The following is a 57,671-nucleotide window of genomic DNA, read 5'->3' as shown; positions in this document are numbered from 1 at the left end:
ACGCTTTCATGGGGCGCATTGGGAAGGCGCAGCAGCAACTCTTCCCGGTGCTTCTCGATGTCGGCGACTTGCTTGTCCAAAGCGGTGATTTCGTCACCGATCCGCCGTGTTTCAGCCTTCATGTTCCCGGCTTCTTCCACCCGTTTCTGGCTCATGAGGGCGCCGATTTCCTTCGAAACGCGATTGCGCTGAGACTTGAGGGATTCGACGGAAACAAGCGCCTTGCGCCTCTGCTCGTCGAGGTCGAGCAAGGTTGGGATGTGGCGTTCGTCTCCGGCGCCGCGGCTGGCCAGCCTTTCCTGGATCTGGCCGGTCTGTTCGCGAACTCGTTTGATATCGAGCATGGAGAACGAGTCTAGGTAAGCGCCGAACGGAAGGGCAAGCAGCTTCCCAGGAGGCACGCCTTGCGCGGTGCATCTAAAGGTTGGCGGTGACCGGGTTGTCGTGGTAACGCAGACAGCCCTGTCGGCTGTATCGCAGGCTGCCCAGCCTGCGGGGCGACGAAGGAAACCAAGCGCGTGGAGAACATGGAAGGGCCTCGTTCTTCACCCGCCGGGCCGTGGGGCCGTCGGCGATACGGCAGGCTGGGCAGCCTGCGCCACATGGCAGACAACTGAGACGGTTTCCAAAGTCATTCATCCGCGGGCGAGGAGAGCCAAGAACAGCTTCGGGAGGCACGGAACTCTGCCCGGTGCACCCGCAAGTTGTCGGGGCGCGCCGTTCACGGCGCCTCCGCTCGCGCCCATCGGCCGCGGCGATCTCCTCCCGTTCCATGGCCCGCCCCGGGTGGATGCCTTCGCTCTGGCACCAGCCTCGGCCGTTGAACCTGCCCTGCCCATGTGAAGACACGCCCTGAAGCAACGTGAACGCCGCGCCCCGGCGCGGCCGTGCGCATCACCGACCACCTGTGGATGCAAGGGACCCTGCGGGCCACGAACGGGTCCGGGCGCGAAACGTCGTCCCCGCCATCGACAAAACCCCGCGGCGGTTGTTACAAGGAGTCCGTGCGCGCCGATGGATCCCAATTGTGGCGGTCACTGCGAAAGGAAGGACGTCTCTTTCTCATCGCGGGCCCCTGCGTGATCGAGAACGAAGCGCTTTGTCTGCGCGTCGCCGAACGTTTGCGCGACCTCTGCGAGCGCCTCGGCGTCGTCTTCGTGTTCAAGGCGAGCTACGACAAGGCCAACCGATCCTCCTCGAAATCCTACCGTGGTCCAGGGCTCGAGCGAGGTTTGGAGATCTTGGACCGTGTCCGATCCATCCTCGGAGTGCCGCTGCTCACCGATGTCCACGACGAAACGCAAGCCGCTCTGGCCGGGGAAGTCGTGGATGTTTTGCAAGTGCCCGCCTTTCTTTGCCGCCAGACCGACCTTTTGCTGGCCTGCGCCGCCACCGGGAGGGTGGTCAATGTGAAAAAGGGCCAATTCATGGCTCCGCGGGAGATGCGAGGAGTTGTGGACAAATTGAAGCAGGCGGGAGCCGGGGCCTTGTTGCTGACCGAAAGGGGCACCACGTTCGGCTATCACAACCTCGTCGTGGATCTTCGTTCCATCCCGCAACTGAAAGCTTTGGGTTATCCAGTTGTGTTCGACGCCACACATTCTGTGCAGTTGCCGGGGGCCGGTGACGGTTGCTCGGGAGGCCAGCGGGAGTTTGTGCCGACCCTGGCGGCCGGCGCGGTGGCGGCCGGCGCAAACGGAGTGTTCCTCGAGACGCATCCGAATCCCGATCGGGCTCCCAGCGATGGCGCCAACATGATTTCCCTGCGCGAGGTTCCCAAGCTGCTGGAACGATGGCTGAGAATTCAGGAGGCGGCTCGATGAAATGGACCATGACCATGGTGCTTGCCTTGGCTGGCATCGGACTCCAGGCGGCCAGTCCCGCTCCGGCTGGCTCCGGCAGGGTCAGTGGAGGCTTCAAGGCGCCTGTTTTTGACGAGAAGGGGGAACTCCGCACCCAGTTCGAAGGGGAAGGGTTTCGACCGCTCAAAGACGGAAGATTCCTCATCACGAAGTTTCAGTTGAAAACCTTTCGCGCCCAGCGCCAACCCGAAATGACCGCCGTAGCCGAGGAATGCTTCTTCCGGCAGGCCGACCATTCCGCTTCCTCGCCGGGCCATTTGAAGGTCACCCAGGCGGACGGCAAACTGGAGCTGGAAGGAGTGGGATTCGAATGGCGGCAGAAGTCCGGTCAGTTGGTGCTTTCGAATCGGGTTGAGGCGGTTTTGCGCCCTCCGGCGGGGCGGGACGATGCGGAGATGCCCATCAAGGTTCAAGCCGACCGGCTCGAATACGATTCCCGTCTCAGCATCGCCATCTTTATGGGCAGCGTGAATGCGGAGCAATCGGGGAGAATACGTCTTTCCTGCGAACGCCTCACGGCGACGCTGGGCGTTGAAGGTGGCGGTTTCGAGCGCATCGAGGCTGAAGACGATGTTCGGCTCGCGCTGACCGAAGGCGCGGAACATTACGAGGCTTCCGGCCGCCAGGCTTTGTTTATCGCGGACAAGTCCAGCGAAGGGAACGACCGCCTGGATCTTCGCGGCGGAGCCCAATTCAAGGCGCGAGGGTTGGAAGGCGGGGCCGATCAACTGCTGATCACCTCGTCTCGGAAAAGACAGGCTCCCACCGCGGCCGCCACCCCGATCATTTTTGAAGCCCAGGGCCAGGCCCGATTGCGCATGCCGCTTCCCGTGGGATCAAACCCCGGGAAAACCAACTGGGTGGAGATCGATTCTGAGCGTTACACGTTTCGCGATGCTCGCGCCGATTTCCAAGGGCGCGTCAATGCCCGCAGCGAGAATCAATGGACGTTGCGCGCGGGGCGTCTGCAAGTGTTTCAAGGAACCGGGACGAACCGGCTGGAGCGCATCGTGGCCGAAGACTCCGTTGAAATCGATTTGATCGATCTCCAATCCCGAGGTCAATTGCGAGGCGCCAAGGCGGAGTTCGAGGAATCCGGCGGCTGGCTCACGCTCGCCGGTGGCGCCGAATGGCAAATGCGCGAGTACCGCGGCAAGGGCGGGCAGGTGCGCCTCAAGGTCACATCCCCTTCTCCGGACGTCGTGGTGGCAGGAGGTTCGACCCTCGTTCTGCCCGGGCAGATGGTCTTGGCCAGCGGACTCATTCCGGACTTGTCAGGGTTCCAAGCCAAGCCTGTTCCTCCCTCCATTCCCCTCGAGGCCGCCGAGGCCGAGATTCAGTCCAGCGGCATGATGATGCGGGAAGGCCGCGTCACCTTCTCCGGCCCCGTCAAGGTGAAGACTCCGGCCGGCACTCTCGACGCCCAGAATCTGAATGTCGTGCTCGACGAGGAAGGCAAGAGAGCCCGTCGGATTGCGGCCGATGGAAATGTGGTGATTCGCCAGAATCAAGATCGCATGGAAGCTCTGAGTGTGGTGGCGGAAATGTCCGCGGTGACGAATCGACTGGACCGGCTTGTGGCGGAGGGCGGGGTGAAGTTCTTATCGTCGCGCAGCCAGCGGTTCCTGCGTGGAGAAGGGGAACGCCTGACACTGACTCCGACGAATCAACTGGCCTTGCTTGAAGGCAATCCGCGTTTCACCACCGAATCCGGCTTGTGGGTCGAAAGCGGTGAGCCGGTGCACTGGAACATGGATACTCGCAAGTTCCGGCTGAAGGACTATGTGGTTTCCGGCCGTGGCGATTCATTGAAGAAAACCAGGGGCGCACCCTCTCCTTGATTGGACATCGCCATGCCTCTTCTCAGCACCGAACAGCTCGTCAAATCGTACAAAGGCCGCCGTGTGGTGGATGGGGTTTCCATCCAGGTGGCTGCGGGCGAGATCGTGGGGCTGCTTGGCCCCAACGGCGCCGGCAAGACCACCACCTTCAACATCGTGGTGGGATTGGTCCGTCCAGAGGAAGGCAAGGTTTGTTTCGAGGAGAAACCCATTACCGGATTACCGATGCATCGGCGGGCGCGCCTGGGCATCGGTTATCTCACTCAAGAACCTTCCGTGTTTCGCAAGCTGACGGTGGAGGAGAATCTGCTGGCGATCCTGGAGACGTGCGCGATCGACGGACGCGAGCGCCGGGTGCGGTTGAAGCATCTCCTGGACGAACTCGACCTCACGCGTGTGGCCCGCAGCAAAGCTTACATGCTCAGCGGTGGTGAAAAGCGGCGTCTCGAAATCACTCGCGCCCTGGTGACCAGTCCGAAGCTGCTGCTCTTGGACGAACCTTTCAGCGGCATCGATCCGATCGCGGTCTTCGAGGTTCAAAAGATCCTGCGCCGTTTGAAGGAACGCGGGCTGGGCATTCTGATCACCGACCACAACGTGCGGGAAACCCTCAAGCTGGTGGACCGGGCCTACGTCATCCATCGCGGGCAAGTATTGTGCGAGGGAACCGCGGATTTCCTGGTGAACGATGCGAGAGCTCGGGAGATCTATCTCGGTCCGGAGTTCAGCATGTAAGGTTCAAGCCGCCGCGCCCACGGGACGCGGTGCTGGCTCAGCCCCGCCCGGGTTCGAACCCGGGGGCACGCGGTCCTGGAAGCTCATCCAGTGCCTCATGGGAATCAGCCCGAATCCGATGATCACGAGCTGGCTGGCGATGAAAACGGAGAGCCACTTGAAGGCGGCGTCCATGAAACCGTAGGAATGCAGCCCGACGCCCAGCATGTTGACTCCGAACCAGGAGAAGCTGGTGACGATGTTGCCGAACACGGCGAGATTCATGATGCCGCGATCGCGCACCAAGCCTCCCCATCGGGCATGGAGGATGATGGCGCACCACAACACAATCATCAGGGCTCCGTTCTCCTTGGGGTCCCAGCCCCAAAAACGCCCCCAGGATTGATCCGCCCAAATGCCGCCCAGCACCGTTCCGGTGAAACTGAAGAGGGTGGCAAAACACGTGATGCCATAAACCATGCGGCTCAAGGCCTTGCCGGTTTCTCCGGTCAACCCCCGGGTAAACACCCCGCGCAGGATGTAAATCATCGCCAGAAATCCGGCGACGAACGTGGCGGAATACCCCAGCGTGATAATCACCACGTGCGTCGCGAGCCAGAAATTGGTGTCGAGAACCGCTTCCAACATCACCATGGTGTCGCCCCCCAACGCGAGATTGTGCGCAATAATTTGGGTCACAAACCCCGTAATGGCCGCCACCACGGCGCCGATCCCGCCAAGATAGATTCGTTCCAGCAGCAAACCCAGAATCACCGTGCCCCAGCCGATGAAAATGGCTGAAGAATACAGGTTCGTCACCGGGGGACGCCCCTCCAGCACCATGCGGAAAATCAATCCGACGGTATGGATGATCCACGCAAACCCGATCAAATACACCGCCGACTTGCGCAGCCATTCGGACAGATTAAACCAATGCGCGCACCCGAGCAGGAATGCCGTCAGGTAAATCAGCATCGCCCGGTAAAAGGGCTGCAGCGTGTTGAAGAAATATTCCTTGGACGCCTTGTCCACTTCCATCCCCAGGCGCGACCCCAACCAAAGGCGGTAGTCAGCCACCGCTTTGTTGAAGTCTTCCGCCTTCCCCTGGCGGTAACCATCCGCCATGGCGGCAAAATACGGGACGGCGGGATGGAGTTCTCCTGCACGGATGGAATCGAGCAAGGAAGCGCCCAGATTCACCCAGCCTTTGCGGTCCGTTTCAGGCTTCGCCGGGGGAATCACCAAGGCATACGATAAATTCGCCATTTCGTCGATCGGTTCGAGGGCCCGCGTAAAGTCCTCGAACACGTTGGTCTCGTAGGCCCGGCCGGCTTCGCGGGCTCTCCAGGCCGCAAGCCCGGGGGCGATCTTCTTCTGGAATTCGGCGATTTCAGCGCTCCAGTTCGAGGAGGTGTCGGGCCGGATGTTACGGCGCAGGCGTTGATAAATCGTGACCGCGTTGAAGAGCTTGAGGACCTGCCTTTCAAGCGGCGTCTGCAAGGAGGCGTTTTTTCCGGACTCATGCAGTTGCTTGGCATGGCCTCCGATGGTGGGCAGCACAGGGCGAATCTCGCTAAAGGTGAAGTAGCGCAGGCCGCTGTGCTCAACCCCTTTGCCGTCCAGCTTCAATTCCCCCAGCAATTCCGGGTGATGAATCAGGAAGACGTAGCGTTCATCCGCCTGCTCCGGCTTGAACATCAATTCCGCAATCCAATCCGAGGGCTTGAGCTTCTTGGGATGCTTGTGGAACTGCCACCACTTGCGCTCTTCCAGGGGCCGTTGATCTTTGATCGCGCTCCATTCCCCCCAAACCTTGCCTCCGCCTCCGTTGCCCTCGAGGGGCACAGCCTGATTGCCGCGGATTTGCAGCAACGCGTTCCGCGCCACCGAGTCCAACGGCTGAATGCGCCCATCCAGCAGCACGGGCAGGCGTCCAAAAGCGATGGTGTGATATTCCCTTTCCTTCCGGGGACGGAGGGCGAGGGCCGCCTCCAGGACGAAGAGGAAAAGCAGAATCCAAGGCAGTTTCTTTTTCATGCGGCTTCCTTCCGGCGCGTGGCGAATCCGACAAGATGAATCATGAATTGCAGCGTCAATCCCGCGGCGACGATGACACATCCCAAATAAGGCGTGAGCCAACTCGGGTTGCGGACGACTTGCAGCGTCGAACTCTGCCCCAGGCCTCCCTCGCCCGTTCCCATCTGAAATTGGTAATAGGTCAATCCTTGATAGCGCAGGGGATTGTTCATGTAGATCAAGGACTCGCGATTCTCCTTCGATTCGGTGTGTTCGATCCGGACCCGGCTGGAGAAATGCTTCGGCTTCTTGGTGCCAACGTAATACTCGTTGTCCGCGTCCAGGAGGGTCATCGAATAAGGCGTGTAATGGCGCTTGAAGCGCAGAGCCAGCGAGTAGGTCTTGCTCCCGTGCGTCAGGACTTGCTTTCTGCTCAGCATGCTCGAAACCAGCCACGTCCCAAGATCCTGTCCCCCGGCGGTGATCCTCACGAGCGCACTCGGCAAGTTGCGCTCATCCATCTTGGTGGTGATGGGCCGGGGGAGCAGGTGCAATCCCACTCCCACACCCTGGGAAGCCCGAACCTCCAACGTGCCGTTCGTGCTCTGTGAAAAGAGGTCGGAGTTCGGCCAGAATTCCAGCACCTGAAGGGTGAAGGGCAACCGTTCGTGGCGAATCTCGGCGCCGGGTCGGAGACGTCCATCCGGGATGGACATCACGTGGTCCTTGTCCGCATCCGAAGTGTCGATGATCACCAGTTCATTGGCGTGGAAATCCTCGGAATAATTCTTGGTTTCGCCCTCGTTGAATCGGAGCGCGCTTTCCGTGGAGAGCATGTCCGTGGCGAGCTGCCCAACCAGCAGGAGCACGATGCCGATGTGCGTGAGAAAAATGCCGGCCTTCTTGCGTGTGAACTCGAATCGCTTCACATGGGCCGCCACCAGGTTGATGAGGAGCAACGTTCCCACCGTGTAACCGCCCGGAAGGATGGGAATCTGGATCGAGCTGTTTCCCGGTGTCCAAAAGATGAGGAAACTTTTGAAGTAACGGTTCTGAGCGAGGTAGAGTCCTTCTTCGACCTGGGCCAGGGTTCCGACAAAGACCAGCACCGTGGCGATCGCCAGCAACACCACGGTCAATCGAAGCGAGGAAAAAAACTGGAAGGGACGTTCAAGCATCGGGAAAACGCAGGGATTGAATGAATTTGAAAAACTCGGGTTTTTGTTCCTCGGAAGCTTGAACATCCCCCATCATCTTGAAAAACCAGGTCCGGCCGCCTTGAGGAATCACGGCTCCGATGACACGCGCCGGTTTTTGAGACTTGGAATCGGTGCCAGACATATCCACCACCGTCGCCACAAGGCCCGACAATTCCAGGGTTTGGGCGAGCTTGGCCAGCTCCTCGTTGGACAAAGGGTTCAGGGAGATCTGGCCGCGCCACCGGTTCACATTCATCAGGAGCCCCCCCGCGGCACCCGGGAAAGCGCTGACGGTGATCTCGGTCGAGGCGGCGTTCGCTCCGGTGGCGGTAAATTTGGCCAGGAGCATGTTCGGCGGCGCCTGCGGCTGCCAGGAGGCCGGAAGTTTCCAATCAGGCAATTTGAGAGGCTCATCCTGCGCCGTCGTTCGGGAGCTGGACCCCGGATCGGCGGGTTTGAATTCGATGCCTGAAAGAAAGGTTTGGAACGTGCCAAGCTCGGATCCCACGACGGCGGGCGAGCCTTGGAGCTTGATCAACCAGAGCGTTCTCCGGCGCGCTTGCACCGCGACAAAGACACGCTCGGCAGGTTCCGCGTCCGTCTCCGCCAATCGAGCGGTGACATCGTAAATCTGAGCGGGCTCTCCGGCCATCCTCGCGCCTTGGGCAATCCCAGTGACCGAGGAAGCATCCAGCAGCTTCAATCCCAGCTGGCTGCGCCAAATGTTGAGAAAATCGAGCTCCGAGGCGTTGCCATGTGGAAATGGCATGATCGCCACTTCAGCCCCACCGCCCGACGCCGCGAGAATATTGAAGGAAGCCAAGCTCATGCGCATGGGGCCGCGTTCCTCCCAATGGGCCGGTTTCTTCCACGATGGAATTTCGGCCGGACCCGTCGATTCCCGGGAGGCGGACCGTCGCTCCGGCTCTTTTTCCTTGGGGATGGAATAGACCTGAATGTCGTTGCGGCCGCAGCCCGAGGCCGCCGCGGCCAGACATGCCGCAAGAAACCCCGGCACGACGGTGCGTCGATGAGGTGTCCTGCCGCCAGGCTTCAAAATTTCAATCATTCTCAATCGGAATTCAATGGATCTCGAGTTCGGCCCAAGCCGCTCAGAATGAACGATGCACAGCGCGCTCAATCCGCAGCCCGGTTCGCAGTTAGAAGTCTAATGCCAGTTGGACATTTCAACAAGAGTCAGTTTTCACTTCCGTCCACGAGAAAAGTCGTGATTGAAGTGAGGGACGGGCCATAGAGTGAACGTGTTCACCGGCGGCCTCTCAGGCGCCTCTCCTGCCTTTGCGGCGTGAAGTTCGGCGCTCGCAGGTGGGGAACGTCCGACGAAGCCGGGCCGGTGGTTGAACTCAAACAGCATGGCTTAACATCGATTCGATCGGAGGAACTTCTATGTCAGAACGCATTGGATTTGTCGGGGTGGGCCGCATGGGCGCCAACATGGCGCGGCGCCTGAAGGATTGCGGATACGCGGTCACCGCGGTCTTTGATGTCCGGAAACAAGCGGCGGAGGATTTGGGGAAAGAGATCGGGGCGGAGGCTTGCGCGACACTCGCCCGGATCACGGAACTCTCGGACGTCATTATCACCGTGGTGACGGATGACAAGGCCATGTTGGGCATTTTCTCCGGCAAGAAGGACCATCTGCTCAAAGGTGCCCGAGGCCGGGTTTTCATCAATTGCGCGACCATCAGCCCCAAGGTGCATCTTCAAGTCGAGAAACTGGCCGCCAAGGCGGGCGCCGCTTCCCTGGAAGGGTGCATGGCCTCCAGCATCACCCAAGCACGTGAGGGAACCCTCTATCTGATGTGCGGCGGCAAGGAAGCCACGTTTTCGCGGGTGAAGCCGATTCTGGAGAAACTGAGCAAATCGATGAGGTATGTCGGCGCGACCGGCAAGGCTGCCGAGGTGAAAGCCTTGGTCAACATGGTGATGAACATCAACACCGCGGGCCTTGCCGAAGGACTGGGTCTGGGAGCCGCGCTGGGGCTTGACCTGGCTTTGCTGCGTGAAGTCTTCGGGGAAACAGGCGCGAATTCGCGCGTCCTCCAAACCGACGGCGAAGACATGCAGAACCGCGAACATTCCTGCTTCTTTTCGGCAGCCCACGCCGCAAAGGACTCCGGCATCGCCCTGTCCCTGGGCAAGGCCAAGAAACTGGATCTGCCCCTCGCCACAGCCACGTTCAAACAGTTCAGCAAGATGGTCAAGCTGGGCCTGGGAGAACTCGACAAGTCGGGCGTGGCCGAATTGACGTTCAAAGGGCGCGGCCCCAAAAAAGGGCGGAAGTAATCTCGGATCTCTTCCCCATCCGACAGGCGACTCTCCTCCGTGCCGGACGGCGGAGAGTCTGCCTTTTCCACGACGATTGAAAATGAAGTCAGCCCCGCCAGCCGCAGCCCGGCGCTGGGTGGCCTGGAGGGCGTCGAAACGTTCCAAGCGCGGCTGGGCTTCGGAGCTCGCCGTGGAGGAACCGCTCGAGATCCGCATACGAGGCAAAGTTTTCGGGGTCACCATGCGGACCCCGGGGCACGATACCGAACTGGTGGCGGGATTTCTGCTCGCGGAGGGGTTGCTACGCAAACGGAGCGATTGGATTTCGCTCGCCCCCTGCCGCGCCGAGGGGGTGGAAGGCGTGGTCGTGAATGCCTTTCTTTCGGCCAAGGTTCGCCTGGATTGGAAGACCATGGGACGAGGCTTCCTCACGAGCAGCAGCTGCGGGTTTTGCGGGTCGAAAATGATCGAGAATGTGCGCCGGCGCTACGCGGCTTTGGTGGTGGAACGCGGGGTCGATTTGGACTTGCTGGCCGAACTTCCCGGGCGAATGGCGGCGAAGCAAACCCTCTTCAAAAAGACCGGAGGCGTGCATGCCGCCGCGCTGTTCGACCGGCAGGGGCGGTTGCTGGTGGTGAGGGAAGACGTGGGGCGCCACAACGCCGTGGACAAAGTGGTGGGACACGCGTTTTTGGACGGACGCATTCCCTTGACGGACTGCGCCTTGGCGGTCAGCGGAAGGGTCTCTTTCGAAATTGCGCAGAAAGCGCTGGCCGCCGGAATCTCCGCGGTGGTGGCCGTCTCCGCTCCCACCACTCTGGCCGTGAGTCTGGCGCGGGAGGCGGGCTTGATTCTGGCTGGATTTGCCCGCGGGGGCGCCATGACTCTGTATGCGGGCCCGAGGGCAAATGAAAGCGGCGGGGCCGTTGTCAATCCGGCGCCCGCCGCTCGTTAAGATATTCTAAAGTAGCTATTTCCGAGCTCTTAACCTTTCCAGGCGAAGGTGGCTTTGGCTACTTTCTTGATTGATTTGTTTTTCTTCCCGGTCGTTAGGAACCATACTCGCAGATTAGGCACCTTTACGCCCAGCTTGGCAGAGAGTTCCTTGATGTGAACCCCTTTGCCACCGGCTGCTTGCAAAGCGCCGACAATGCCTTCTTGCAAAGCCCCGCGGGGCGCGCCGCCGCGGCGCCGCTTCGGAGCCTTCGCCCCTGCAGCTCGGCGTTTGGCCCGTGCAGGACCTTTCGCTGGCCCGCTCGATGTGCCTTCCCCAAAGGCCACCAATTGGGCGTTGATTTCATTCAGTTTAGCCTGAAATTTCTCCTTTGCTTCAAGCAGTGCCGACAAGCGCCTCAGGTCCTGTGATGTTAGTTGAGTTATATCCATAGCCAGCATGTTTGCATAGAAAAGGTTCTTGTAAAGATCCAAAAAGCACGGGAGTTGCAGCTCGGATTGCGCCCAATGTTTTGTTGCCCGGGAAGGAAGGGGAGAGTCGGAGAAGAATACGATGCACCAGAAGCGACCGCTACCGTGAGTGGACCGGATCAAAGCATGAGCCTGAGGAAACGGAGAGAGGTCTTAACAAAGTTGCGGCGGCGTCACTGCTTCTTGGGTAGTCCATGGAATTGCAAGCAACGGGAAACGTTGGGCTCAACTTCCGGGCTTCATCAATTCGACGTCCAATGTCGCACCCAGCCCGGGTCGTCCGAGCCAGCGTTGGCGCAGATGAGATCGGGAGGACACACCTGATGCGGCTTGGCCGCTCGTCCGGTTTGGATAGGCCGCGACGGTCGCCGTACCCCCCTCTCGAACTTGACGAACGACGCCCCCTCGATTTCCTCCGTTGCCCTGCTCACCTTGTTCCTCCAACCTCATCCGCATCCATCTCACCGTTCCATCTTCAACCCGCCTCGGCTTTCCCGAAACGCCGCGCTCCACGAACCATCCCCCTCGACCCAGAAAAAACTCCCGGCTCCTGGCCGTGTTCCGCTGGATCCGGCTGATCGGAATCACCGCTTTGCTCCTCCTCCCATCTTCCCCCTCACTCCAATCCCAAGGTTCTCCGCCCGCCGAAGCCGCCGCCCGCATGAAAATGGCCGAGGGACTGCAAGTGGAATCGTTCGCGTCGGAACCCATGGTGGTCCAACCGGTCTGCATCGAATTCGACGATCGCGGACGCCTCTGGGTCATCCAATATCTCCAGTATCCCAATCCCGCCGGACTCACCCGAACCCGCGTGGACCGGTGGTCCCGCACCACCTACGATCGTGTGCCGCCACCGCCTCCCAAGGGTCCGCGCGGAGCGGATCGGATCACCATTCTGGAGGATACTGACCACGACGGACGGGCCGACCAAGCGCGGGACTTCGTTTCCGGGTTGAACCTCGCCACGGGGCTCGCCTTCGGACACGGCGGCGTCTTCGTACTCAATGTTCCTTATCTGCTCTTCTATCCCGACCGCGACGGCAATGATGTTCCCGACGGGGATCCCGAAGTGTGCCTGACAGGTTTCGGAATGGAGGACGCCCACTCCGTCGCGAATTCACTCACCTGGGGACCTGATGGATGGCTCTACGGATGCCAGGGCAGCACCGTGACGTCCCGCATCCGCGACATTGAATTCCAGCAAGGCGTGTGGCGCTACCATCCGGGAACCCGGCAATTCGAGCTCTTCTGCGAGGGAGGTGGCAATTCGTGGGGAATCGATTTTGACGATGAGGGTGAATTGATTTACAGCACAAACGTCGGCCCCTACCGCAATCTGCACGGCGTCCAGGGCGGCTACTACTGGAAGAGCGTCGGCAAGCACGGCGCCCTTCACAATCCTTACACCTTCGGTTACTTCGACCACATCCCGCACACGAATTTTACCGGAGGTCACGTCACCGCCGGCGGACTGATCTACAACGGGACCAATCTGCCGCCGCATTTTCATCAAGCTTATCTCAACGCGGATTTGCTCGGGCACGGGATTCAGTGGCATCGAATGTACCCCTGGGGATCCACCTTCACGTCCTCCCATGGCGGCTACCTCCTCGAGTCTCCGGACACCTGGTTCGCTCCCTGCGACCTCGCCCTGGCGCCCGACGGCGCGATCTTTGTCGCGGATTGGCATGACCGGCGCACCGCGCATCCCGACCCGGATGCGGATTGGGACCGAAGCAATGGCCGCATCTACCGGCTCGCGCGGACCACTACCCGATCCGATGCCATCCCCGATTGGCGCCGCCTCAACACCGAACAATTGGCGGGCGCTCTCGAGAACCCCAATCCGTGGTGGCGGCGACGCGCCCTTCGAATCCTGAGCGAACGACGGGATCCCGCTTCTTACTCGAGTCTGCACGCATTATTCTCCTCAACGGTCCATCACCGAACCTCGTTGCTCGCTCTTTGGGCGCTGCACGGCGCCGGAGGCTGGCGTGATGAAGACGCCCGCGCCGCCCTTTCGCATCCGGCTCCGTCGGTGAGGAAATGGGCCATCCGGCTGCTCGGCGATCGAAAATCCGTTTCCCCTTCGCTTGAAGAACGCCTGCTGGAACGGGCACAACACGAACCGTCCGTCCGCGCTCGCGGCCAACTCGCCTCGACGGCCGCGAGGCTTCGTCCTGAAATTGCCCTCCCCATCCTGCACACCCTCATTCAGAGAGACCTGGACGTGCACGACCCCTTCCTGCCGCATCTTCTTTGGTGGGGAGTCGAAAAGCACGCCGTCACATCGGTGAAAGCGGTATCCGAATTGTTTGCCGGGAGACTCTCCAGGCCTTCGCGCCTGGCAAGCGAGTTCATCCTCGAACGTCTGATGCGCCGATGGATGGCGGAAGGCACTCAAGCTTGTCAGGATGGCGCGACACAACTCCTGGAAAACGCGCCTGATCCGGCCACCCACGCGCGACTGCTCGCCGCTCTCGACCAGGGCTTCGACGACCGACCGGCCCAACCACCCGGCTTCGGCACCGGCGGACTTTTCAACTCGGCCGACGAAGTTTCAATCGAGGCCTCCACCGCCCGTGCCCCTTCCCCAATCTCACCCAAACTCGAACGACTGTTGCTCCAACTTTGGCGGGAACAACCCGATCAATCCGTCCGTCTCAAACTCGCCGCCCGCCTTGGCCATCCACCCGCGCTGGAACGTGCACGATCGCTCCTGGCCACGCCAGGACTCGAACCGTCCCGCGCGCTTCAGCTCATTCAACTTCTCGGAAACTTCGGACTCGAGACCGATGCACCTCGCTTGCATCCGTTCCTGTTCCGATCACCCGAAAATGTGGCTCTCGAAACGCTCGACGCTCTCGGACGGATTGCCTCTCCGTCTTTCGTTCCCCAACTCATTCAGGCTTATCCCGAGCTTTCGGCCAGAACGCAAAGCCGCCTGCGCACCTTGCTCCTCAGCCGAAAATCGTGGGTTCCTCAGGCTTTGCTCGCAGTCGAGGAAGGCCGCCTGCCCGCGGCTCATTTCAGTCCTGAATCGCTGCGCGCCACCGCCCTTCATCATGATGAATCACTCGACCGCCGGGTTCGGAAGATCTGGGGCCGTGTCACCCGGGGAACACCCGAGGAAAAGCTGGCGGAAATGCGCCGCCTGAATAATGACTTGAACGCTGGACGCGGCGACCCGGACCGCGGACGACAACACTTCACGACGCGGTGCGCCACTTGTCACACCCTCTTCGCCCAGGGTGGCTCCATTGGCCCCGACCTGACCACAGCCAACCGCCAGGACCGGGTTTTCCTGCTCGCCAGCCTCGTCGACCCCAGCGCCGCCATTCGCAAAGAATACCTGGCGCAGGAGATTCAACTGCGCGGGGGAAGCGCGTACTCCGGGGTCCTCCTGGAACAGGGTGGCATGCAGTGGATCCTTGGCACCGCCACGGGAGAACGAATCGTCTTCCCCGCTTCCGAAGTTCAATCCGTCAAAGAATCCGCGATCTCGATCATGCCTGAAGGAACGTTGTCTGGCCTCACTCCTCAGGACCTGCGGGATTTGTTCGCTTTCCTCCAGAGCCAGCCCCCGGCATTCTCTCCACCATGAATTCCCGCCTGCTCGCCACGGGTCTCTGCCGTGCCTTCCTTCTCGCGCTCGCCGCTTCCGAGCCTGTCCATTACACCAACACCCTGACGCGCCTGTCCCACCCTGCCCCGCTCCTGGCAGATCATCCGGAATGGGTCGAACCCATCCGCGAAACCCATCGCTTCGAGGCGCCCCCGGTCGTCAACGATGCCGGAGCGGACCTGCGGGTTCGTGCCTGGCGCTGGAGCTACAACGCCCGCGGCATTATTGAAATCCCGAACCTCCTGAGAGCCCGCGAAACCGCCGTCATCATGGTCCACCCTTGGGGCATCGACGACGGACAAGGCTGGAACACTCCTGAACCGGCGGGCGTGGCGGACTTCTGCACGCCGGAAAAGAACCACCTCGCGGCCCGCCACACCCGTGAGGTCATCGATCCCTTCTTGAAAACAATGCGAGGGAAGGTGGCCGCCATCCTGCTCAGCCTTCCGGGTTCGCGTGATCCGATCCGTCACAAGCTTTACCGGTCCTTCTCACACACTCCCACCGCCGGGCAACGCCAGCAAGGCCGCGCCGAACTCGACGCCAAGCTTCGGGGATTCCATTATCGAGGTGAAGCCCTGCCCGCCACGTTGAAGCTTTCGACCCAAACGCCGGCGGTCGATTACTTCCGCCAATTTCCCGGACTCGATGCCGGACCCCGCTTCAACAACACCGGTTTTTGGGATCTCCCCATCCCCGTGACCCGCGACATCACTTACTTCCCGGACGACGTGGTCATCTATGATGCCGAAGGTTACGAATCACTGAGAAAGTTCCTCCAGTCTCAAGGCGTGCGCCACGTCCTGCTCACCGGCTACGCCACCGATATGTGCTTCGCGAGGACCTGCGCGGGTTATGAGAATTTATCGAAAGACTTCAACACGTTTCTGGTCGGCGACGCGACCCTGGCCACGTTCCCCGCCCACACCACTCCCAAGTTCGCCACCAGCGCGCACCTCGCCTTCGCCTCGCTGAACCAGTTCATCACTCAAATCTCGTGGATCGAGCTCACACCGGAGAACCAACCTCGGAACCCATGACGATCGACGCGAACAGGACACCCAACCGCCGCCAATTCCTCCGGACCACAGCGGCCGCCGGGCTGGCTGCCGCGACCGCCATCGTTTCCGCGGCCAACCCGCCTGCGCCCGCCAGGCGAAAAGCCCGGGTCGCCATCACCATGGACCTCGAGATGGCCCGCAATTTTCCACGCTGGGAAGACACCCACTGGGACTACACCAAGGGCCATCTCAACGAGGAAACCAAGCGCTACGCCCTGGCCGCCGCGCGGCGGGTCAAGTTCCATGGCGGCGTCATCCATTTCTTTCTCGTTGGACAGGCACTCGAACAGGAGAACGTCGAATGGTTGCAGGAACTTCATCGAGAAGGTCATCCCATCGGCAACCACACCTATGACCACGTCAACGTGCTCGCCCGGCGCCCGGAGGATCTTCAATTCCGTTTCCAACGCGCTCCCTGGCTCCTCCGCACTCAAGATCCCGTCCAGGCCATTCGCGAAAACATCGAGCAATGCAGCCAAGCCATGCGGCACCGGCTCGGATTCGCTCCCGCCGGATTCCGCACTCCCGGCGGATTCGCCGAAGGCCTGCAAGGCCGCCCGGACATCCAACAGTTGCTCCTCGATTGCGGTTTCTCCTGGGTCAGTTGCCGCTACCCCGCCCATCCCTACGGCCAGCCGGGAACCCGCGCCGACCACGAAGTTCTGGCCGGCATCGTCAAGGCCCAATCGAACTCCCAGCCTTTTGTGTATCCGACCGGACTCATCGAAGTTCCCATGAGCCCGATCAGTGACGTCGGGGCCTTTCGCAACTGTCGCTGGCCGCTCGAGGATTTCCTCCGCGCCATCCGTGCGGGCGTGACCTGGGCGATCGAACAGGGAGCCGCCTTCGACCTGCTCACGCACCCGTCCGTTCTCTATCCCAACGATCCCGAATTTCGCACCATCGATCTCGTGTGCGACCTGGTGGGTCAAGCCCGGGACGGCGCCGCGCTGGCGGATTGCTCCACCCTCGCGACGCTCGCCCGGGCTTGATCGCACGAGAACAAACGCTTTTCTAGGGCTGCTTTTCCGCCTTCGCTTTTCGCTTTCGAGGCGCAGGTTCCGAAGCGGCCGGCTTGGGCCCGATTCGCATCGAAACCGCCTCCATTTTTCCGTCCTCCATCCGGCGGTATTGGCCGGCAATGTCCTCGCCGGCTTTGGCCTCCGACAGCGCAATGATTTGTCCGTCCCGATGAATGCGCGTCTGAGGCGAAACCACCAGGACACGCTGGCGCGTCTTGCCCTCCAGGGTCACCGTCTTGGCATCGAGATCGACGGAGGCGATCTTACCCCGGTAGGGGGACGGGCGCCGGGCACTTGATTCCGCTTTTGCTTCCGCAGGCGGTTTGGGCTCGGCGGCCCGGGTGATGATGATGTTGCAGGTGAATAACACTGAGCCGGCGGCAAGCACGGCCAGTCCACGAGAATACCAACTAGGTTTCAAGAATCCTCCTTGTTAAGGGTTCGTCCGTTGCTTAACCCTCCATCCTCCGGAAAATCAATGTTTATTTTCCGCATTTCACGAGGACCGGTGCATCCCGATGTTGCCGGTGATGCAGGTAGGGCGCGTCCGTCCCGGCGCGCCGCCGGAGCATGATGTTTTGCATCCAGTGGGCGGCGGGCTGGGACAGGCCCGCCCTACCAACAACATCGGGATACACGGCACGAGGATGGGAGCATCCGCAGGTTGCCGGACCGCGCCGTTCACGGCGCTTCAGCGTCGCCAAAATCTCGCACGCGCCGAATCCCTCCTGCCGCGCTGCCTGCCAAAGGTGCAATCGTTCACTCTTGCATCAAACCATCCCCTTTGAACACGCCACCCGCTCTCGCACACACACCTTGATGCGGCGTAAACGCCGCGCTCCGCCCCGGACCGCGCCGTTCACGGCGCTTCAAACTTCGGATGTCCGGGAGGCAATCTTATGAAGAGACCGCCGCCCCAAGTTTATTCCCGGCGCGCCGCCATTCTGTCGTCCACTTGGGTTCTCCTTCACGTATGGGAATAATCATCCTCCGAGACACTCACAGTTCCGGTGCGGCGCGTCGTTCAACTCGCGGTCGCTGCGAATCGCAACCATCGCACCATGCCAAATCACATCAAACCTTATTCAATTCATCATCCCATGAAAGTCCTCAGTTCATTCCTTGGCGCGCTCTCCTTGCTCGCCGTCACCACCTCCGTCGCCGGCGAATTTTCCACGCGCGTAATCGCCTCCGGACTCAATCGTCCCACCGGAATCGTGGCCGGCGACGAAGAATTGTACTTCACCGAAGTTCCGAACCCCGCCACGCCCAATGCCGGCAACGGTGTCAAACGCCTCGACCTCGACGATGGAACCGTGACCGTCGTCAACACAGGGGAACCGGAACCGGTCAACCTCGCCATGGACCGGCATGGACAGATCTATTGGACCTGCAAGACGGCCGGCGTAATTTTGGAGCGCAACAAGCACGGTGAGATCGGCGTGCTCCTCGATGGACTGAACCATCCGGTCGGCATTGCGTTGAATCGTCAGGGCGACCGGCTCTACTGGACCGAGGTGCCGACCCCTGGCGTCGGGGGAGCCAGTGGCGGACAGAACAAAGTGTGGGAGCTCAATCTTCGAACCATGAAGAAAACGCTGGTCGATGCCGGCGATCCAGAGCCGACCGATATTGCCGTGGGTCACGACGGCGACATTTACTGGACCTGCACATCGGCAGGCGTGATCGTCGAAGCCAGCCGCGAACGCCGCCGCCACTGATTTTCGATTGCCTGCCTCGCCAGCGCATCCCAGCCCAGCCCGCCGGAGCCTTTCCGGCGGGCTGGGGTCGCACCCACGGCTGCCACTTCAACCGTGGAAATCCGGATCAAAGGTCAGCTCCCTGTGGGCCGGCGGAAGTTCGGCGAGGGTCTTTTGCAGGCATTCAGCCAGAAGACACCGGCCGGGGCCATAGATTCAGACATCCTGACCCCAAGCGGGACGGATGAAGAAGGGATGTGAGACCAGAGTGACGTGAAGCGGCTCAGTCGCAAGCCGGAGGCTTGCCAGCTATTAGCCGGTGGTTGAGAAGCGCAGCGACGATACCACCGAGTCACCCAAGCATGTGCAGCCCGGAGGGATGCCAGCGTCGCAGGTGTCAATACCCGGGGTGTGCGGGTTTCAGGTCTCCAGGGCCGATTCTTCATGGGCAAGGGGCGGACCGCTCATCCCTGAGCTTCAGGCCCCCTGACTTCGAGCAGCGAACATCTGCGGAGACGGGAACATGCTTGAGACCACCGCAGCCGATCCCCCATAGGCAGGCCGTTGATCATTCGGAGCTGATACTCCCGTGGTGGCTCAAGAAACAGCTCGAACGCATTGCCTCTCAGGTCATGAGTGCTGGAGATTGGGCCTGCCAGGCGCACTTAGGAATCGCGCCACAATGAATTCCGATTTTCTCGCGCCGGGATTTTGACCTGGAGCGAGGCGCACTGAGGGAGCATGCCCTGGCCATGGGTCTGTGATCGAAGTGCAACGATGCTCCAGGTCAAAAGAACAAGCGAGAAAACCAGAAGTAGATGTTGCACGGTTCCTTACCCCCGCTGCGACCCCTGCCGGGGTCGACGACGCTATCGTGCCCAGGATCCGGGGGTGGCGCTCGTACCTCACGCCACCCCCGGCTAATGGCTCGCGTCCCTCCGGGATGACCCGTGGTCGAGCAGGCTTGTGTTTCGCGACCGATGGGTTGTTTTTTCTCGCCGCCTCAGACCGTCGGATACTGAGACCGCCAACCTCTGCATCATCAATCGCCAACTGGGCTCATCCTGATTCACTTCGGGTCAGAATGTCTGAGATTACACCGCGTCCCTGATCCCCGGCGCGCCGCCTCACGCGAGCATCAAACCCCGTAATAAGTCTCGTAAACCCGGGCCGCGGCGCGGCGGGCGCTCTCCCAATCCCAGGCCGAATCCAAGAATCGATCGGGATTCAAGCTGCGCGCGTATTCCGAAGGGTTCCGATCGAACATCGTCTCCACCACGAGCCGGCCGATTCCGGCCGACCCGCTAATGCCGTGCGCGTTGCATCCCCCCGCCATCACCAAGCCACGCAAACGCCGGCTTTCCCCAATGATGAACCTCCCGTCCGGGGTAAAGGTCGGCCACCCGCGTCCCACCCTGTTCCTTTCCGCCCCCTTTACGGCGGGCAGCAACCGGCTGAATTGATCCTCGAATCCGTTCAAGACCGGCAGATCAGGAATCACCGCGGGCGCCGCCTCGCTCAGCAAAAAGGAACGCGGATCCAAATTCAGCGCCTGGTTTTCCCAACCACCCAAAAGCAAACCGCCCTCGCTAGGCCGGCCATAAAGGGTCATGTCCGGGACGCGAAAACAGGGGCGTTCCGGAACCATCCCCTCCATCGCGACCGTGACAAAATATTCATGCCGGACCGGGACGATCGGCAACTCGAGTCCCGCCAGCTTGGCGATATGGTAGGCGTGCGCTCCCGCCGCGTTGATGACATAACGGGCCGCCACTTTGCCACGATTCGTCAGCAAACCGGTCACCCTTCCGTTTTCAACCAAAACGCCTTCCACTTGAGTGGAGACGGCAAACCGGACTCCCAGCTTGCGGCACTGATACGCGTAGGAACTCGCCACGGCGTAAGGCCGCATGTAACCGTCCGAAGGACACCACAAGATCGAGGTGGCCTCGGCAAAGTTCATCTCGGGCCACATGCTTGCAGCGGAGGCGCGGTCCAGGAGTTCCACCTCCAATCCCGCCTCGGCAGCCACGCGCTGAAGGTGCTTGAATTCTTCGGCCCGTTTCGCGGTCAGGGCCACGCGAAGGGAACCCACTTCATGCCATTCCGGCTGGACTTTGGCATCGCGCTGCAATTCGCGAAAGGTCGCCACCGAATGCATTGCCAGCCGGGTCCGCTCCACGGTGTCACGAGGTTGTCCGCATAAACCCGCGCCTTGCGAGGAGGTGACTTGCGCCACGTCCGGAGCGCGTTCAATGAGCAGGAGGTCCCGATGCCCCGCTCGGGCGAGACTGTAGGCCACGCCGCAACCCACGGCGCCCCCTCCCACAATGACGACTTCGGCATCAGACAATGCGCTCATGCAAAATTCCCCCGCAAATGATTCAAGTACCAGCGAACGAAGGCGTCCACATTGTATTCTTTGTAAGTCGAATACGGACCCGGCCGATAGGCACTGGATCGGATGCCGCGTTGCTGCCTTTCACAGATGACCCAGTCTTGCTCCGATGTCAGCTGCCAAAAGGGCATAAGCTTGGTCAGATCATAGTCCTTCCCCTCCTCCGCGTCGCGATGGACCAGCCACGAGACTCGAACGGCGGTCCGTTCCGGTCCGGCGGGCAGCAGGCGCGTGCTCACTCCGTGGTCGCAACTGGAATGGTTCCAGAAATTCGGCAAGGACCTCATGCGCACCGTGCCGACGTCCGGTGATTGGTAGACTCCCATGAGCGGGGCAACGGTTCGTCCGTCCATCGTCTCACTGAGGTAACCGTCGGCGAGCACCGTGCGATTCGCGGAGTACCAGATGTTGCGCTCGGCGTCGGGAAAAGTCGTCATGCCGGTTTGCTTGTGGCTCGCGGCCAACCCCGCCCGAGCCCATCGCGCCTCGCTCTGGCGGACCGCGTCCGCCATTTGCTCCCGAATGCGGGGGGTCGAGTCATCCGCGTTGTAATGATCGAAGTTGGCCCTGGTGTATTGGGGATGATTCGCGTTGCAATGATAACATTCGCGATTGTTCTCCCACACCAGTTTCCAATTGGCCCCGACCAGGTAATCCACCGCCTTGGCCACTTTGGCTTGCCTCAGGCCTTGCGGACGGGCCACCGATCCCATCACCAAGGCGGCTTCATCGAACTCCGGGGGCGCGGGGTTCAGACAGAAGTAAATCAGCCCCTCCACCGCGCGCGCAGGAACGGAAATCAATCCAAGGTCTTCGCGGGGCAATTCCTCCTGCATGCCCGGCGCATGGAGCAAAGAGCCATCCAGGCTGTAAACCCAGCGATGATAGGGACAAACCAGTTTGTGGAGCTGGCCGCAGGGCTGGTCGCAAATAAGGGAACCCCGATGCCGGCACAAGTTATGCAGCGCCCTCACTCCGCCCTGCTCATCGCGCAGGACGAGAATGGAATCCTCCCCCACCGGCACGGAGAAGTAATCTCCGGGCTCGGGGATCTCGCATTCGTGACCCGCGAAAATCCATTGCCGCTTCCAAATCAGCTCCAGGTCGGCGCGATAGACTTCAGGATCCGAGTAAAAAGGGGCGAGCAGGGAATGCCCGGGCGGTTGACGCTGCAACAGGTCTGTGAGGACGGGAGGCCGAATCGCGTTCATGCCGGCTGGTTTTGGAATAACAGATGCCACACACGGGCATTCGAGGGAAGTCTGTTCGCATGCCCGGTCAACGCTCGGGCTTGGAAGCGACGACCTGGTCGAATTCCGGCAACGGCCGGAGGGCGGCAAATCTCGCGTCGGACGGCGCCTCACGGCGCAGATCGCGGGAATCCGCCTTCTTGGCCAGCCGGACGTCGCTCGCGTTCAACGCCTGACCGAGCGCGGTCAAGGCCTCTTTCGGTTTGCCCAGGGCCGTTTGCACGGCCGAGAGGTCGTACCAAGCCTCGGGATTTTCGGGCATGAGCACGACGATGCGGGCGAGCGATTTCTCCAGCCGCTGGCCCATGCCCATCTGCGAATACAGATGCGCGATTTGCAGCATGCTCTGGACATCGTTGGTCGAGTTCGACGCCAGCCGGTCCAGCGCCTGCACCGCCTCGTTCGTTTTGCCCAACTGGAGGTACGTGGAGACAAGCGTTAAACCCAAAGCCGCATTCGAGCTGTTGGCCCGGAATTGCATTTCCGCCATTTCCAGTTGCTGCTGGATTTGGGCGGTGCCACCGCCGGATTGTTTCATGCCGCGAATCTGCATGACCAGATTCTGGATCGCGGCGTTGTCCTGATCGAATTTGTAACAGGTTTCGGCGATGAGGAGGGCGTCATCGAGCCGGTTCATGGAAGCGAGCAAATCGATGTAGCGGTAAACCGCTTCCGGGCTGTAAGGGCAGTAGGCCAGCGCCTGCCGGAAGGCAAAGTCGGCCTCCTTCATCATGCGTTGCTGTTCCGCCGGCGTCTTCGCGTTGGTCACGCGCCAGCGGTAAACCCCCGCGATGGCACTGCGAAGCTTGGAGAAAGCCTTTTGGGCGTTGTCATCGCGAATGAACTTGGGATCGCCCGTGAATCCCGTGTAATCACCCCGCCGATAGACGCGTTCCGCAAAGTCACAAATGTCCTTCACGGAAGTATCATACGTAATCCAGTCCCCGGTGAGCCGCGTGGAATATTGCCTCCAGAAGTCGTGATCGCGCTTGACCATCTCGTCCGTGATCTCGCCCAGCGGCTGGCGGTTGATCTTCATGATGATCCCGAACGGACTCAGATGAGGATACATCCAGTCGAGAGGAAAACTCTCCTCGACGTAAAACTCATGGCCCGGATTGGCGTCGAAAATCATCTTGGTGAGCAACCCGTTGATGGACATCACCGCGACCTGGCCCGACACCTGGATACGGTTTTCGATCACCTTCACATCCTCGCCCGGTTTCAATTGATTGCGCTGCAAACGCTCGCTCGCGTCGCGGATGTAGTCATTGAACGCCTTGCTGGAGTCCTCGGGGGTCGGCGTCTTGATCTCGCGAGGCGGATACACGCCCCGCGCCCGACGGTCCGCCTCGATCTTGGCTCCAAGGCTCGTAAAGATGCGGTCCAGGGGGGACACCAGCCGCGACAGCAGATTCGTCTGCCCCAGGTTGCGCTCTTTCTCGGACCGGAAGAGCTCCTGGAAGAAGGGCGGATCGATTTGCGTGCTGCGGTTGTAGTGCGCCCGGATGTAGCTCAGATACGTGTTGTCCGCCAAAGCGTTCTGCGTGATGAGATAAACGTCGCGGCGGTCGAACTTCGGGTCCAGGGGCTTTTTCTCAGGTGGCATGAAGCTTTCGCAAAAAATCATGTAGGTGGGGTTGAAGCGGCCCGGATCGGTGCCGCCGAACAACACCGTGTCCTTCGCCATTTCAGGATACAACGGATTGCCCGCGGTATCCTTGAAGGGCGGCGTGAACATGTCGTGCCCGAACCAGTATCCGAACAGATGGCCCCGCTGCTCGTTGTCGGCCCAGTGGGTCATGATCGAATACGTCGGGGTCACGAAGAACAGCGCAAGCAAAGCCGGCAAATAGAAACGCTCGCGCATGAACAACACCAAGGCCACCGCGGCAATGGCCAGGCCAAGCCCGAACATCGAGGTGTATCGGGCCAGCGGCTGCAAACTTTCCAGGCTGGCAAATCCGTACAACGCCAATCCGGCGGCAGCGGAAAACCCGAACAACGCCCAGCGCCGGTACAGCTCGTAGTGCGTTTGCAACACCGCGCCAATCAAGGCCATTCCATAACCGATGCCCATGGCGACGATCACGTGGGAGGCCGTGAAAAAGACGCGATTCAACTCCTTGCTTTGCCGGTCCGGAGCCGGGTTGAGCAGCATCAGCAGCAGTACCGCCAAACAGAGAAAAATGCCCGTCAATCCCGCGATCCAACTCTTCTCCCGGGCCTGCATGCGCCGGTAGAAAAAGTACGGGACCAGCCCGATGAGCAAATACACGAAATTGAATTCCTCGATCGCGCCCACCGTGTACATGCGCAACTGCCCGATAAACCGCAATGGATCCTGAAAAATGTTGGTGGGATTGGCCCGCTCATACTGCCCGCGTGTCAAAGCGTGGATGAACCCCTCGACCGTGCGCGGGTAGCCCCAGTTCATCGGCGGATTGGTCATGCCGGCCAGCGGCATGTAGAGATAAAAGGCCGCCCCGAGAACCCACATGCCCGCAAGGATCAGCACCGGCCTCCATTCCGTCAGGAACCCGCCGGTTTTCATCGTCAGCCAGGCGCAACCGGCCATGGAGGCCAGTCCCACCATGTTGTAGATCATGAATAACGGGGCATTGTTGTCGAAACTCGAAAGATGCCCGTTGGCCTTCATGATCAACCCGACAAGATAAACCGCACTGTTCCCCAGCAGCATATCGCGGCCAAGCTTGGGCATCCGAAACACAATCGCCACCTGCACGCCCATCGCCGCCACCAGGAGGGTTTGATGGTTGGTGAAACAAATCCCGAAGAGGAAGAAGGCGATGTAAAGCCATCGCATCTGGTCGGGCGCGTACATCCACCGCATCAAAAACACCATCACCGCCGTCAGGGACCACACACTCAGCGTGTAAACTTCCACAATCACCGACTGGCTCCACATGAACCCGTTGAAGCCAAACAGCATGCCCGAGACATAACCCGAGACCAAACAGATCGCGTTCTCCCAGCGCCGGTCCATGTCCTTCAATTCCGCGATGCTTTCCACCATCATGCTGCTCCCGCGCGATACCATGAGCGCGATCAGTCCGCACGACATCGCCCCCGCGAAGGCCGACGCCAAGGCCACCCGCCAGGCAATGTTCGAAAAAGGAACCAGCTTCGTGAAAAGCCACGTGTAGATCGTCCAAACCGGATACCCCGGCGGATGCGGCACTCCCGCGTACATGGACCCCACCGCCAGTTCACCCGAATCTTCCAGGGTCACGTCCGGCGCCAGCGAGAGCCAATAGCCCAGCATGACCAGGAAACTGGTCAGGCCAAACGCCCACCAGTCGATGGGACGAAAGAGAGGCGGGATTTTGGCTTTGGCAGGTGGCGAGCTGGAAGGGGAACTCGGAGCGTCGGCTTCTTTGGCTTTCTTCGGCTTGGGGGAATGGGTTTTATCCATGAAAATTAGGGGGTGGCTTGATTCGTGCGCGCGCTCCCTTCCGAATACTCGTTCGAGGGTGAGGGCACTGAGAACGCAAGCACTGTCGCCACGGTGGAACGAGGCGGTTTGTTATGCTCAAGGGTGCCGGATCCTGTGGGAACCGTCATCCAGCTAAAATTGGACCCACCGGCCGGCCGGGAACTCGTGTCCCCGCGGCTTTGCCAGGCCCATCGATCAAACCGGCCATTGGCTACAGCCAGCACCAAGAAAACGCAGGCCAACACAGGTGCGAAAATGGGCGATACAACCCCCGACAACCGGGCGGGCCAAACTCCACCTTGGCGTTCCCGGTGGGCCATTCCTGGGGCGGCCCCGAGGATGGATTCACGCACCCTGCTGGAGGGATTCCGGGGAATCCAAGATCGCAACGTCGTCTCCAAATCGTTCAAATCCTTCATGCTGGGTTCCTTTCAAGCAGGCTCGAATGCGGTTCAAACCGTACCGGTAACGCCCCGCGGCCGTATGTGGCGAAACTCCCGTGATCTCCCCGATCTCCTCAAAGGTATGGCCGTGCCAAAATTTGAGGACAATCGCTTCCCGTTGCTCCCGCGGAAGCGAGGCCAGGCACCTCATCGCGAAAGGCTCGGCGGGATGTTCATCTGCGGACCGCTCGAACCACCACGATGATTCCCATTCACGCGCGAGCCGCCGCCAAAATCCACGGCGCCAGTTCATCGCCCGATTGCGGAAGGCCCGCACACAATAATGCTCAGGACTCCGGGGCGCCTCCCTCAACCCCACCAAGGCCACAAACACCTCTTGCAACACGTCCTCCGCCTCGCTGTGACTCAAGCCCAACGCGCGCCCATACAACACCAATTGCGCCGCCTTCGCTTCATAAAGCGCGGCAAACCAACTGGATGGAACAGATTCGGACATGGCTTCAATCCACAAGACACCAAGGGCGCGCCTTTTGTATCGCGGACCGACGAAAAAGGAAAAGACCAAAGCCAATCCGCCTCGCCTTGCTATTTGCCAGGCCAGATCTAACGTCGAAGCCATGCAGGACGCCCCGATCCGCTCCGGCTCTCACCGCGTCACGAATGACGTCATTCACAGGCTCATCCTCGCCCGTATTCAACCCGATTCTCAAGTCGTGGATTTCGGCGCCGGCCCGGGCCACATGTGCCAGCGCTTGGGGGCCTTCTTCTCAGGTCACGGCCGCAACATCGACCAACAACTGACCCCGTGTGAAGTGGCCCCGGAGATCTTTCAGTATCGCGAAGCTCATTGCCGAAAAATCGGCATTCATTCGGAAATCCCGGTCGAGGACGCCAGCCAGGATCTCATCTACGCGATCGAAGTGATGGAACATCTGCCCCGTCCTTACGATTTTCTCCTGGAAGCCGGCAAGAAACTCAAACCGGGCGGCAGCGTGATCTTCTCGGTTCCCAATCTCCTCCATCTCAAATCACGATTGCAACTCCTCCTCACGGGTTATGCCGACATGTTTGGCCCCCCCTCCACGGAGGATAGGAACGCCGGACGCATCTGCGGCCACATTATGCCGCTGAGTTACGCCTACTTTGTCTATGGACTCAAACGAGCGGGATTCGAAGACATCGAATTCCATGCCGACCGGCTCAAGCGCAGTTCACTGATTCTTGGTGTGCTGGGGTATCCGTTCCTTTGGGTGGGGGCATGGTTCAATGATCGCGCCTTGAAAAAATATGACACTCAAGTCTGGCACGCCAATCGACCGCTCGTATGGCGCGTCAACCAGCTGGACATGCTTGCTTCCCGCAGTTGCGTCATCACGGCACGGAAACCCTCCCGCTGAGAGCGCGGCGAGTTCTCGTCCGGAATCATGTCAGGGTTCGAAGTCACGCCTTCAACTCGTCCGGCTCCGGCAGCCAGACGGCCACCACCATCGCTGGAATGAAAAGCATGCTGGCGAAGAGCAGGGTGGTTTTGAAGTCGCCTCCGCGCGAGAGCGTTCCCGAAAAAACCACGCCGCACGCGGACACAATCCGCCCGATGTTATAACAAAATCCAGCCCCCGTCGTGCGCAACAAGGTCGGAAACAAAGGCGGCAAATACATCGTGAACAATCCAAAAACGCCCGAAAAGAATCCGACCGCCGGAAACCAAAACCATACCAACGACAGGGCCGGCCGATCCTGGATAAAGGTGGCTGACATGGTGATCAGAAATCCCAAACACGTCAGGGCAATGGCCCGTCGATAGCCCCAGCGCCGCGCCAGCCAGGACGCGAAGAAATTCCCGGCAATCGAAGACGAGATCACCACAAAAAAGGCCGTGCTGACGAGTTCCTCCCGCCGTTCTCTCGCCCACGAAGCCAGCTCGGGCAGATTCCTCAAATGCTGCGAATGCCAGAACATGAAGGCCCACCAAGCGGTCAGCGAAGTGGCACACACCACGATCGTCAGGAGCGTCGTCCGCAAAATCTCCCCTCGGAAAAGGTCCATGATGCCCGGCGGCGCGGCCCGTGACGCGTTCCTCCTCGCCGCGTGCCACTCTTCCGGCTCAGGCACATGCCTCCGAATCCACAACACCAGAAAGGCAGGCAGCACACCCACCAGAAAAACGAACCGGGGATACCAGTGCTCCGGCGTCCATCGATCCGGCAAAATCGAGGAAAAGAGCTGCCCGATGGCACCCTCATAGCGTGCACTCAAAAAAACGGTGGCGCACGCCAGCAACACCCCGAGGTTGACCCCGGTTTGCAACACGGCCGCGATCCACGGACGCCATCGCTTAGGCCAGGTTTCAGAGAGGAGCGATGAGCCCACCGCCCATTCGCCTCCGATGCCCAACGCGGTGATGAATCGAAAGATCAACAATTGCCACCAAGTCTGCGCAAAAAAGGAAAGTCCGGTGAACAAGGCGTAGGTCAAAATCGTAAGGCACAGCGCCCGGCTTCTCCCGATCAAATCCCCCAGCCTTCCGAAGAACCCGCCCCCCAACGCCCAACCCACCAGAAACGCGGCCTGAATCCACGAGCTTTTCTCCCGAACCATCGCATCCGCGGGACTCGCCACGTCCAGGAGCTGCGCCACAAAAGGCGCCGCCACGAGCCCGTAAAGATGCATGTCCAGGCCGTCAAACAACCAGCCCAGCCAGGCCGCCGCGCCCGATTTCCACTGGGCAGGGGAAAGGTCGCGCAGGGACCGGACTTCCCGGGTTCCCTCACCGCCGGACGATGCCTCAGCTTGCATGGGATTCGATAGGAGACGCGCGGAGATTAAGGGACGCTCCAGGCGCCGCACAAGCTCGACGACGCTCTCGATACCCACAAAAATTGTTTCTGAGGGGGAAGACCCCATCATAACGCACGCAGCCAGAGGTTGTCGGTGACCGGGTTGCGTGGTCACGCCGACAGCCCTGTCTGCTGTGGCGCAGCCTGCCCAGCCTGCGGGGCGACGGAGGGAACCCGGCGCGTGGAGAGCATGGAAGGGCCTCGTTCTTCACCCGACGGGCCGTCGGCGATACGGCAGGCTGAGCAGCCTGCGCCACACGACCGACAACTTCAGGATGCACGGCCCTCGCAGCTCGGGGGGATTTCGCCGTTGACGATTCCTCGACCCGCGCCCAACTTCTTGGCCACTGTTCGACCGTTGATGAAAACCATCCTGTTCGTTTGCACCGGTAATATCTGTCGCAGTCCCATGGCGGAAGGGCTTTTCCGCCATGCGGTGCGCGGCCAGGAGGACTATCGAATCCTGTCCGCGGGAGTCAGCGCCATGGACGGCTGCGGGCCCAGCCAGCACGCCGTGGAAGCGCTGCGCGAACTGGGCATCGATATCACCGGCCACCGAAGCCGGATGCTTACCGGCCAGCTGGTCAAGCAAGCCCATCTGATCCTGGGCATGACGCATGGACATCTTCGCGCCATCGTGTCGCTCTTTCCCGAGGCGGCGGAGAAAACCTTTCTGCTCCGCGACTTCGACGAAACGCTGGAGGAATTCGAAAAGGATATTTCCGATCCGATCGGTGGTTCCTTCGGAACCTATGCGGAGTGCCGGGACCAAATCGAACAAAGCCTTTCCAGCATCCTCAAGTTCATCCGACAATCCAAGATGGAATCCCAATCCGCACAAGGCCATCAGAGCCAGACGGGGTCCGTTGCCCTGGCCGCTGACCACGCCGGCTTCGCCCTGAAAACCCGACTCCACTCGCACCTCGCCGTCCGTGGCGTGGAGGTCCAAGACCTCGGCCCCACTTCCGCGGATGCCGTCGATTACCCTGATTTCGCCCGGCGCGTCGGCGAAGCCGTCGCCGCCGGAAAACACGCCTTCGGGATCCTGGTTTGTTCGAGCGGCATCGGCATGAGCATCGCCGCCAACAAGGTCCCCGGGATCCGAGCCGCCCTGGCTTGGACCGAAAAACTGGCCGCCCTGGCCCGACAGCACAACCATGCCAATGTCCTGTGTCTCGGGGCTTCCACCGTGTCGCCAGAGGAAGCCTGCCGCATGGTCGACGCTTTTCTGTCCACCGGGGAGGAGGGCGGACGCCACGATCGCCGCGTCGGCAAGCTTGAGTCAGGTCCTGGCGTTGCCCTTTCCCTGGCCGCCGCCGACCGGGAAATCGCCGGCGTCATCCGCGAGGAGCGCAAACGGCAACAGGAGAACATCGAGCTGATCGCCAGCGAGAATTTCACCAGCCTTGCCGTCATGGAGGCGCAGGGATCGGTGCTGACCAACAAATACGCCGAAGGGTATCCCGGCAAACGATGGTACGGCGGCTGCGAGTTTGTCGATCAAGCCGAACAACTCGCCATCGACAGGGCCAAACAGCTCTTTAAAGCCGAGCACGCCAACGTTCAGCCCCACTCGGGCAGCTCCGCCAACATGGCGGTTTACTTCGCGGTGCTCAAGCCGGGGGAGAAGTTGCTGACGATGGATCTCAGCCACGGAGGTCATTTGACCCACGGCAACAAGGCCAATTTCTCGGGTCGATTCTTCGAAGTGGTTCACTACGGAGTGGATCGGGAGCGGGAGCGCATCGATTACGATTTGCTGGCCCGCATGGCCGCCGAGCACAAGCCCCGCATGATCACCGTGGGGGCCAGCGCCTACCCTCGCGTGATCGATTTCGAACGCATGGGGCGAATCGCCCGGGACAACGGCGCTTTTCTGCTGGCCGACATCGCCCACATCGCAGGCCTCGTCGCCGTCGGCCTGCATCCCAGTCCGGTGGAGCACGCGGATTTCGTGACCACCACCACGCACAAGACGTTGCGGGGTCCGCGCGGCGGACTGGTCCTCTGCAAGGCGAAATATGCCAAGGAAATCGATTCTCAGGCCTTCCCGGGCATTCAGGGCGGCCCCCTCATGCACGTCATCGCAGCCAAAGCCGTTTGCTTCCACGAGGCGCTTCAACCCTCGTTCCTCGATTACCAAAAGCAAATCCTCGCCAATGCCTGCGCCTTGGCCGACGGCATGGCCCGCAATGGTTTTCGACTGGTCAGCGGCGGCACCGACAATCACCTCATGCTCGTCGATGTCGGAGCTCGCAATCTAACCGGAAAGGAATGCCAGGCCGCGCTGGATCTGGCAGGCATCACGGTCAATAAAAACACCATTCCGTTCGAAACCCGTTCTCCCTTTCAGGCCAGCGGCGTCCGCCTCGGCACGCCCGCTGTCACCACGCGCGGCATGCGGGAAACGGAAATGGCCGCCATTGCGGACATGATCAGCGAAGTGTTGCTCGACATCAAAAATGTTGACACCAGCCGCAAGGTGCGCCAGCGTGTTCATGAACTCACGGCCAAGCACCCCTTGCCGTATTGATCGAAAGACTCCCCCCGCCGCGGATTATCCAGCGGTCCCGCGTCAAACATCGATCCCTTCCCGAGCCCGGGCAGGCGCATGCCATCTGGACCGTGGGGGAGTCCTCGTCAGAGTTTTTGAACATTTGAATTTGCACACTTGATCCTAAAAGATTATGCCCCGCGTCCCCCGCAAACCCGCCGCTGCCAAGCCGCGCGCCAAAGAGAAACCCGAGATCGAATCCACCGAACGGGAAGTCATTGAGGAATGGCGCCCGGGAATTGGCACCACCATCATCCCGGGATCCGCCTCCGAAAACCCCGCTTCATCCTCCCAACAAGATATCACTTTGGGAAGGCCATCGGCGAGCGATCCAACTCCCGAGCCACGCCCAGAACGTAGCGCACCCCCTCCCTCTCCCCCCCCCGCTGCTGAATCTCCCGTAACCCGCGAAAGCAACGAAGCCCGGCCCGAAGCCTCCGGAATGGCCCCGGAACGACCCCGGGAGCACAGGCCCCCACCCCATCCCCGTCAGGAGCACGGACAACCCGGACCCGGGAGGAATCAACCCCGGCGTTCCCAGCCATTCCAACCCCGGCACCCCAAACAGAATCAGCCTCAACACCGGCATCAACGGGGTGCCCCTCCGCGAGGACCCCGTCCCGGACGCGTTCCGACCGTTGAATTCCAGGAACCGGAAGAAGAAGAATTCAAAGTCTCGCCCGACGCTCCTCGCATCAACATCAGCGAGTTGCAGGCGATGACCATGACCGCCTTGAACCAAATGGCCAAGGACATGGGCATCGAAAACGTCGGCACCATGAAGAAGCACGAGGTGATCTTCCAAATGCTTCAGAAAAACGCCGAACGCGGCGGAGCCCTCTACGCCGAAGGAGTCCTGGAAATCCTCCAGGAGGGGTTCGGCTTCCTCCGGTCTCAAAGCTTCAATTACCTGCCCTGCCCTGAGGACATCTACGTTTCTCCCTCGCAAATCCGCCGCTTCGACCTGCAAACAGGTGATTTAATCTCCGGTCAAATCCGCCCGCCCAAGGAGAAGGAACGGTTCTTCGCCCTGCTCAAAGTCGAAACGGTGGATCACAAGGATCCCGACGTCGCCAAAGACAAAACCCATTTCGACAATCTCACCCCGCTCTTCCCCAATCGCCGGTTCATTCTCGAAACGGGCGCGGAGGAACTCTCCACGCGCGTTCTCGACTTGGTCTGTCCCATCGGCAAAGGCACCCGCGGCTTGATCGTCGCCCCGCCTCGCACGGGCAAAACCGTTCTGCTCCAGAAACTGGCCAACGCCATCATCAAGAACGACCCCCAGGTTTATCTCTTCATCCTCCTCATCGATGAGCGCCCCGAGGAAGTGACCGACATGGAGCGGACCTGCCGACCCGCCGAAGTCATCAGCTCCACCTTCGACGAACCCCCCGAGCGCCACGTGCAAGTGGCGGAAATGGTCATCGAAAAAGCACGCCGCATGGTCGAACACAATCGCGATGTGGTCATCCTGCTCGATTCCATCACACGGCTCGCCCGCGCCTACAACACCGTCCAGCCGCATTCCGGAAAAATCCTTTCCGGCGGCGTGGACGCCAACGCGCTGCACAAACCCAAGCGCTTTTTCGGCGCCGCGCGCAACATCGAGGAAGGCGGATCCCTCACCATCATGGCCACCGCCCTCGTCGACACGGGTTCGCGCATGGACGAAGTGATCTTTGAGGAATTCAAAGGCACCGGTAACATGGAAGTGCACCTCGACCGCCACTTGGTCGATCGCAGGATCTTCCCATCCATCAACATCGAGGTCTCCGGGACGCGGAAAGAAGAACTGCTCTATCATCCCGAGGAATACAACCGGGTCGTCATGCTCCGCCGCGCTCTCACCGGCGTCCCGCCCGTGGAGGCCATGGAACTCTTGTTAAACAAGCTCAAGAAGCACCGGACCAATATCGAATTCCTCCTCGGCATGAACATGGGCTGATCGGTCCCCGTCCCCCGGCCAAAGCAACTCCAGACCCGAGATTCTCAATCAACCCGCAAAAGGAAACGCCTCCAGACGGACGGGAACCTTCCTCCCACGTTCGGCAGTCTTGAGGAAACGGCACGAAGACCGAAAACCTTCAGCAACAATCCAGCGTCCTCATCCCGGGACTGGGGATTGAACCGGCCCGCAGGCCCATCGAGAATGTTCAACCTGAGGCGCATGCCATGAGCGAAGATGCTGCCAGGCAGGTGGCGTCGTCCCCACACGCTCGTCGGGCCCCTTCGGTCGGCCACTTCAGCGACGCCATGCTCGCGGCATGCGGCGTCATCGGTTCGGCGGACTTCTTCAACCCGGGAGCGCCGGAGCAGCTTGCCTCATCGGAATTCCCGCCCTGATGCAAACCTCGCTGAAAATCAAACTCTCCGCGTTCAACTTCCTCCAGTATTTCATCTGGGGATCCTGGTACGTCAGCATGGGCTCGTATCTGGCCACCGCGCTAAAGTTCAGCGGGCAGGAAATTGGCGCGGCCTACGGGGCGTTCGCGATCGGCTCGATGATCTCGCCGTTTTTCTTGGGGTTGATCGCCGATCGTTTCGTGGCGTCGGAAAAAATGCTTGCCGTCCTGGGCGTCTTGGGCGGCCTGGTCATGTGCGCACTGCCCAAGGCCGCGACCTTCGGTTCGTTCTATCCCGCACTGATCCTCTACTGCGCGCTTTACGCGCCCACGCTGGCGCTGGGCAATTCTCTGGCACTGCATCATCTGGCCGACGCGAAGACCGATTTCCCCCGCGTGAAACTTTTTTCCGCCGTCGGCTGGATTGCCGGCGGCCTCGCCTTGAGCGCGCTCAAGGGAGAGCAGACCACGATCCAGTGGTATCTGGGCGGCGGCGTTTCGATCCTCTTCGGATGGTTCGCGCTGACGCTGCCGCACACCCCGCCGCGCAAGACCGGCGCGAACGTGAGCGTCGGAGAACTGCTCGGCCTCGACGCGCTGGCCCTGCTCCGGAAACGCTCGTTCGCGATTTTCATCCTCTGCATGTTCCTGATCTGCGTTCCGCTCTACTTCTATTTCGTGATGATGGGCATCTATCTCACGGAGATGAAATGGGAGGGCATCGCGGGGAAAATGACACTGGCTCAGGTCTCCGACGTGATCTTCATGTTCCTGCTGCCCGTCATGCTGCACCGGCTGGGTTACAAGAAGACGATCTTTCTTGGCATTCTCGCCTGGGTCTTGCGCTACTTTTTCCTGGCGGGCAGCGTCCACGCCTCCGGACTCTCCTCGTCGCTCATTTTCGCGGCGATTCTGCTGCACGGGGTGTGTTACGACTTCTTATTCATCGCGGGACAGCTCTACGTGGACGACGAGGCCAACGAGCGCATCCGCGGGGCGTGCCAGGGATTCATCGCCTTCATCCTTTGGGGCGTGGGCGCCTTCGTCGGCACGATGCTTTCCGGCAAGGTGCTGGCCATGCATGGGATCACCGACGCCACCGGACAGGTCGTCGGTCACCACTGGAGAGAAATCTGGCTCACTCCCGCGTATCTCTCGGTCGGAGTGCTGGTGGTGTTCCTCCTCTTTTTCCGCGATCCCTCAAAGCAAGGAAACAAGAGTGTCCGGTGAAGGGAGGCCGGGGTCCTCCTTTCAACTTTTGGACGCACCCGGTGCATCCATAGATCATCAGTGATGCGCGCGGCGTTCAAGCCGCTTCAGGGCGTGTCTTCAACGGGGCAAGGCAAGTTCAACAGGCAAGGATGCTGTCAGGGCCAAGGCATCCACCCAGGGCGGGCCATGGAACGGGAGGAGATCGCCGCGGCAGGTTGGCGCGTGCGGAAGCGCCGTGAACGGCTCGCTCCGCCCCCTTGCAAATGCACCGGGACACACCCGGTGCATCCCGATGTTGCCGGTGATGCAGGTAGGGCGCGTCCGTCCCGGCGCGCCGCCGGAGCATGATGTTTTGCATCCAGTGGGCGGCGGGCACGGACAGGCCCGCCCTACCAACAACATCGGGATGCACGGGGACACACCTTCGATGAAAGGCCGGCCTTGACATCTCCTCCCGGCCTTCGAGGCTCGCGTCATGGTCATGATCGTGTCACTGCTGACCCTCCTGGCTCTCCAGGCCGCCGAGCCAAAGGATTCCCCAGTGCCACCCGCTTTTCATTGGGCATTCCGTCCCATCCAGCGGCCCCCGGTGCCCGCCGTGAAGGAGGATCGCTGGATCAAAACTCCCATCGACGCCTTCATCCTCGCTTCACTCGAAAAAAAGAACCTGTCCCCAGCCCCGCCTGCGGACCGGCGCACCCTTCTCCGCCGCGCCACCTACGACCTCATCGGGCTCCCGCCAACCCCGCAAGAAATCGATGCTTTTCTGGCCGATGACTCACCGGATGCTTTCGCCAAAAGAGTCGATCGGTTGCTCGCCTCGCCCGCTTACGGCGAACGATGGGGCCGTCATTGGCTGGATGTCGTCCGCTACGCTGATGCCCGAGACTTGATTCAACTGCCCGTGGAAAGCGATTTCCGAGAAGCGTGGCGTTATCGGGATTGGGTCGTCGACGCCCACAACCGAGATTTGCCTTATCCGGATTTCATCCGCCACCAAATCGCCGGGGATCTCCTCCAGCCAGCCGACCCGGAGCTCATGGACACTCAGGCGCTGATCGCGACCGGCATGCTGGCGATCGCGGATTTCGTTCCGGGTGATGTCGACAAGGAGCAGATGATCGCCGACTACGTCAACGACCAGATCGAGGTGGTGGGCCGAGCCTTCCTGGGGCTCACGCTCAGCTGCGCGCGCTGTCATGATCACAAGTTCGACCCCATCTCCATGGAAGACTACTACGCGCTGGCCGGCATTTTTTTTAGCACCCGGCTGATTCCCAGTCCCGTGCCCGGAAATACTCCGCTCGTTCGTGTTCCCCTCCTGCCCAGGGCCGAAGTCGAACGTATGGCTGACCGGAAAAAACGCGTGGCGGAGCTCGAGAAGCAAATTCAAAATCTCCAGCTCGAAACGGATTTGGAATTTGCCACCCGCCTCGATCGGATTGCCACGGAGCAAACCGCTCGCTATCTCCTCGCATGCTGGGAGTTTGTCAGCCGCAGCATTCACGCTCCCGATCGAGCTTTGACCGAGCTCGCCAGGGAGCACGGGCTGCACCCGAAAATCCTCACCCAGTGGCTCGATTACCTGGGCTTGAGAGACTATCGCGCGTTCACTTGGTTCTCCCGCGACGAGGGAGGATGGGCCGGGCTTCACCGCTGGAGCCATCGCCCGAACTCGACCCCCGCCATCCACGTCAGTCTTCGGAAGGAAACGGTTGAGCACCATGGGGCAAAGTTTCCCTCCCGCAGCGTTGCGCTCACGCCATCCCAATCGAGTGGAGCGGTCCTTCGTTGGACCAGCCCAACGAACATGACCGTGCGATGGACCGGCTCCGTCACCGATGCGACAAGCACCGCTCGCAAGGGTTTCGTCGTGTCGCTCGATTTGCGAGCGGCGTCCAGCCGGAAGGAACTGGCTTCGTTCCAGGTCGCAGCCGGTGGCAGCGCGAAGTTGGAGTCCGCTTTCAACCTTGGGCATCTCGCCGAAATCACCCTCCAGTCCGGAGACAGTCTCGATTTGGTGGTCTTGCCGCAGGCCACGGGAGCTCCGACAGCGCTGGTGGAATGGACGATCGAACAAACCCCGGCAGGGCGAGTCTGGAATCTGCGCCATGACGTGACCCAAACACCCGATCACGCTCCGCTGGAAATCTCGCACCGGGACCATCCGCAAGCGACAGGGTCGTGGAGCTTCCTGGAGACGGCAGACGTGCAGCGCCCGGGCCGTGAGCCTGGCCAGGGCTGGGAAGCACTCACCGCCTGGCAGCGCACCCTCACTCGGGCGGGCCAGGAGCCGATCGATCGATCGGGAGCCGAAGCCGCGGCGTTCGCCGTGGGAAGAGCCCTCGCCGCAGTTCAAAGAGATCGGCTCACGGGCCTCGAATCCTCCCGCACTCCTCGTCCATCCCATCGCCATTCCGAGTTGTTGAAACTCCAAGCCAGCGACGCGCACCCGACGAGTTCAGGCGAAGGCCGGGTCACGTGGTGGCCCAATCACAGTCGCTCTCCGGTGAAGTTTGCCGCCGTCGCCGCCCCTGCCCGAGGCCCGCTTAAGACGAACCTCAAAGTCGGCGGAAGGAGTCGCCCGGTCCTGCGTTTCACGGGCAACGAAGGGCTGGAAGCTCCTTTGACCGTTCCCCCTGCGGGCAGCCTGTTTGCAGTCTTTCGCATCGCTGACGCCTCCACTTCCGGACAGCGCCTGATCGGCTGGGAAGATTCCAGTTCCGGGAAGCATGGCATTGGCCTGATGCCCACGCCAGGGGGTGGCCTGCATGCGATTGTGCGAAAGCACGGCGCCCATGGCGATGTCATCAGTGATGCGAAAACGAATGCCGGCTTCGAAATCGCAAGTTTGTCCTGGGGCCCTCTTGGCACGACCCTGCATCGTCAAGGCTTGGATGCGGGGAAAAACAGTGCTGTGGACGGGGTTTCCTCAGATCCCGAGATCAAATCGTTGCGCATTGGCGGACCAGGCTCTGGCAACAGCGCCAAGTTTCGGGGCGATCTGGCAGAACTTCGCGTTTACAACCGGCCCCTCGACGAGCACGACCGGGCGGAGGTGGAGAAGGAGCTTTTCGATGCCTGGGTCGATCCCAACGGCCGGGGGCCGTCCCCGCCTGATCCCGTCGCCCGACTGGCCGACGAGTTGAGCTCTCCACAGGGTCCGTACTGGCTCGATGCGGGCGAGCGCGAGGCTTTGATGGAATCCGAGTCAGCGCGTCGGCTCGTGCAGGCACGCGAGCAACTCCACACGCTTCGGAAGTCCATTCCTGCCACCGTTCCACAAGCGGTCGTCGTTCAGGACGGCGGCCCCGTGGGCACGAAGCACGAGGGGTTCAGAGATGCCCCAATCTCACTTCGAGGGAATCCCAAGAACCCAGGCAAGGTCGTGCCTCGTGGCTTTCCGAAAGTTCTCTCGAATCACCCGCCACCGGTCATCACGGAAGGGAGCGGCCGCCTGCCCCTGGGGGAATGGATTGCCAGCACCCAAAACCCTCTCACGGCTCGCGTCGCGGTAAATCGAATCTGGCAGCATCATTTTGGGGAAGGCATCGTCCGCACCACGACCAACTTCGGCGAAAAAGGTGACCGTCCCTCCCATCCGGAACTCCTGGATCATCTCGCGGTGCGTTTCATGGAGTCCGGCTGGTCCATCAAAGCCATCCACCGCCTCATCATGCTCTCCTCCGTTTACCAACAAAGCAGCCGCGCCGCACCGGAAACCCTGGCAGCCGATCCGGAAAACCAACTCTGGGGCCGGATGCCACGCAGGCGCTTGGACGCGGAATCACTCCGGGACAGCCTGCTTTACGTCGCAAACCGGCTCCATTCCAGGCAGGGTGGCGAGGCTTTTCGGGATGAATTGCTCCCGCGGCGCACACTCTACATGATGTCCGTCCGAACGGGGACATCCTCGGGATTCGCTTCCGTCTTCGATGGGCCGGACTGTAGTGCGGTCGTGGAGAAGCGAGGTGACTCGATCGTCGCTCCCCAAGCTCTCTTTTTCCTCAACGATCCTTTCTCCCGGCAACAGGCGGAAGCACTGGCTCAGCGCATCCTGCTTGGGACCACGGCGACCGATGCCGAGACTCAAATCCGGGAGGCCTACCGCTTGACCCTGGGGCGGGCGCCAACGAGCGAGGAACTCGACATCGGCCGGGAACAACTCACGGGGACGAACCCGTCGGAACGTTTGGGGCGCTATTGCCAGCTCTTGCTCAGTGCGAATGAATTTGTTTTCATCGATTAGCTGTTTCACTCCTCATGCTTCATCGTCCAAGTGTATGAATGACCGTGGATGGTTCCACCCGCGCAGCACTCAGATCAACCGCCGCGAAATGCTGCGGCGCACGGGTGGTGGATTTGGCTATCTCGCTTTGGCCAGCCTGCTGAAGGAGGCAGGAACTTTCCGGAGTGCCGCGCTTGAGCCGAAACTGCCCGGCTCCTCAACTCATCCTCTCACCTCGAAAGCGCCCCATTTTTCGGCCCGCGCCAAACGGGTCATCTTCCTTTTCATGCCGGGAGGCCCCTCCCAGGTGGACACCTTCGATCCCAAGCCACGCCTGACCCGCGACCACGGCAAGCCATCGCCCGAACTCTACCTGGGAGAGCGACGAAATCTCCTGGCCTCTCCGTGGAAATTTCAACGGCATGGCCAGTCCGGAATCGAAGTCAGCGAATTGTTTCCCCATACGTCCCGATGTATCGATGACATTTGTGTCATCCGCTCCATGGTGGCCGACGACACGAACCATCCAGGCGGGTGCTTGCAGATGAACACCGGGGAACGCGTTTTCTCCCGGCCAAGCATGGGTGCCTGGGTCACCTATGGACTGGGGACCGAGAATCAGAACCTGCCGGGATTCATCGCGATCGGCCCCGGGCCGATCATCGAAGGGGCGCGCCAATACGGCGCGAGTTTTCTGCCCGCGTCCTACCAGGGCACGTTCGTCTCCGATCTGGACAACCCGATCCGGAATCTGAAGAACCCCAAGGCTGGCCTCGATCAGCAGCGGCAAGAGCTCGATGCCCTGCAACGACTCAATGCCCTGCACGCGGCCGACCGTCCCGAAGATCTCCGGCTCGCTTCGCGCACCGCTTCCTTCGAACTGGCGTATCGGATGCAATCCGAAGCGCCGGAAGCATTCGCGCTGACCAAGGAATCGGACGCCACCCGAAAACTCTACGGCATCGACCAACCCCACACATCCACCTTTGGGAAGCAGTGCTTGCTGGCCAGACGGCTCGTCGAGCGCGGCGTGCGCTTCGTCCAACTCTATCACACCACCGGAGGTTTCCAGCCATGGGATCAGCACGGGGACCTGAAGGGAGGTCACGAAAAAAATTCGGCCGCGACCGACCTGCCCATTGCCGGTTTGATCCGCGACCTGAAATCGCGCGGTCTTTTGGACGAAACCCTCGTCCTTTGGGGCGGAGAATTCGGACGCACGCCTGCCGCCCAGGGCACAGACGGACGTGATCATCATCCTTATGGCTTTAGCATGTGGTTGGCGGGCGGCGGAGTGAAAGGTGGCATGGCCTACGGCGCGACGGACGAGCTGGGATGGCATGCGGTGGAAAAGCCGGTCCACATCCATGACTTGCACGCGACCGTGCTGCATCTGCTCGGGCTGGATCACGAAAGGCTGACGTATCGTTACGCGGGCCGGGATTTCCGGTTGACGGACGTTTTCGGACACGTGGTGCGTGGAATTCTTGCCTGAACCTGGAAACGGCAATTCGGCAGCGTCGAGATGCGCAAAAGCTCGAGCGTCAAAGACCTGCCGGACTTTGAGCCGGATCCGCAGGGTGATCGATCGAAACTTGAGCAAGGACTTTGCCGCCGTGATCTTGCGATCGATCGATGCGGATCAATGGCCGTCTCCCGGGTGAAAGGGATTGAGTTTTCCAGAACCACGATGAGCTGGCCCTTCTCGGCGTGGGATGGGACTCGAAATGACGCGACGGACCGCTGGCCTGCGTCGCGGTCGGCCTCAGCCGTGGTGGGGGCTGGGGCGCAGCTTCAGTTGAGCGGGGTACCCCGCCTCACGTAGGTCGGGTAATCAAGATCCTCGCCGTCGCGAATGTTCGGGGCGCTTTTGTCAAACCGGCCCTTCGACACCACATCCAATGGCAGCAAGGCCTGCTCCATTTTCTTGCCCGGAATTTTGGACCGGCGATGCGGGGATTGCTTGGCAAACATCTGCTGTTTCTTCTCCTGCGAGATCGCGGGAGGAGGGGGCACCATCTTGCTTGGTGAGACCTTGTCCACAGCGATTGGCTTCATGAAACTCGTGTCCGCTTCCGTCGGCGGCAGCATCTCTGACGGAGGCGCCGGGATTTCCGCGGGCGTTTCCACCGGCTTCTTCGAAGCCAGGATCGTCACGGACACGCGGCCGGCAAAAGCGGGATGGATCGCAGCCCCCATGGTGACCATGGCTTCCGGCGATTGCCGTTGCACGTGCTCCATGATCCGGTTGACCTCGCCCAACTGAAGGTCTGCGCCTCCCACAATCGAGAGCAACAGCCGATCACACTGCGCCAAAGCGGCTCCGTGCTCCAGGTAGGGGCTGGCCAACAGTTGGTGAACGGCATCGAGAGCGCGGTTCGATCCCGCCGCCCCCTCAGTCGCGACAACCGTCTCGGAGTGACGCCCACCCAGCACCGCGCGAAGATCCGCGAAATCGATGTTGACCATGCCTCGCATCGCCAGCATCTGCCAGACTCCTCGCAACCCCTGGGTCAGCACTTCATTGATGCGCGCGAAAGAATCGGGAAGATTGAGATGATCCTCCAATTGGCCGAACAACCTCTGATTCGGAAGTGAAATAACCGCATCCGCTTGCGATTGAACCTCGCGCAGGCCATGCAACGCCTGGCGCCGGCGGCCCGGCCCTTCAAAGTCCCACGGCAGCGTCGTGATCGCCAAGACCAGAGCTCCGCACTCCTTGGCAATCCTCGCCACGACCGGCGCGGCACCCGTGCCGGTTCCCCCTCCCAAACCCGCCAACACAAACACAACGTCCGCCCCCTCGCAAATCTCCTTGAACGCGGGGGTGTCGAGCTCCGCGCAGGCTCGTCCTTTTTCAGAGTCTCCGCCCGCCCCCAACCCTCGCACGAGGCGCGCTCCCAACTGAATCTTGTTCGCCACCAAGTTCGATCGTAACGCTTGAATGTCCGTGTTGGCCGCGAAAAACTCCACGCCTTCCAGTCCGGCACGCGTCATGTGCTCGGCAAAATTACAGCCGGCTCCACCCAGGCCGATCACGCGGATCCGCACCGGCAAGAATACCGTTTCCATCCCGTTGCCGTTGGCGGGCGTCTCAGGGTCAGGGTTCATGGGTTTGATCACAGAAAATGAGTCTCAGGCGCGGCCGAAAACAAATCGCTTCAAGCGGCCCTTCACACGTTCGGCCCATGCGGGACGCGGCCCCATCCGGAAGGCGCCGAACTTCAACAAGCCCAGCGGCGTGGCAAACTCCGCCTGCTGCAGGTTCGACGGCAGCCCTTCCAGCGTCGAGGGCCGGCCCCGGTAAACATTCATCCGGAAAATGCGGGCCGCCAGAGTGTCCAACCCCGGCACTCTCGAAGCGCCGCCGGTCAACACCACCCCGCCGCGCAGGTAATCCATGACCCCGGTGGACGACAAATCCTGCTCGATCAATTCCAGGGTCTCCTCGAGCCGCATGGACATGATCCGTGCCAGATGCTCGAGATTGACCGAACGCGGCGGCAAGCCCACGTCGCTTGGCAGTTCCAGCATGCCACTGTGGGTCGAAGGATCGACGAAGGCGCAGCCGTGATCGATCTTCAACTGCTCGGCCCGGCCCAAGGGAACCTTCAAACCATACGCCAGGTCATTGGAAACATGATCCCCCCCCACCGCGAGCACGCCGCTGTGCTTGATGATGCCTTTCGAATAGGCCACGTATTCGGAGCAGCCGGCGCCTAAATCAAGAACCAGCGTGCCCAGCTCTTTTTGTTCGTGAGTCAACACGGACAGACTCGAGGCGATGCCATTGAAAACCACGTCCTCCACCTCGAATTGCAGCCCCTTCACCAAATGAATCGCGCTTTGAATGCGGTTGTAGTTCCCGTGAAAAATATGGACGTCGGCCTCGACCGCGTTCGCCACCATGCCCGCGGGATTGACGATGCCGCTTTGCCCATTGACGGTGAAATGCTGCCGCACGATATGCACCACCGAATTCTCATGGGGCAAGCTGATGATCTTGGCATTCTTGATGACTTCCTGAACATCCTCCTCCGTGATCACACGGCCCTCCGACACGATCGGATGGGTCGCGTGACTGTTGAGCCCCACCATGTGATTGCCGGTCACACCGAGGAAAAGGCTCGTGATCTCCACGTCAGCACTGGTCTCGGCCTCGACGATCGCCTCGCGGATATCTTCGGCCGCGGCGGATGAATCGACAATTTCACCCTTGCGCACGCCCCGCGATTTGGACTGCCCCACGCCGAGGACGCGCACCGATCCGTCCCCGGACACCTCGCCGACCGTGACACAGACTTTGGATGTGCCGGTCTCCAGGCCGGCCACAATGGATGATGTCCTACGCATTTTTCTTACGAGCGCGGGGCGGTTTGACGGATTTGCGAGGCACGGAAGGCGCCAGGCTCGCCTCGATCCACACCGCCGGGTTGTTGTTGGTGATCGACAAATCGAGCGAGGCCACGGCCTTGCCCGAGGCGAAGGCCCGGTCATGAATCAGTTTCCACCGGCGCAATTGGTCGGCAATCTGAAGGGGCGAAAGCGTGATCGAGGCACCCTGAGAGGTCCTGACCACGAAGACCTCGGGCGGCGAAAGATCCAGACTGGCCAGGTCGGCCGCCCCGACCAGTTCCGAGCGGCTGAACTGATCCACCAGATCCAGGGCCGACCGCAGCTTCGGGGAATCAATGGGCGTGCCCTGACGCAACTGATCTGCCGTCAAACCCAGGATCACCGTCAGATTCTCCATCGTCCCTTCCGCCTCCGCCGCCGCGGCGCCAAAGTCGCGCGGATGAACGGGCACGCCGTTTGGATCGACCATGAACTTGACCAGTTCGATTCCGTTCGTTGTGCGGCCCGCCACATGAATCTGCGCCACGGCTTCACGCTCGATGACCTCGATGAAGAGGGTCCGCGGCATCCCTCGCCGCACCAGCGCAGATTCGATGGAAGGCACCAGTTCCAAATTGCGGCGAACCTTCCGCATGTCGAGGGCCAGCAAATTCTCCCCCAAATCCACGCCCGCCCAGCGCCGGATTTGATCGTCCGACACCAGTCCTCCCCGGTTTGTCACCACGATGGTGTCGATGGCCAGGGAGGGATTCCGGTAAATGAAGCGGTTCAGAGCCCAGGCCCCGCACCACCAGGCAATGAACCCGGCCGCCACGCCTCCGAACACGAGGGTCAGAATTCTCGCCGCCACCCGTACCCGGCCCACTCGCGCGGCGTCATGCCGCAACCGCACATCGAGCACCAACTCGCGGTTGCACTTCCGATTTTGAGCCGATTTTCGAAACCACATCACGCGTTCCTTTCAACTCCCCGAAACCATGTCCGTCGTCCTCTCGCGACGCGCCCAGGCAAGCTCCAGCATGCTTTGGCATAACGCGTCGAATCCCAGTCCCGCCGCCGCCGCCGCTTTCGGCAGCAACGAAGTCTCCGTCATCCCGGGCAGGGTGTTCACCTCCAGCACCACAGGTTCGCCGCTCTCCCTGACCATGACGTCCACCCGGCCATAGTCACGCCCCCCCACCGAGGCGAAAGCCCTCAAAGCCTCGCGTTGCACCCGCTCCGTAAGCTCCTTCGGCCATGGCGCCGGGCAAAAATACTCGGTGCAGCCCGGGGTGTACTTGTTCGCATAATCATAAGCCCCTCGCTTCGGACGCACCTCTACCACAGGCAGGGCCCTTCCGTTCAAAACCCCAACGGTTGCCTCAATCCCAAGAATGCGTTCTTCAACCAGCATTTCGTCGCCATGCTCGAATGCCTTCCGCAGTGCCTCCTGCCATTCTTCCACCCGGTCCACGAACTGAAGTCCCACACTCGATCCCTGCCTCGCCGGCTTGATCACCACGGGCGGAGCCCAGCCTTCCGGCCACGGAGCTTCACTCTTTCCAATCACCACATCTCGCGCCACCGGCACTCCCGCCTCCCGGCAGCGGCGCTTGGTCTGAACCTTGTCAAAGGCCAACCGGCTCGCCTCCGCATCACATCCGGTGTACCGGACGCCCAGGCGGTCGAGTTCCGCTTGAAGGGTTCCATCTTCGCCGTAAGTTCCGTGCAAGGCCAAAAAGACCATCTCCGTCCCGGCCGGCAATGACCACGCCCCGGGACGCGGATCAAGACTCTCCACGCGGTGTCCTATCCGCGAGAGCGCCCGAGCCACGGCCTCACCCGACCGAAGTGAAACTTCCCGTTCGGCCGAGGGTCCGCCCGCCATCACCACCACGCGTCGCCGGTTCATGTCCGCCCTCCCCCGCTCGGCGCGCCGGCACGGTCCACGCCCACGATTTCCACCTCGGTGCGCAAGTCAATCCCGCGCGAATCCCGAACCACTCGCTGGATTCGCTCGATCAACTTCAGCACATCGCTCGCCGTGGCCCCGCCTTCATTCACGATGAAATTACCATGCACCTCTGAAACCCGAGCGCCTCCCTCCCGCGAGCCCTTCAACCCCAGTTCGTCTACGAGCCGGCCGGCGGGCGTTCCCTCCGGGTTGCGAAAGATGCAGCCCGCGCTGGGTTGCGGCGGCTGGGTTTCCCACCGCTTGCGATTGAAACGTTCCATCGCTTCTCGAATGCGCGGCTCCTCCGCGGGCTCGCCACAAAACCAGGCGCCCAAAGCAATCTCCTCCTCGAGCAAGGCACAGCCACGATACCTCGCCTTGATCTCGCCGCGAACCCGCTCCCGGATCATGCCCTCCCGATCCATGCTCCGCACCCTCTCCACCCGGTCAAAAATCTCGGATCCCATGGCCCCGGCATTCATCCGCAAGGCTCCCCCCACGCTGCCGGGAATGCCCTCCAAAAACTCCAACCCCGCCCAACCAAGCCGTCTCGCGGCATGCGCGACATCCTTGAGCCTGGCTCCAGCTCCTACGCGCAGTCCCTTCTCCCAGGGTTCGATTTTCGAAAAACACCCGTCCCCCAAACTGAGAACCACGCCCGGAATCCCTCCGTCCCTGATCAAGAGATTCGACCCCCGGCCCAACACAAAAACTGGCTTGCCCTCCTGTCGGCAAAGATGAACCACCCCCGCGAGCGCCGCTTCCGATCGAGGCTCGACAAAGAATTCCGCCGGACCGCCCACCCGCAGCGTGGTGCGCTTGGCCAAAAGCTCGCCACACCGGATCCGCGCCTCCCCGGAGGCAGCCTTTTCGAGTTCCCGCAAGAATTCGTGGGTAGCATCCAACCGGTCCGAGGAGAGACCCGCGACAGGATTCTCGTTGTGTCCGCTCATGTCGGCACCCCCTCACGAGGTCGCGGTGACGAAGGCGCCGACTCGAAAACCGCTTCGCCCTCCATCCCTGGCTCGACGCGGCAACCCGCCGCTTCCAACAGGCATACTCCCACCCGCGCCGCCGCCTGGCGAACCGGCACTCGGGACATCGCTTCCGCCATCCTCAAACGCAAGTCCTCATCTCGAAACGCCAGCACTTCCCTCAACAATCGATCTGGCGTCGTCTCCGATTGCGCCAGCATCCGGGCTCCGCCCCACCCGACCACGACCTCGGCATTACGACGCTGGTGATCGTCCGCCGCGGCCGGAAACGGAATCAGGATCGAAGGCAAACTCATGGCGGCCAGCTCCGCAATCGATGATCCCCCCGCCCGCGTCACGACAAAACTCGCCGCGCCAAGAACCCGATCCATGCGCGTCTCGAACGCGGTAATCTTTTCATGCGGTCCAAGAGCTCCCGCCCGTTGGCTCACCCTTTCGAAATCCCGCGGCCCCGTCACATGGATCGTTTGCAGCTCTTTCCATTGAGAACGAAGCGTCTCGCGAATCGCCAGGAAAAGGTCGTTGATCGCCCGCGCGCCCTGGCTCCCACCCATGACCAACATCACCGGCCTTTCCGCGGAAAGCCCCAGTTCTCGACGCGCCTGAACCTTCTCCATCCTGCCCAAATCCCTCCTCACGGGCATGCCGGTCCAGTCGGACCGGGCGGACTTCAACCAAGGCCGGCATTCCTCAAAAGCCAGGAGCACCTGTTTCGCCCCACTCGCCAGCCAGCGGGTGGCTCGGCCGGGAAAGGCGTTGGCTTCATGCAAGACATAGGGAATGCGCAAGGTGCGAGCCGCCAGAACCGGAGCCACACCGGCAAAACCGCCCATCGAAAGGAGCACGTGAGGCCTCCAATCCTGGAACATCCTCCTCGCCTGTCTCCATCCCCTCCAGGTGGCCGCCAAGCTCATCCACCGGCGCCCCGCCGAGAACCCTCCTCCTGCCAACGGAACAAAACGAAGTCCCGGCGCTCCTTCCCGGGCGAGGCGGTCAATCTCCTTCTCAGAGACCAACAACCGCGCCTCGACCCCTTGATCCACCAGCCACTCCGCGACCGCAACCCCCGGAAACAAATGCCCTCCGGTCCCTCCGCAGGCGAGAGCGATCCGAATGGATGAAGGAGCAACGGCCGGCATGCGCGAGGGGTGGGTTACGAAGATTCCTCCCCTCGCAAGCGCGCGAGCCTGGCCACGCTCAAAAGCAATCCCACACAGGCCATCATCATCACCAAATTGGATCCTCCTTTGCTGACGAAGGGCAGCGCAATGCCCTTGTTCGGCAGGACGCTGGTCACCACGCCAATGTTGATGAAGGCTTGCAAGCCGAAGAGAAAACTGACTCCTGCGGCCACAAATTTTCCGAAGGTGTCCCTCGCGTTTGCCGCGATGGCAAGACCGCAAACCACCATCACCACGTACGTCGCCAGCACAAGCAGGGTGGCCACCAATCCCAACTCCTCTCCCACCACCGAAAAGATGAAATCCGTTTGATGCTCGGGCACCCAGCCAAGCTTCTGACGGCCCTCCCCCAACCCCACCCCATTCCATCCTCCGGCCCCCAAAGCCAGCATCGCCTGCCAGGCTTGATAGCCCGAACTCTCGCGATACAACTCCGGATGCAGCCAGCCCATGATCCGCTTGTATCTCACGGGATCAACGAGCAACAGCCCCACGAACCCCGCCAACCCCACCACTCCCACCGGCACCAAATACAACCCACGAACCCCGCTCGCGATCAACATCGCCCCGGTTACGCCCGCCATCAGCGCCGTCGTTCCCCGGTCGGGTTCCACGAAAATCAACCCCAGGGTCAAACCGATGAATAAGCCTGGCACCAACAGGCCGCGGTGAAAGGTGTTCATGAATCGCGCATGAGCCTCGACGTACTGCGCGAGCAACAAGATCAACACCACCTTCGCCACTTCGGACGGTTGAAATCCAATCCGTCCAATCCGAATCCAGCGATGGGCTCCTTTGACTTCGTCGAAAAAAAACACCGCCACCAACAGCCCGAGGGTCAAAACCCACAACGGCAGGATCCAGGGCTTCAGACTCCGGTAATCGATCGAAGCCAGCGTGCCGCACAGCGTCAAACCCACGAGGGCGAATGCCACCTGCTCCAGCAACATTTGGGATCCCCCTTTGGCCAACCCCGCGCTGGACAAGGTCACCATGCCCAACCCGGTCAGCCCGGTCATGCCAATCACCAAGATGATCGCGGTGAATCTCATTCGCCACACTTTGCCGCCCCGACGACCGCACCCTCAAAATGGCTCCCGCCGTTCGAGGCAACCCGACGCTTCCACTCGGCCCCATGCTTCCATTTCACTTCCAGCCCGACTCCGCCCCATCCCGTGCAACCGCGTTCCAACGCGGTTCAGGGCCGCGGCGAGGCAGTCGGATTCCCCGAGGGTGCGCTGCCACCGCCCTGAAATGGCGGGGACGGGACGGTCGCGGAGGTTTCCGTCGCGGCGGCCGAGGAACCGCCCGCCACGGGAATCTTCAATTTCTGTCCCTCGTTGATCCGATCCGTTTTCATGCCGTTCGCGGCTCGAATAGCCTTGAGGGTTGTGCCATGCGCCTTGGCGATCTTTGTCAAATTGTCCCCCGGCTTGACGACGTAAGCTTGAGTGGATGATGGCGCGGCCGCCGCCCCGTCCTCCGGGCCGCTGCCCGTCCCGGTCTTGGTTGAGGGAGCCGCCGCCGTGCCCGCGGGCACATTCAACTTCTGCCCCACCTTGAGTTTGTTCGACTTGACGCCGGGATTGGCCTGCTCGATCGCTTTGATGGTGGTGTGATGCTTCTTGGCAATGAGGGCAAAGTTGTCGTTCTTCGCAACCTTATACTCGATCAAACCTTCGGCCGACGTCGCTGTCACGCCGGCATCAGTCTGAGAGTGAAGCGGCATCTCGTTCTGGAGTGGGAGCGCGGCGGCGTTCGAACCGCTGCCCAAATTTCCGCTCCCCCCTCCTGCCAGGCTGGCGCCACCGGCGGTGGTTGAGGGTAGACTCGACGTGAGCGACGCGACGGCCGCGTTCGAGGCCGGGGGCGGGGGAGTATAAACCACATTCGTGTCCAGCGGCGGCAGATCGTTGGTCAAGGGCGGAAGCGTGCTCCGGGCCTTGGAGGGATCCTCGGTTTTGCCGCAGCCCACCATCAAGAATCCCCCCAGCACCAGGACGTGCAGGACGAGGAAGATGAAGAAGGCCACCGGCAACGAGGTCTTGCTGCGGGCCTTTTCCTCGAGCAGCGAGCCTTGGGGCACTAGGGGATTCGGGTTATTCATACGACGAGTGATGGAAAAAAGATGCGGAGTGCGTGGGTTGGATCAACATGGCCTTCGTTCGCCCGGGCGGGAATCTCCCACGAAAGAATCCGAGGGCGAAAAGAGTCGGAAAAATCCGCGGGCGACCACCGCCGGTCGCGCGGTAAGCGAATGAAAGTTTTCTAGCAACCACCCCGCGTGGCTGCAAGGAGTAAAGGATCCGGCGCAACGGATTTCGAGTTTCATCGAAGTTTCAAGGAGCTGAGCGCCACCACCACGAACAGGAAACAGAGGATGTAAAACCGAGTCACCACCTGGGACTCGTACCATCCTTTCCTCTCGAAATGATGATGCAAAGGAGCCATCAGGAAAACTCTTCTTCCCTCGCCGAAACGCTTGCGCGTGAAGCGAAACCATGAAGTTTGAATCAATACCGAACCCGCCTCCAGGACAAAGACGCCTCCGGCGATGGGCAGCAGCAACGGCTGCTGAATGAGCACCGCAATAATCCCCAAAGCCCCCCCCAGGGCAAGCGACCCGGTATCCCCCATAAAAACTTTCGCGGGGTGGCAGTTGAACCAGAGAAAGCCCAGGCCAGCACCCACCATGCTCGAACAAAACACGGTCAATTCCCCCGAACCCGCCACGTAAGGAACATGAAGATAGGCCGCGAACCGCGCGTGCCCGGCCACATAGGTGAGCACAAGAAAGGCCGCCGCCACAATCACCACACAACCAATCGCCAACCCGTCCAACCCGTCGGTCAAATTCACGGCATTTGAACTTGAAACGATCACCAGGACGGTCAGCCCCATGCCAACCCAAGCCATGTCCCGCAAGACCGGCTCCTTGAGAAATGGCGCCATCACGTCCGTGATCAAGAACCGGGTTCCGGCGTTGCGCCAAAGATAAACCGCAACGAATCCCGCGAGGAGAAACTGAACGACGAGCTTCACACGTGCCTGCACCCCGCGGCTGCTGCGCTGAACAATTTTGGTGTAGTCGTCGTAAAAACCCAGCCCCGAAAGCACCACGAGCGACAGCAACGTGATCAGAACCAACTCGTTCCAATCCGCCCACAACAGCACCGTCAAATCGATCACGGTTACGATCAGCAAACCGCCCATGCTTGGCGTGCCTCGCTTGTCCAGCACCCGCGCCGTCAACCCTCCCGCCTCCGTCGCTTTGTCCTGATACGTTTGGCCGAATTTCAGCTCCTTCAACCACTGAATGACCCGCGGCCCCAGCCACCAACTCAACAACATCGCCGTCACCGCCGCCCCCGCGCTGCGAAAGGTCACATACTGAAAAACCCGCAACCCGCTGAGGGTGTCCTCCCACGAGGTTCCCTTCGCCTGCTCCAGCATCCATTGACTGAGATAGAAAAACATCCATTAGCCCCGAATGCTTGCTTCCTTCCCCACCGCCACTTCGCCGGTCGTCAGAACCTCCGCCAGCTTCTCCAAGCGCATCCGCCGCGAACCCTTCAGCAATACCGCATCCCCCGCCACCAGCGACGCGTTCAACAAACCCGCCGCGGCTTCAGTCCCATTCACCCAGTCCACGCGGCCAATCCCGCCGGCCTGCCCCGCGGCCAGGGCCAGTTCCTTCCCCCCTTCCCCTACTCCCACCAGCCAGTCCAATCGGGATTCCGCCGACTTCCTCCCCGCCTCGGCATGCAAACCATCCGAATGCACTCCCAATTCGGCCATGTCTCCCAAAACCGCGACGCGCTTTCCCTCCACCGGCAATTCCCGAAAGACATCCAAAGCCGCTGCCATCGAGTCGGGATTGGCATTGTAAGCGTCATTGAGAATCCTCAATCCACCCCGCATCCTCGGTTCCATGCGCATGGGCGCCCCCGCCGACGCGGCCAGTCCGCGACGGATGGCCTCAGGTTCCAACCCCAGTTGTGCCGCCAAGGCCACAACCCGGATGGCGTTTCCCGCCTGCTGTTTCCCGAGTAACGGAATTTGGTAAGTGCCCGAATAACGTGCGCGCGGAGCCGCCACGACAAATTCGGTTCCGCCCCAATCCTGACGCACCACTTTCCCCGCCCAATCGCACCCCTCCTCCAGTCCCGCCGTCACGACGCGGGCACGCGAACGCTTCCGAATCAATGCCTCGCCCGGCACGCCTCCCGGCATCACCAAAAGACCCTCTTCCGGCAGCGCCGCGGCAAGCTGGGATTCTTCCTCGATCACTCCTTCGAGGCTTCCGAAAAACTCCAAGTGCTCGCGTCCGATGGACGTCAAGATGCCATGCTGAGGCTGGATCCATTGCAAAAGCGGAGCCAGTTCGCCGGGATGATTGGAACCGGCTTCCGCCACCACATATCGATGGCTCGCATCGGCACCCAGCAAGGTCAGCGGCACACCCACGTCGTTGTTGAAACTCGCCGCGCTGGCATGAGTCCGGCCCTGCTGGGCGAGCACCGACGCCAGGAGCTCTTTCGTGCTGGTCTTTCCGTTCGACCCCGCCACGGCCACGCAGGTGGCATTCAAGCCGCGCCGGCAATGACCCGCCAACTGTCCCAGTGACGCGCGCGTATCCTGCACGCCAATGAGCGCGATCCCCGGGGGAGCGCCCTCCTCGCATGCCGCCTCCACCACAGCCGCCTCCGCTCCAGCCCGCACGGCCGCTTCCAAAAAAGAATGACCGTCGAATCGGAGCCCCCGCAACGCAATGAACAAATCCTGCGGCAGGATCGCCCGCGTGTCCGTGCAAACTCGATGAACACGCCGGGCAGGGTCGCCCCGAAGGAGACGACCACCGCAGGCCTCGCTAACTTGCGCCAGGGTCATGGGATCCATGTCGATCCACGCCATGTTCAAGGGGGTTACTGGTTGCGGACTGCAAGCTCCGCGAAACCTGCGCGGGATTAGCCAGGCTTTGCAGTCCGCAACGCGTAACATTTATCCCTTTCCCATAGCCCAATTCGAAACGCGCTGCTCGCGCGTAAATGGTCTGAAAAAACGGGTGAACTTGGTCATGATCGGCCCTTGCTCAAGGCGAAGTCTTCCTCGCCGACCCCATGACCCATGAGCCAGCCCCCGCCGTCCGCCCCACCCAGTCTCCGCGGTCTCCACCGCCCTGCCGGGTCTGCGAAGGTGACTCCGGCGTCTTGTCCGGTGGGATGTTAAGATAATTACCGGCGCGTTCGGCAATCGCCTTGAAAACCGGCGCCGCGGTGACCGCTCCCGTGTGCTCTCCTTTGGGTTCGTCCAGCGTCACCGAAATCAAAATCTGCGGATCGTCCGCCGGGAAAAAACCGATGAACGATGAAACATAAAGGTCGTCGCTGTAGCTGCCGCCCGGACCCGCTCTGGGCTTTTGCGCCGTCCCCGTTTTACCAGCCACCGTGTAGTGCTCCATGATGATGGATCTCCCGGTGCCGATGGGAGAAACAACTTTCTTCATCGCCCGCGTGATCATGGTCGCCGCCGCAGGGCTGATCACCTGCCGCACCGGCGCCACCGGAAACTCCTGCACGATCCGTCCGGACTCGTCTTCAATCCGCGTCGTCAAGCGCGGACGCATGAGGACCCCCTTGTTGGCAATGGCTGCTATCGCCACCGCCATTTGCAACGGGGTCACCGCCACCTCATGCCCCATGGGCACACTGGTGATTGAGAAACCATTCCACGCCGAAAGAGGGTTCAACAACCCGGCCCCCTCACCCGGCAGCCCCACGTCGGTGTGCGATCCGATGCCGAAGGCCTTCGAGTAGCGCCAGAGACGCTCCGAACCCAGCGCGATACCCACCTTGGCGGCTCCGATGTTCGAGGATTTCGCCAATACCTCTTCCAATGTCAAAAGGCCGTAGCTATGTCCTCCATCCCGCAGCCGTCGCTTTTGATAGACAAAGCTTCCATTCCCGCAATCAAAGCGATCGTTCAAGCTGAACAACCCCTCGTTCAGCGCGGCCGCAAGCACGAGACACTTGTAGGTGCTGCCAGGCTCGACGTATTCGCTGATCGCCCGGTTCTTGCGGTTCGAGACCGGTGATTCGCCCGGCTCGTTGGCGTCAAACCCAGGAAGGTTCGCCATGGCCAGCACGTCGCCGGTGTCCGGACGCAAAATCACGCATGACGCACTCGCAGGAGCAAGTCTGGCGTAGGCATTCGTCAACTCGGTTTGGGCGATGTGCTGCAACCCCAAATCCAGGGTCAACACCACGTTGTGGCCGGCCTGAGGCGCCACATTCTGCTTCCGGTACATCGCTACCTCCACCCCCTTGCCATCGACCTCCGTTTCCCGGTACCCGCGGATGCCCTGGAGCTTGGAATCCTGCACTCTTTCAATGCCATCCACCCCAAACTCTTCCCGCAACCTGCCTTCCGGAGTCTCCACTTCCCGGGTTCCCAAGTACCCGATGACATGAGAAGCCAGAAACCCGTTGGGATAAACACGCCGAAAATCCTGCTCGCTAAAAATCGACATCTGCCGCACGCGGTTCCGGAAATAATACTCGGCCCGGCTCGAGGCACGGTTCGTGGCCTCGCTCGGTCCAAACGAAATCTCCTGCATGGCCTTGCGCACCCGCTCCCAGTCGTCCAGGGAGACTTTGTCCTTCAACGGAACATAGGCCCGAAAAACGGGCTTGCCGTTGGTCTGGTAGCGCAGGATCTGCGGCTGCAAACGAAGTTCCAACTCGGCCGCATCGAGGCCCAAGACCGGGGCAATCGCCCTCGCCACCAACGCCTGGTTCGTCCCCATCACCGTGGGGTCCGCAATCACCCGGCGGACCGGTACACTCGTCGCCAGAATCGCACCCCGCCTGTCACGAATATCGCCGCGGCGAGGCTGGCTCGTGGACACACTTCGAGTATTGTCCGCCACCCGGTCTTTCAACTCCCCGTGACGCCAAACCTGCAACTCGACCAACCGCCAGGAAAGCGATGCCAGCGCCAAGCACAGAAGCGTGCCGAGCACTGCCAGCCTTCGATTGAAACGCGCGTCAGTCACAAAAAAGAGGAAGCCGTCACTCGTCCCGGAGCCCGGGGTCACCGGAGAGCCGAGTCGGAAGGACTCAAGGCCAGAACCGCGGAACCCGATGCAGCCCCTTGGGACGTGCCCAGCCCTTGGTCCACGACCCGCACGATTTGATGCGGCGCCGGAATCACCAGGTTCAATCCCAGTCGCCGAATTTGCGCCTCGACCGCGGCCGGAGTGGAAAGCGCGTTCAGAGTTTCCCCCATCGATTTGTTATAATCCTTCTGCCTTTGCAGCTGCCGCTCTTTCTCCGCGTGAAGTTTTGTCAAATTGAAGATCTGCTGCTGGAGCCACACATAACCAACTCCCGCCGAAACCGCTAATCCCATGATTAACGCGACCCGGGCCAGGATGACGGATCCGATCAGACTGCCTTTGACTTTGTGCTTCTTCGCCATGCGTTCTCCTGCTTACAACCGCTCCAAAACTCTCAATTGCGCGCTGCGGGCTCGAGGGTTGGACCTCACTTCGTCTTCACTGGGCGCCAGCGCCTTGCGGGTGACCCACCGCGCTTCGACCGGTTTGGGTTGTCGCAGCGCCGGCACATCGCAATCCCCAGCCACCGCGTAATCGCGCGTCAAGCCGCGGCCCCACCACTTCACCTTCCGATCTTCCACCGAATGAAAGGTCAAAATCGCCAGACGCGACATCGGTTTCAGCCGGGCAAAGACCACGGGCAATCCCCGCTCCAATGCACCCAACTCGTCATTGACCAGCATCCTCAAAGCCATGAACAACCGGGTAGCCGGATGCGTTTTGCCCCCACCCGGCAAGACCGATTCCGCCAAAGTCGCCAGGTCCTGTGTCGTCTCGAACGGACGGCTTCCTCGTCGCTCCACAATGGCCGCCGCCAGCCTTCTGGAATGCCGCTCGTCCGCCAATCGATAGAATGCATCCGCGAGGTCGCGCGCCGGCCAGTCGTTGACGATCGCCGCCGCCGTCAGCGATTGGCGACGGTCCATCCGCATGTCCAAGGGCCCGTCGGCTTGCCATGAAAACCCGCGGTCAGCACCGTCAAGCTGAGGGGAACTCACCCCAAGATCCAGCAATGCACCATCACAACTTCCCTCTTCCACCCAGTCTCCCAAGGTTTCAAAAGTGCCCCGGCGAATCTCAAATCGACCTCCATATCCCCGGTTTCGCAAACGCTCCGTCGAAGCCTCCACGGCCGCCGAATCGCGGTCGGACCCGACCAAAAAACCACTCGGCGACGACGCCTCCAAAATTGCCTCGGCGTGGCCGCCTCCGCCCACAGTACCGTCCAGGTAACGACCGCCGTCCCGGGGCTGCAAAGCCTGGATCACTTCGGACACCATCACGGGTCGATGGAAGAAAGTCTGCACGGAATCTCGTCAACTGGGGGATAACCGGGCTCGCCGCAAAAAGAGCCGACCCACGAAACGGCTCCACCTCACCGGGGACCCGGCACTCTTCTCGCCCAACGCCACGTGCGACTCCCCTCCCAATTCCAACGGTTCAACTTCACTCTCGTTCAGGGGCGCCGTCCGCGGGCTCGAGACCAGCTCCAGATCGGACTCCATCAAATCATTTCGCAAGGGGAGCACACCTTTCAACGCCTCGTGCTGCTGCGTGGCCGTTTTCCGCTGGGACCGCGTGTTTTCACGACCCAGCAACCTTTTCATCAGCGGCGGATCCACACGGCGCTCCTCCCGCGTGTCCACCAAGCCATCCTGCATCTCCCAAGCCAACTCGGAGGGCAGCATCAAAAGCTCCTCTTGAGCTGAAGCCCCTCCTCCCCCCCCCTCTGCAGCCGCGGGCAGCGAGTGAACCGCCGTAGCCGCGGCCGCTGGGGTGGAGATCGCCGGAGGAACCTTGGTATCCCTCTGGGGCGCCGGTGAGAAAAAATCCTGCTGGAAAATCGCTTCCGTTCGTGTCGTCTTGGAGAAATGCGGCTTCCGGCCCTGCGAAAAATCCGGCAAACGCCCGTCCCCCTGCATGCGGTAAGGACTTGCGCTCGCGCTTTGCCGGGTGAGGACCGATCCGTGAGATAATAATTGGCTGAGGTTCATAGCAGGTATTTACTCCAGCAATTCAAAGCCTCCGATGCCGTCCGCACCGCCCGTCTTCAGAACCGTTTCGAAGTCGGCTTGCTTGACGACTTGATGCCGCTCGGGCGACCAAATCTCCCAATGCTCCATGCAACCCACCAAAATCGCCTTCGAGGTAATGCCCGCCTCCCGAGCCGCCCGCTCGGGAATGCATCCGCGACCACTCCCGTCGAGGCCCATCGGTTCCGCATTCCCAAAAATGAGCCGCTTCAAGGCGGCTTTCCGGGTATCCGTCGGGGGTATCGCTTTGACCTTCTCGCGCATCACCTCCATCTGATCTCGCGAAAAGACCCGCAGATGACACCCCGATTCCCCTCCCCACGGCACCACCGCAAGCTCGTTCGCAGTGTCGCCAGGACGGAACCGCTGCGGGACCAAAAGCCTCCGCTTCAGATCGACCGTCTGCTCGAAGGTGCCCTGATAAAGGACTTCCGCCATGAATCGGCTCGCTTTTTTGTTTCAACGTGGACAACAGCATTATGGGAGCATCCCCCACCAAATGCCTGGTTTTGGTTTAGACTGCCACCAAATGGGCCGAGGAGTCAATCTTGAACTGTGGGTTTTTTCGGACCTATTGAGCTTTTCTCTCAGAACGACTAATGCAACTATATGGTCAC

42 protein-coding genes (1 of these 42 running past the window's edge) are annotated in these 57,671 nt (G+C 61.1%); 16 read left to right on the top strand and 26 right to left on the bottom strand.

Features of this window, described 5'->3' with window-relative positions:
- On the bottom strand, window positions 1-344 hold the 5' portion of the coding sequence (serS, locus tag FJ404_03545; protein ID MBM3821959.1) for a serine--tRNA ligase. It extends 964 nt beyond the left edge of the window; 344 of the gene's 1,308 nt are visible here — the first part of the coding sequence; the start codon lies at window positions 342-344; its stop codon lies beyond the left edge, outside the window.
- Between the two features lie 567 nt (window positions 345-911).
- On the opposite strand from serS, the gene FJ404_03540 reads away from it, so the two are divergent.
- Genes FJ404_03540 through lptB form a run of 3 tightly spaced genes read left to right on the top strand, consistent with a single transcriptional unit; the run spans window position 912 to window position 4,438 of the window.
- A complete protein-coding gene (locus FJ404_03540; protein MBM3821958.1) occupies window positions 912-1,823 on the top strand; it encodes a 3-deoxy-8-phosphooctulonate synthase in 912 nt (303 codons plus the stop codon).
- Entirely contained in the window at window positions 1,793-3,703 is a 1,911-nt protein-coding gene (locus FJ404_03535) for a hypothetical protein (GenBank protein MBM3821957.1), read from the top strand. The genes FJ404_03540 and FJ404_03535 overlap by 31 nt, the downstream gene beginning before the upstream one ends.
- Before the next feature lie 12 nt (window positions 3,704-3,715).
- On the top strand, window positions 3,716-4,438 hold the full coding sequence (gene lptB / locus FJ404_03530; protein MBM3821956.1) for an LPS export ABC transporter ATP-binding protein: 723 nt from the start codon (window positions 3,716-3,718) through the stop codon (window positions 4,436-4,438).
- A gap of 3 nt (window positions 4,439-4,441) precedes the next feature.
- On the opposite strand, the gene FJ404_03525 is transcribed toward lptB, so the two are convergent.
- The 3 genes from FJ404_03525 to FJ404_03515 are packed head-to-tail and all read right to left on the bottom strand — an operon-like array spanning window position 4,442 to window position 8,701.
- Complete coding sequence (locus FJ404_03525) at window positions 4,442-6,535, bottom strand: cytochrome C biogenesis protein (GenBank protein MBM3821955.1); 2,094 nt, start codon at window positions 6,533-6,535, stop codon at window positions 4,442-4,444.
- Window positions 6,451-7,677: a ResB protein required for cytochrome C biosynthesis gene (locus FJ404_03520; protein MBM3821954.1), complete on the bottom strand. Its 1,227-nt coding sequence runs from the start codon at window positions 7,675-7,677 to the stop codon at window positions 6,451-6,453. The genes FJ404_03525 and FJ404_03520 overlap by 85 nt, the downstream gene beginning before the upstream one ends.
- Window positions 7,604-8,701 carry a hypothetical protein gene (locus tag FJ404_03515; GenBank protein ID MBM3821953.1) on the bottom strand — a complete coding sequence of 366 codons (1,098 nt, stop codon included), beginning with the start codon at window positions 8,699-8,701 and terminating at the stop codon, window positions 7,604-7,606. The genes FJ404_03520 and FJ404_03515 overlap by 74 nt, the downstream gene beginning before the upstream one ends.
- A gap of 338 nt (window positions 8,702-9,039) precedes the next feature.
- On the opposite strand from FJ404_03515, the gene FJ404_03510 reads away from it, so the two are divergent.
- Both FJ404_03510 and fdhD read left to right on the top strand, forming a co-directional pair.
- Window positions 9,040-9,939, top strand: a complete 900-nt coding sequence (locus FJ404_03510) for an NAD(P)-dependent oxidoreductase (protein MBM3821952.1) — start codon at window positions 9,040-9,042, stop codon at window positions 9,937-9,939.
- Between the two features lie 82 nt (window positions 9,940-10,021).
- Window positions 10,022-10,876 carry a formate dehydrogenase accessory sulfurtransferase FdhD gene (gene fdhD, locus FJ404_03505; protein MBM3821951.1) on the top strand — a complete coding sequence of 285 codons (855 nt, stop codon included), beginning with the start codon at window positions 10,022-10,024 and terminating at the stop codon, window positions 10,874-10,876.
- A 29-nt stretch (window positions 10,877-10,905) separates the two neighbouring features.
- On the opposite strand, the gene FJ404_03500 is transcribed toward fdhD, so the two are convergent.
- Entirely contained in the window at window positions 10,906-11,349 is a 444-nt protein-coding gene (locus FJ404_03500) for a hypothetical protein (protein ID MBM3821950.1), read from the bottom strand.
- 553 nt (window positions 11,350-11,902) lie between these two features.
- Here FJ404_03500 and FJ404_03495 point away from each other — a divergent pair.
- Genes FJ404_03495 through FJ404_03485 form a run of 3 tightly spaced genes read left to right on the top strand, consistent with a single transcriptional unit; the run spans window position 11,903 to window position 17,024 of the window.
- Window positions 11,903-14,950, top strand: a complete 3,048-nt coding sequence (locus tag FJ404_03495) for a c-type cytochrome (protein MBM3821949.1) — start codon at window positions 11,903-11,905, stop codon at window positions 14,948-14,950.
- Window positions 14,947-16,011, top strand: a complete 1,065-nt coding sequence (locus FJ404_03490) for an isochorismatase family protein (GenBank protein MBM3821948.1) — start codon at window positions 14,947-14,949, stop codon at window positions 16,009-16,011. Before FJ404_03495 ends, FJ404_03490 begins: the two co-directional genes overlap by 4 nt.
- Window positions 16,008-17,024 (top strand): twin-arginine translocation signal domain-containing protein, encoded by a 1,017-nt coding sequence (locus tag FJ404_03485; GenBank protein MBM3821947.1) that lies wholly within the window; start codon window positions 16,008-16,010, stop codon window positions 17,022-17,024. The genes FJ404_03490 and FJ404_03485 overlap by 4 nt, the downstream gene beginning before the upstream one ends.
- A 22-nt stretch (window positions 17,025-17,046) precedes the next feature.
- Here the strand turns inward: FJ404_03485 and FJ404_03480 are convergent, their stop codons facing one another.
- Window positions 17,047-17,475 carry a hypothetical protein gene (locus FJ404_03480; GenBank protein MBM3821946.1) on the bottom strand — a complete coding sequence of 143 codons (429 nt, stop codon included), beginning with the start codon at window positions 17,473-17,475 and terminating at the stop codon, window positions 17,047-17,049.
- Between the two features lie 97 nt (window positions 17,476-17,572).
- Here FJ404_03480 and FJ404_03475 point away from each other — a divergent pair, with 97 nt between their 5' ends.
- Window positions 17,573-17,842, top strand: a complete 270-nt coding sequence (locus tag FJ404_03475) for a hypothetical protein (GenBank protein ID MBM3821945.1) — start codon at window positions 17,573-17,575, stop codon at window positions 17,840-17,842.
- Window positions 17,843-18,190: 348 nt separating this feature from the next.
- On the top strand, window positions 18,191-18,775 hold the full coding sequence (locus tag FJ404_03470) for a hypothetical protein (GenBank protein ID MBM3821944.1): 585 nt from the start codon (window positions 18,191-18,193) through the stop codon (window positions 18,773-18,775).
- 1,117 nt (window positions 18,776-19,892) lie between these two features.
- Here the strand turns inward: FJ404_03470 and FJ404_03465 are convergent.
- The 4 genes from FJ404_03465 to FJ404_03450 form a co-directional block, all read right to left on the bottom strand.
- Window positions 19,893-21,116 (bottom strand): FAD-binding oxidoreductase, encoded by a 1,224-nt coding sequence (locus FJ404_03465; protein MBM3821943.1) that lies wholly within the window; start codon window positions 21,114-21,116, stop codon window positions 19,893-19,895.
- Window positions 21,113-22,363: an aromatic ring-hydroxylating dioxygenase subunit alpha gene (locus FJ404_03460; protein ID MBM3821942.1), complete on the bottom strand. Its 1,251-nt coding sequence runs from the start codon at window positions 22,361-22,363 to the stop codon at window positions 21,113-21,115. Before FJ404_03460 ends, FJ404_03465 begins: the two co-directional genes overlap by 4 nt.
- Window positions 22,364-22,430: 67 nt before the next feature.
- On the bottom strand, window positions 22,431-25,838 hold the full coding sequence (locus tag FJ404_03455; protein ID MBM3821941.1) for a DUF2723 domain-containing protein: 3,408 nt from the start codon (window positions 25,836-25,838) through the stop codon (window positions 22,431-22,433).
- A gap of 366 nt (window positions 25,839-26,204) precedes the next feature.
- Entirely contained in the window at window positions 26,205-26,882 is a 678-nt protein-coding gene (locus tag FJ404_03450; GenBank protein MBM3821940.1) for a sigma-70 family RNA polymerase sigma factor, read from the bottom strand.
- On the opposite strand from FJ404_03450, the gene FJ404_03445 reads away from it, so the two are divergent.
- Window positions 26,758-27,660, top strand: a complete 903-nt coding sequence (locus FJ404_03445) for a methyltransferase domain-containing protein (protein ID MBM3821939.1) — start codon at window positions 26,758-26,760, stop codon at window positions 27,658-27,660. The genes FJ404_03450 and FJ404_03445 overlap by 125 nt on opposite strands.
- 43 nt (window positions 27,661-27,703) lie before the next feature.
- Here FJ404_03445 and FJ404_03440 read toward each other — a convergent pair whose 3' ends face one another.
- Window positions 27,704-29,059 (bottom strand): MFS transporter, encoded by a 1,356-nt coding sequence (locus FJ404_03440; protein ID MBM3821938.1) that lies wholly within the window; start codon window positions 29,057-29,059, stop codon window positions 27,704-27,706.
- 402 nt (window positions 29,060-29,461) lie between these two features.
- On the opposite strand from FJ404_03440, the gene rpiB reads away from it, so the two are divergent.
- The 5 genes from rpiB (at window position 29,462) to FJ404_03415 (ending at window position 40,934) form a co-directional block, all read left to right on the top strand.
- A complete protein-coding gene (rpiB, locus tag FJ404_03435) occupies window positions 29,462-31,633 on the top strand; it encodes a ribose 5-phosphate isomerase B (protein ID MBM3821937.1) in 2,172 nt (723 codons plus the stop codon).
- Between the two features lie 463 nt (window positions 31,634-32,096).
- Window positions 32,097-33,602 carry a transcription termination factor Rho gene (gene rho, locus FJ404_03430; protein ID MBM3821936.1) on the top strand — a complete coding sequence of 502 codons (1,506 nt, stop codon included), beginning with the start codon at window positions 32,097-32,099 and terminating at the stop codon, window positions 33,600-33,602.
- Between the two features lie 319 nt (window positions 33,603-33,921).
- Entirely contained in the window at window positions 33,922-35,229 is a 1,308-nt protein-coding gene (locus FJ404_03425; protein ID MBM3821935.1) for an MFS transporter, read from the top strand.
- A gap of 457 nt (window positions 35,230-35,686) precedes the next feature.
- Entirely contained in the window at window positions 35,687-39,460 is a 3,774-nt protein-coding gene (locus tag FJ404_03420) for a DUF1553 domain-containing protein (protein MBM3821934.1), read from the top strand.
- An 88-nt stretch (window positions 39,461-39,548) separates the two neighbouring features.
- Complete coding sequence (locus FJ404_03415; protein ID MBM3821933.1) at window positions 39,549-40,934, top strand: DUF1501 domain-containing protein; 1,386 nt, start codon at window positions 39,549-39,551, stop codon at window positions 40,932-40,934.
- 299 nt (window positions 40,935-41,233) lie between these two features.
- On the opposite strand, the gene FJ404_03410 is transcribed toward FJ404_03415, so the two are convergent.
- The 15 genes from FJ404_03410 to FJ404_03340 form a co-directional block, all read right to left on the bottom strand.
- Entirely contained in the window at window positions 41,234-42,550 is a 1,317-nt protein-coding gene (locus tag FJ404_03410) for a cell division protein FtsZ (protein ID MBM3821932.1), read from the bottom strand.
- A 24-nt stretch (window positions 42,551-42,574) separates the two neighbouring features.
- Window positions 42,575-43,936, bottom strand: coding sequence for a cell division protein FtsA (gene ftsA, locus FJ404_03405; GenBank protein MBM3821931.1), 1,362 nt, complete (start codon window positions 43,934-43,936; stop codon window positions 42,575-42,577).
- On the bottom strand, window positions 43,785-44,747 hold the full coding sequence (locus FJ404_03400) for an FtsQ-type POTRA domain-containing protein (protein MBM3821930.1): 963 nt from the start codon (window positions 44,745-44,747) through the stop codon (window positions 43,785-43,787). Before FJ404_03400 ends, ftsA begins: the two co-directional genes overlap by 152 nt.
- A gap of 9 nt (window positions 44,748-44,756) precedes the next feature.
- A complete protein-coding gene (locus FJ404_03395) occupies window positions 44,757-45,686 on the bottom strand; it encodes a D-alanine--D-alanine ligase (GenBank protein ID MBM3821929.1) in 930 nt (309 codons plus the stop codon).
- Window positions 45,683-46,681, bottom strand: coding sequence for a UDP-N-acetylmuramate dehydrogenase (murB, locus tag FJ404_03390; GenBank protein MBM3821928.1), 999 nt, complete (start codon window positions 46,679-46,681; stop codon window positions 45,683-45,685). Before murB ends, FJ404_03395 begins: the two co-directional genes overlap by 4 nt.
- The gene (locus FJ404_03385; protein ID MBM3821927.1) at window positions 46,678-47,862 is read right to left on the bottom strand and encodes a UDP-N-acetylglucosamine--N-acetylmuramyl-(pentapeptide) pyrophosphoryl-undecaprenol N-acetylglucosamine transferase; all 1,185 of its coding nucleotides are present in this window, start codon (window positions 47,860-47,862) and stop codon (window positions 46,678-46,680) included. Before FJ404_03385 ends, murB begins: the two co-directional genes overlap by 4 nt.
- Window positions 47,863-47,876: 14 nt before the next feature.
- Window positions 47,877-48,956, bottom strand: a complete 1,080-nt coding sequence (locus FJ404_03380; GenBank protein MBM3821926.1) for a cell division protein FtsW — start codon at window positions 48,954-48,956, stop codon at window positions 47,877-47,879.
- Window positions 48,957-49,102: 146 nt separating this feature from the next.
- Entirely contained in the window at window positions 49,103-50,011 is a 909-nt protein-coding gene (locus FJ404_03375) for a LysM peptidoglycan-binding domain-containing protein (protein MBM3821925.1), read from the bottom strand.
- Window positions 50,012-50,232: 221 nt separating this feature from the next.
- A complete protein-coding gene (locus FJ404_03370) occupies window positions 50,233-51,381 on the bottom strand; it encodes a phospho-N-acetylmuramoyl-pentapeptide-transferase (protein MBM3821924.1) in 1,149 nt (382 codons plus the stop codon).
- A gap of 3 nt (window positions 51,382-51,384) precedes the next feature.
- Complete coding sequence (locus FJ404_03365) at window positions 51,385-52,905, bottom strand: UDP-N-acetylmuramoyl-tripeptide--D-alanyl-D-alanine ligase (GenBank protein ID MBM3821923.1); 1,521 nt, start codon at window positions 52,903-52,905, stop codon at window positions 51,385-51,387.
- A gap of 91 nt (window positions 52,906-52,996) precedes the next feature.
- The gene (locus FJ404_03360; GenBank protein ID MBM3821922.1) at window positions 52,997-54,958 is read right to left on the bottom strand and encodes a penicillin-binding protein 2; all 1,962 of its coding nucleotides are present in this window, start codon (window positions 54,956-54,958) and stop codon (window positions 52,997-52,999) included.
- Between the two features lie 38 nt (window positions 54,959-54,996).
- Entirely contained in the window at window positions 54,997-55,383 is a 387-nt protein-coding gene (locus FJ404_03355) for a hypothetical protein (GenBank protein MBM3821921.1), read from the bottom strand.
- Between the two features lie 12 nt (window positions 55,384-55,395).
- Window positions 55,396-56,301 carry a 16S rRNA (cytosine(1402)-N(4))-methyltransferase RsmH gene (gene rsmH, locus FJ404_03350; protein ID MBM3821920.1) on the bottom strand — a complete coding sequence of 302 codons (906 nt, stop codon included), beginning with the start codon at window positions 56,299-56,301 and terminating at the stop codon, window positions 55,396-55,398.
- A 36-nt stretch (window positions 56,302-56,337) separates the two neighbouring features.
- Window positions 56,338-57,015 carry a hypothetical protein gene (locus FJ404_03345; GenBank protein ID MBM3821919.1) on the bottom strand — a complete coding sequence of 226 codons (678 nt, stop codon included), beginning with the start codon at window positions 57,013-57,015 and terminating at the stop codon, window positions 56,338-56,340.
- Between the two features lie 9 nt (window positions 57,016-57,024).
- Complete coding sequence (locus tag FJ404_03340; GenBank protein ID MBM3821918.1) at window positions 57,025-57,492, bottom strand: hypothetical protein; 468 nt, start codon at window positions 57,490-57,492, stop codon at window positions 57,025-57,027.
- Window positions 57,493-57,671: the final 179 nt, after the last annotated feature.

This window comes from Verrucomicrobiota bacterium (genome assembly GCA_016871495.1).
Classification (GTDB): domain Bacteria; phylum Verrucomicrobiota; class Verrucomicrobiia; order Limisphaerales; family VHDF01; genus VHDF01.
This window is presented reverse-complemented; position numbering and strand designations above follow the sequence as displayed.

Bases quoted from the DNA above. Each gene is read 5' to 3' on its own strand.
- FJ404_03540 (MBM3821958.1), top strand. From the start codon at position 912: ATGCAAGGGACCCTGCGGGCCACGAACGGGTCCGGGCGCGAAACGTCG.
- FJ404_03535 (MBM3821957.1), top strand. From the start codon at position 1,793: ATGGCTGAGAATTCAGGAGGCGGCTCGATGAAATGGACCATGACCATG.
- lptB (MBM3821956.1), top strand. From the start codon at position 3,716: ATGCCTCTTCTCAGCACCGAACAGCTCGTCAAATCGTACAAAGGCCGC.
- FJ404_03525 (MBM3821955.1), bottom strand. From the start codon at position 6,535: ATGTGTCATCGTCGCCGCGGGATTGACGCTGCAATTCATGATTCATCT.
- FJ404_03520 (MBM3821954.1), bottom strand. From the start codon at position 7,677: ATGTTCAAGCTTCCGAGGAACAAAAACCCGAGTTTTTCAAATTCATTC.
- FJ404_03515 (MBM3821953.1), bottom strand. From the start codon at position 8,701: ATGATTGAAATTTTGAAGCCTGGCGGCAGGACACCTCATCGACGCACC.
- FJ404_03510 (MBM3821952.1), top strand. From the start codon at position 9,040: ATGTCAGAACGCATTGGATTTGTCGGGGTGGGCCGCATGGGCGCCAAC.
- fdhD (MBM3821951.1), top strand. From the start codon at position 10,022: ATGAAGTCAGCCCCGCCAGCCGCAGCCCGGCGCTGGGTGGCCTGGAGG.
- FJ404_03490 (MBM3821948.1), top strand. From the start codon at position 14,947: ATGAATTCCCGCCTGCTCGCCACGGGTCTCTGCCGTGCCTTCCTTCTC.
- FJ404_03485 (MBM3821947.1), top strand. From the start codon at position 16,008: ATGACGATCGACGCGAACAGGACACCCAACCGCCGCCAATTCCTCCGG.
- FJ404_03475 (MBM3821945.1), top strand. From the start codon at position 17,573: ATGTTGCCGGTGATGCAGGTAGGGCGCGTCCGTCCCGGCGCGCCGCCG.
- FJ404_03465 (MBM3821943.1), bottom strand. From the start codon at position 21,116: ATGAGCGCATTGTCTGATGCCGAAGTCGTCATTGTGGGAGGGGGCGCC.
- FJ404_03460 (MBM3821942.1), bottom strand. From the start codon at position 22,363: ATGAACGCGATTCGGCCTCCCGTCCTCACAGACCTGTTGCAGCGTCAA.
- FJ404_03455 (MBM3821941.1), bottom strand. From the start codon at position 25,838: ATGGATAAAACCCATTCCCCCAAGCCGAAGAAAGCCAAAGAAGCCGAC.
- FJ404_03445 (MBM3821939.1), top strand. From the start codon at position 26,758: ATGGCTTCAATCCACAAGACACCAAGGGCGCGCCTTTTGTATCGCGGA.
- FJ404_03450 (MBM3821940.1), bottom strand. From the start codon at position 26,882: ATGGCTTCGACGTTAGATCTGGCCTGGCAAATAGCAAGGCGAGGCGGA.
- FJ404_03440 (MBM3821938.1), bottom strand. From the start codon at position 29,059: ATGCAAGCTGAGGCATCGTCCGGCGGTGAGGGAACCCGGGAAGTCCGG.
- rpiB (MBM3821937.1), top strand. From the start codon at position 29,462: ATGAAAACCATCCTGTTCGTTTGCACCGGTAATATCTGTCGCAGTCCC.
- rho (MBM3821936.1), top strand. From the start codon at position 32,097: ATGGCCCCGGAACGACCCCGGGAGCACAGGCCCCCACCCCATCCCCGT.
- FJ404_03425 (MBM3821935.1), top strand. From the start codon at position 33,922: ATGCGGCGTCATCGGTTCGGCGGACTTCTTCAACCCGGGAGCGCCGGA.
- FJ404_03420 (MBM3821934.1), top strand. From the start codon at position 35,687: ATGGTCATGATCGTGTCACTGCTGACCCTCCTGGCTCTCCAGGCCGCC.
- FJ404_03415 (MBM3821933.1), top strand. From the start codon at position 39,549: ATGCTGCGGCGCACGGGTGGTGGATTTGGCTATCTCGCTTTGGCCAGC.
- FJ404_03410 (MBM3821932.1), bottom strand. From the start codon at position 42,550: ATGAACCCTGACCCTGAGACGCCCGCCAACGGCAACGGGATGGAAACG.
- ftsA (MBM3821931.1), bottom strand. From the start codon at position 43,936: ATGACCGGGCCTTCGCCTCGGGCAAGGCCGTGGCCTCGCTCGATTTGT.
- FJ404_03395 (MBM3821929.1), bottom strand. From the start codon at position 45,686: ATGAACCGGCGACGCGTGGTGGTGATGGCGGGCGGACCCTCGGCCGAA.
- murB (MBM3821928.1), bottom strand. From the start codon at position 46,681: ATGAGCGGACACAACGAGAATCCTGTCGCGGGTCTCTCCTCGGACCGG.
- FJ404_03385 (MBM3821927.1), bottom strand. From the start codon at position 47,862: ATGCCGGCCGTTGCTCCTTCATCCATTCGGATCGCTCTCGCCTGCGGA.
- FJ404_03380 (MBM3821926.1), bottom strand. From the start codon at position 48,956: ATGAGATTCACCGCGATCATCTTGGTGATTGGCATGACCGGGCTGACC.
- FJ404_03375 (MBM3821925.1), bottom strand. From the start codon at position 50,011: ATGAATAACCCGAATCCCCTAGTGCCCCAAGGCTCGCTGCTCGAGGAA.
- FJ404_03370 (MBM3821924.1), bottom strand. From the start codon at position 51,381: ATGTTTTTCTATCTCAGTCAATGGATGCTGGAGCAGGCGAAGGGAACC.
- FJ404_03365 (MBM3821923.1), bottom strand. From the start codon at position 52,905: ATGTTACGCGTTGCGGACTGCAAAGCCTGGCTAATCCCGCGCAGGTTT.
- FJ404_03355 (MBM3821921.1), bottom strand. From the start codon at position 55,383: ATGGCGAAGAAGCACAAAGTCAAAGGCAGTCTGATCGGATCCGTCATC.
- rsmH (MBM3821920.1), bottom strand. From the start codon at position 56,301: ATGGTGTCCGAAGTGATCCAGGCTTTGCAGCCCCGGGACGGCGGTCGT.
- FJ404_03345 (MBM3821919.1), bottom strand. From the start codon at position 57,015: ATGAACCTCAGCCAATTATTATCTCACGGATCGGTCCTCACCCGGCAA.
- FJ404_03340 (MBM3821918.1), bottom strand. From the start codon at position 57,492: ATGGCGGAAGTCCTTTATCAGGGCACCTTCGAGCAGACGGTCGATCTG.